Annotated in this window: 32 protein-coding genes, 1 other RNA gene and 1 pseudogene; 18 read left to right on the top strand and 16 right to left on the bottom strand. The window is 70.9% G+C overall.

The window, feature by feature from the left end:
• The first annotated feature begins 217 nt into the window (after positions 1-217).
• The 6 genes and pseudogenes from AB0958_RS31590 to AB0958_RS31565 all read left to right on the top strand — a co-directional run bounded on the left by AB0958_RS31590 (position 218) and on the right by AB0958_RS31565 (position 5,354).
• On the top strand, positions 218-415 hold the full coding sequence (locus AB0958_RS31590) for a hypothetical protein (protein ID WP_366893893.1): 198 nt from the start codon (positions 218-220) through the stop codon (positions 413-415).
• Positions 412-924: a hypothetical protein gene (locus tag AB0958_RS31585; protein ID WP_366893891.1), complete on the top strand. Its 513-nt coding sequence runs from the start codon at positions 412-414 to the stop codon at positions 922-924. The genes AB0958_RS31590 and AB0958_RS31585 overlap by 4 nt, the downstream gene beginning before the upstream one ends.
• Positions 925-1,011: 87 nt before the next feature.
• Complete coding sequence (locus AB0958_RS31580) at positions 1,012-1,221, top strand: hypothetical protein (RefSeq protein ID WP_366893890.1); 210 nt, start codon at positions 1,012-1,014, stop codon at positions 1,219-1,221.
• A gap of 714 nt (positions 1,222-1,935) precedes the next feature.
• Positions 1,936-2,130: pseudogene (locus AB0958_RS31575) on the top strand (SAM-dependent methyltransferase); the annotation flags it as partial.
• Positions 2,131-3,081: 951 nt separating this feature from the next.
• The gene (locus AB0958_RS31570; protein ID WP_366893889.1) at positions 3,082-4,287 is read left to right on the top strand and encodes an ATP-binding protein; all 1,206 of its coding nucleotides are present in this window, start codon (positions 3,082-3,084) and stop codon (positions 4,285-4,287) included.
• Entirely contained in the window at positions 4,284-5,354 is a 1,071-nt protein-coding gene (locus AB0958_RS31565) for an AAA family ATPase (RefSeq protein WP_366893888.1), read from the top strand. The genes AB0958_RS31570 and AB0958_RS31565 overlap by 4 nt, the downstream gene beginning before the upstream one ends.
• Positions 5,355-5,502: 148 nt before the next feature.
• On the opposite strand, the gene AB0958_RS31560 is transcribed toward AB0958_RS31565, so the two are convergent.
• Together AB0958_RS31560 and AB0958_RS31555 are read right to left on the bottom strand one after the other, a co-directional pair.
• Positions 5,503-12,267 carry a DUF3320 domain-containing protein gene (locus AB0958_RS31560; protein WP_366893887.1) on the bottom strand — a complete coding sequence of 2,255 codons (6,765 nt, stop codon included), beginning with the start codon at positions 12,265-12,267 and terminating at the stop codon, positions 5,503-5,505.
• A 419-nt stretch (positions 12,268-12,686) separates the two neighbouring features.
• On the bottom strand, positions 12,687-16,172 hold the full coding sequence (locus AB0958_RS31555) for a DNRLRE domain-containing protein (RefSeq protein WP_366893886.1): 3,486 nt from the start codon (positions 16,170-16,172) through the stop codon (positions 12,687-12,689).
• 310 nt (positions 16,173-16,482) lie between these two features.
• Between AB0958_RS31555 and AB0958_RS31550 the strand changes: the two genes are divergently transcribed.
• From AB0958_RS31550 to AB0958_RS31540, 3 genes are read left to right on the top strand one after another with little or no spacing between them, the layout of a single operon-like run.
• Positions 16,483-23,502 carry a ricin-type beta-trefoil lectin domain protein gene (locus AB0958_RS31550; protein WP_366893885.1) on the top strand — a complete coding sequence of 2,340 codons (7,020 nt, stop codon included), beginning with the start codon at positions 16,483-16,485 and terminating at the stop codon, positions 23,500-23,502.
• A gap of 52 nt (positions 23,503-23,554) precedes the next feature.
• Entirely contained in the window at positions 23,555-24,010 is a 456-nt protein-coding gene (locus AB0958_RS31545) for a hypothetical protein (protein ID WP_366893884.1), read from the top strand.
• 43 nt (positions 24,011-24,053) lie between these two features.
• Positions 24,054-24,512: a hypothetical protein gene (locus AB0958_RS31540; RefSeq protein ID WP_366893883.1), complete on the top strand. Its 459-nt coding sequence runs from the start codon at positions 24,054-24,056 to the stop codon at positions 24,510-24,512.
• Between the two features lie 80 nt (positions 24,513-24,592).
• On the opposite strand, the gene rnpB is transcribed toward AB0958_RS31540, so the two are convergent.
• The 6 genes from rnpB to AB0958_RS31510 form a co-directional block, all read right to left on the bottom strand.
• An RNA gene (rnpB, locus tag AB0958_RS31535) (RNase P RNA component class A) lies at positions 24,593-24,996 on the bottom strand.
• A gap of 18 nt (positions 24,997-25,014) precedes the next feature.
• A complete protein-coding gene (locus tag AB0958_RS31530; RefSeq protein ID WP_366893882.1) occupies positions 25,015-25,992 on the bottom strand; it encodes a DMT family transporter in 978 nt (325 codons plus the stop codon).
• A 16-nt stretch (positions 25,993-26,008) separates the two neighbouring features.
• Positions 26,009-26,836, bottom strand: coding sequence for an AraC family transcriptional regulator (locus AB0958_RS31525; protein ID WP_366893881.1), 828 nt, complete (start codon positions 26,834-26,836; stop codon positions 26,009-26,011).
• 36 nt (positions 26,837-26,872) lie between these two features.
• Positions 26,873-27,382: a TetR/AcrR family transcriptional regulator gene (locus AB0958_RS31520; protein ID WP_366893896.1), complete on the bottom strand. Its 510-nt coding sequence runs from the start codon at positions 27,380-27,382 to the stop codon at positions 26,873-26,875.
• Between the two features lie 7 nt (positions 27,383-27,389).
• Positions 27,390-27,860, bottom strand: a complete 471-nt coding sequence (locus tag AB0958_RS31515; protein ID WP_366893880.1) for a DUF4260 family protein — start codon at positions 27,858-27,860, stop codon at positions 27,390-27,392.
• A 164-nt stretch (positions 27,861-28,024) separates the two neighbouring features.
• Positions 28,025-28,651: a TetR/AcrR family transcriptional regulator gene (locus AB0958_RS31510; RefSeq protein WP_366893879.1), complete on the bottom strand. Its 627-nt coding sequence runs from the start codon at positions 28,649-28,651 to the stop codon at positions 28,025-28,027.
• A gap of 46 nt (positions 28,652-28,697) precedes the next feature.
• On the opposite strand from AB0958_RS31510, the gene AB0958_RS31505 reads away from it, so the two are divergent.
• Entirely contained in the window at positions 28,698-30,275 is a 1,578-nt protein-coding gene (locus AB0958_RS31505) for an FAD-dependent monooxygenase (RefSeq protein WP_366893878.1), read from the top strand.
• A 15-nt stretch (positions 30,276-30,290) separates the two neighbouring features.
• Here the strand turns inward: AB0958_RS31505 and AB0958_RS31500 are convergent, their stop codons facing one another.
• Entirely contained in the window at positions 30,291-31,727 is a 1,437-nt protein-coding gene (locus AB0958_RS31500; protein ID WP_366893877.1) for an RNB domain-containing ribonuclease, read from the bottom strand.
• Between the two features lie 115 nt (positions 31,728-31,842).
• Here AB0958_RS31500 and yaaA point away from each other — a divergent pair, with 115 nt between their 5' ends.
• Together yaaA and AB0958_RS31490 are read left to right on the top strand one after the other, a co-directional pair.
• Positions 31,843-32,625, top strand: a complete 783-nt coding sequence (yaaA, locus tag AB0958_RS31495; RefSeq protein WP_366893876.1) for a peroxide stress protein YaaA — start codon at positions 31,843-31,845, stop codon at positions 32,623-32,625.
• A gap of 95 nt (positions 32,626-32,720) precedes the next feature.
• Positions 32,721-33,377 (top strand): bifunctional 4-hydroxy-2-oxoglutarate aldolase/2-dehydro-3-deoxy-phosphogluconate aldolase, encoded by a 657-nt coding sequence (locus AB0958_RS31490; protein WP_366893875.1) that lies wholly within the window; start codon positions 32,721-32,723, stop codon positions 33,375-33,377.
• On the opposite strand, the gene AB0958_RS31485 is transcribed toward AB0958_RS31490, so the two are convergent.
• The 3 genes from AB0958_RS31485 to AB0958_RS31475 are packed head-to-tail and all read right to left on the bottom strand — an operon-like array spanning position 33,349 to position 36,315.
• Positions 33,349-34,689, bottom strand: a complete 1,341-nt coding sequence (locus AB0958_RS31485; protein ID WP_366893874.1) for a bifunctional RNase H/acid phosphatase — start codon at positions 34,687-34,689, stop codon at positions 33,349-33,351. The genes AB0958_RS31490 and AB0958_RS31485 overlap by 29 nt on opposite strands.
• A gap of 46 nt (positions 34,690-34,735) precedes the next feature.
• Positions 34,736-35,479, bottom strand: a complete 744-nt coding sequence (locus AB0958_RS31480) for a C4-type zinc ribbon domain-containing protein (RefSeq protein ID WP_366893895.1) — start codon at positions 35,477-35,479, stop codon at positions 34,736-34,738.
• A complete protein-coding gene (locus AB0958_RS31475) occupies positions 35,476-36,315 on the bottom strand; it encodes a Nif3-like dinuclear metal center hexameric protein (protein WP_366893873.1) in 840 nt (279 codons plus the stop codon). Before AB0958_RS31475 ends, AB0958_RS31480 begins: the two co-directional genes overlap by 4 nt.
• 187 nt (positions 36,316-36,502) lie before the next feature.
• Here AB0958_RS31475 and AB0958_RS31470 point away from each other — a divergent pair, with 187 nt between their 5' ends.
• Both AB0958_RS31470 and AB0958_RS31465 read left to right on the top strand, forming a co-directional pair.
• Positions 36,503-37,930 (top strand): hypothetical protein, encoded by a 1,428-nt coding sequence (locus AB0958_RS31470; protein ID WP_366893872.1) that lies wholly within the window; start codon positions 36,503-36,505, stop codon positions 37,928-37,930.
• 96 nt (positions 37,931-38,026) lie between these two features.
• On the top strand, positions 38,027-38,179 hold the full coding sequence (locus tag AB0958_RS31465; protein ID WP_358970572.1) for a hypothetical protein: 153 nt from the start codon (positions 38,027-38,029) through the stop codon (positions 38,177-38,179).
• Between the two features lie 62 nt (positions 38,180-38,241).
• On the opposite strand, the gene AB0958_RS31460 is transcribed toward AB0958_RS31465, so the two are convergent.
• The 3 genes from AB0958_RS31460 to AB0958_RS31450 are packed head-to-tail and all read right to left on the bottom strand — an operon-like array spanning position 38,242 to position 41,190.
• Positions 38,242-39,189, bottom strand: a complete 948-nt coding sequence (locus AB0958_RS31460; RefSeq protein WP_366893871.1) for a 3-oxoacyl-ACP reductase — start codon at positions 39,187-39,189, stop codon at positions 38,242-38,244.
• 11 nt (positions 39,190-39,200) lie between these two features.
• Complete coding sequence (locus AB0958_RS31455) at positions 39,201-40,277, bottom strand: Zn-dependent alcohol dehydrogenase (protein ID WP_366893870.1); 1,077 nt, start codon at positions 40,275-40,277, stop codon at positions 39,201-39,203.
• 55 nt (positions 40,278-40,332) lie between these two features.
• A complete protein-coding gene (locus AB0958_RS31450) occupies positions 40,333-41,190 on the bottom strand; it encodes a MaoC/PaaZ C-terminal domain-containing protein (protein WP_366893869.1) in 858 nt (285 codons plus the stop codon).
• Between the two features lie 259 nt (positions 41,191-41,449).
• Between AB0958_RS31450 and AB0958_RS31445 the strand changes: the two genes are divergently transcribed.
• From AB0958_RS31445 to AB0958_RS31430, 4 genes are all read left to right on the top strand, one after another.
• Positions 41,450-42,379 carry an ABC transporter ATP-binding protein gene (locus AB0958_RS31445; RefSeq protein ID WP_366893868.1) on the top strand — a complete coding sequence of 310 codons (930 nt, stop codon included), beginning with the start codon at positions 41,450-41,452 and terminating at the stop codon, positions 42,377-42,379.
• Positions 42,379-43,095: an ABC transporter permease gene (locus tag AB0958_RS31440; protein WP_366893866.1), complete on the top strand. Its 717-nt coding sequence runs from the start codon at positions 42,379-42,381 to the stop codon at positions 43,093-43,095. Before AB0958_RS31445 ends, AB0958_RS31440 begins: the two co-directional genes overlap by 1 nt.
• Positions 43,096-43,110: 15 nt before the next feature.
• Positions 43,111-44,385, top strand: coding sequence for a sensor histidine kinase (locus tag AB0958_RS31435; RefSeq protein ID WP_366893865.1), 1,275 nt, complete (start codon positions 43,111-43,113; stop codon positions 44,383-44,385).
• A gap of 376 nt (positions 44,386-44,761) precedes the next feature.
• Positions 44,762-45,394 (top strand): response regulator transcription factor, encoded by a 633-nt coding sequence (locus tag AB0958_RS31430; RefSeq protein ID WP_366893894.1) that lies wholly within the window; start codon positions 44,762-44,764, stop codon positions 45,392-45,394.
• Between the two features lie 18 nt (positions 45,395-45,412).
• Here the strand turns inward: AB0958_RS31430 and AB0958_RS31425 are convergent, their stop codons facing one another.
• Positions 45,413-46,894 (bottom strand): MFS transporter, encoded by a 1,482-nt coding sequence (locus AB0958_RS31425; RefSeq protein WP_366893864.1) that lies wholly within the window; start codon positions 46,892-46,894, stop codon positions 45,413-45,415.
• Positions 46,895-47,074: the final 180 nt, after the last annotated feature.

The raw sequence follows: 47,074 nt of genomic DNA, 5'->3' as shown, positions 1-47,074 counted from the left end.
GGAGCAGTGGAACCCGGCGCCCACCCGACACGTCAGTCGGGCTACCAGCCTGCCCGCCAGCAGCCACGGAACGCGAAACGGTCTGCCGACTCTGTAGGCAGACCGTCAAGAAAGATCGAGGCTAGTGCAGCAGTGCCTGCACCACAGCCGTACTGGGGAACACATGTTCCCTACAAATCAATGCAACCTTTTCCACATCAGGAGAGTCCGCGTCTACATGTACACGAACGCCCTGGACCCGCAGCCCCATTCGGGCCAACTCGTGCCGCAGCCGGTCACGCTCGGTCTGGCTGCCGCTGGCCTCACCCTGGAGAGCCCCCTCGTCGACGGCGAGAACTACACCTCCACCCTCAACCCGCCTCCCGGTCATGACCCCCGCCACCCGGCAAAGACTTCGGACGGAACTGCGGCATGAAATACAAAGACGAAGATGAGATCAAGCGCGCGCTTGGAATCGACTCCTGGAGACACCTCTCCAAGGACAAGATGGTCAGGTTTGTCGCCATGATGCCCGACATGGGTACCGAGGTAGCCCTGAAGATCGTCGAACAATTTCCCGCATTCAAGGAGTTCGCCCAGAATGTCGTGGATGCGATAAAGAAATCGCATGAGTCCACACTCTCGGCCAACAAGGAGAGCCAGGAACACGTCCATCGAGCCTATCAAGATCTCAGGGAGACCCTCAAGAGGGAGCTCGACAAGGACGACTTGACTTGGGAACAGAAAAGGGAACTCATCGAGAAGATGCAGGAAGCCGTAAGGGAGGAGTCCCAGAAGGACAGCGAGAATAAAAATTTCTTGGATGGGGCGCTTAAGAAAGTCATGCTGGTCGGTGGTGTTGCACTCGCCTTGGGTGTGGCTTTTGTAGGTGGCAGGGTAATGGCTGAGAGCAAGGACGACCCCGAAGGGACCCTGGAGGCCTGACTTTCACCTCCACCCTCGCTTCCCCAGGCCACGGCCCCGCCACCGCACCTGACCCAACGTCTGTCGCTGCCCAAGCCAGGAGCCAGGATGGTCTCGCTCACCTCCGAAGGAGACACCCGCAAGGTTCAGACCGCGGTCATCGGCCAGGCCGAGTCGGACTGGCCGGTGTTCCTGCCGCACGACCACGACGACTTGGACCAGTTCACGCGGGGTCGAACCCGCGACCACTTCTACTGCGGCGTCCTGCTCGGAGGCTGCGGCAAGAAGCTGACTGCGAAGCGGTACACGGAGAAGTAGTCCACTTCCCCCACCGGCCGCCCGTGCACTGCCGCCGCACGGAGACCGGTGAGGCCAGCGCCGACCACCTCTACATCGGTCAGGCGCTACGGCGTTGGCTGCTGCGGCAGGGTTACGAGGTCACCTACCTGGACCCGGCGCGGTCCACGGCGGAGCCGCCGAGGTCCGGTTCGGTCAGGGCCGGTCCCGGCTCATCCGACTACTGCGGGCTCTCGCACAACGAGGTGAACGCCGCCGGGCATGCCATCCGCATCTCCTGCCGCACCGAGGGCGATACCCGCGAGGTGCACGTCGGCACGCAGTACCCGGACAACAGCCTCGCGTGGTCGGCCATCACCGAGTGCCGCCTGTCGAACGAGGGGATCATCACGCCCCGACTCGACGCCGAACCGCCCGCGAACAGCACCCCCGCTCCCACCCCCACGCCCGTGACCTTCCCGCTGGCTCCGGGCACCATCGCCTACACCGCAGCGACCGAACTCCCCGCACCGCAACCCGACCCGGACGGCACTGCCGTACGCCTCTACTCCGTCGAGACGGCCTCTGCCTGCTCACTGGCGACTTCCTCCACTCCCAGGGCTGGGCGAACCGACGCTGTGGGCCAATCGCCGGTACGGACTGCTCACCGTGCGACGACAAGGTTCCCGACAGCCGCTGTTCCCGGCTACCGTCGCCCCCCCGTCCCCGCGGTTTCCCGAGGGCGGGGGTTCCCGCATCCCGCACGGGCCGCAGGGAATGTATAGGGGCGGGTTCGCGAGGAAGGCCATGTTCGCGTACCGGTACAGCTCCAGGCCTGCAGCGTGGGAGCGGCACCTCGTCCGAGCCGGTTTCACGTCCGCTGAGGCGACAGTGGTGAACGCTCCGAGAGCCGGGCACATCGGCACGCTCATCGTCCAGGCCCGCACCTGACAGTCGCGGCACGGCCCGGTCGGCATCCTCCGCAGCCGACCGGGGCCGACTTGACGCCCGCGGAATGGTCCCGCGAGTGCCACCCCCGTGAGCCGTTCAGGCCTGCGACACGAACCCCACGAACCGCGCCCACTCCGCACGCCCGACGGCGAGGTGCGCGCGCGTCACTCGTGCGCCGTAGAGCGAACGCGGATCCGGCGCACGCCAAACTCAGGGCCCCCAGGGCGAGTGCTGACGAACAGATGCCCAGGAAGCGGGAGTTGGGGGCAGCGGCCCGGCTGGTCGAGGCGCTTGGGAACCCGTTGCCGCGTGGGCGCCGTTAACCTGTCGGTATGTCAGAGTTTGTCATACCCGGTCGCGCGAACAGCCTGATCACCCTGGGTGCCGCGGATGCCCTGTGGGTCGATCTGACGCCGGCAGTGCTGTGCCGCCGGCTCTTGGGGCGTTCACCTGCTCTCCTACCCACGCCTGGGTGGGGTACGTCCTGTGCGGCGGTCAGGTGAGGGCGAGCGGCGGTCAGTGGACTGTTCCGGAGATCGAGGTGCGCCGGGCGGCTGCGGAGCTGAACGCGGTCAGAATGGACCGGCAGGACCTGGTCCGCATCGGTCCGATTCGCAGGGCTGCGAGGCGGGAACAGGAGGGCGACGAGGAAACGCCGCTGCGTTGGCGACGGCGCATCACCGGGGAACTGCAGGAACGAGGTGGCCCCGAGCAAGCGCACTGTTCTGAGCGGGCACGGGAGACCTGACACCGTTCCTGTTCGTCGTGGCCCCCGTGTCGCACGCCCGCGCTGCCGTTCCCGGCCACGCCGGTCCACGCGGCCGGTAGCGGCTCCCCCGGACGGTCGGCGCGCGGCGTCCACCTGCGAGGCACGCCGCGTAGCCCGTCCGGACGGCAGGGCGGGCCACCACCCCGGAGCGCGGCTCTCGGGGTCGTGCCACGCACGGCACAATGGGGCCCGTGAGCGACGACGATGTGGATCTGGCCGACGTCCTGGGCACCCAGGAATCCGCCTGCCTGGAATTCAAGCGCAGCGCCAAGCGCGAGGGCAGGCGCGGCGATGCCATCGGCAACGCGGTGTGCGCGATGGCCAACGATCTGTGTGATCACGGCGGCGGTGACATCCTCATCGGTGTGGACGACAACGGTCACCCTGTCGACGATGTCGACCTGAGCGACCGGGCACTCCTTCAGCTCACCGATCTACGGGACGACGGCAGGGTCCTCGACCGTCCGTCCCTCACCGTCGAACGAGCCGTCTACCGGAGCAAGCCGGTCATCCGGCTCCGTGTCGCCGCCTGCGCGACCCCGCCGGTCCGGTTCGAAGGCGTCATCTGGGTCCGTCCAGGCCCCACCACACGCAAGGCGAGCCGTGAGGACGAACGCGTCCTCGCGGAGCGCCGTCGCGCCAAGGACATCCCGTACGACACGCGGCCACTGCCTCTCGCGCGCCTCGACGACCTGGATCTCGACTTGTTCCGGCAGTCCTATCTGCCCTCCATGGTCGCGCCGGACGTCATCGAGGAGAACGGCCGCCCGACCGAACTTCAGCTCTCCTCCCTCCACCTTCTGACCCCGGAAGGCTCACCGACCACACTCGGCGTGCTCACCATCGGTCTCGACCCTGGCAGCCAAGTGCCAGGCGCATACGTTCAGTTCGTTCGTTACCAGGGCACCGATCTCGACGCTCCCATCTCCGACGAGCAGGAGCTCCGCCAGAACCTGGTCGGCCTCGCGGCGAGGCTCGAACCCCTGCTGCGCAGCAACCTGCGCACCCGCCTCGTGGAGGACGGCTTCCGTGAAACGCCCCGACCGGATTACCCCCTGGAAGCCCTCCGCGAGCTCTGCATGAACGCTCTCATGCACCGCAACTACGAGACCTCCTACGCGCCGACCCGCATCGTGTGGTTCGACGACCGAATCGAGATCACGAATCCCGGTGGCCCTTTCGGACAGGTCAGGGACGACAACTTCGACAGGGTCACCGACTACCGCAATCCGTCCCTGGCCGCCGCGATGAAGGGCCTGGGCTATGTGAACCGGTTCGGCCGCGGCATCGGACGCGTCAGGAAGGCGCTCGAGACCAACGGAAACCCGCCGCCCGAGTTCCAGGTCGACGCTTCGTCCTGGGCCGTCGTCCTCCGGAGGGCCGCATGACCTCGATCGCGCTGTTCAACAACAAGGGCGGCGTGGGCAAGACCACCCTCACCTACCATCTCGCCCACATGATCCAGCGCCTCGGCCTGAGCGTGCTGGCCGTCGACCTGGACCCGCAGGCGAACCTCACCTCGATGTGCCTGGAGGAGACCGAGATCGAGGAGCTGTGGGAGAACCCTTCCGAGCTCATCAACCAGGGCGCGGCGGCGGCAGGACTGCCAGGCACCGGACGGGTGCGCAGTGGCCAGACCATCGCCGATGCCGTCCGACCCATCCTGGAGGGCACGGGCGACATCGCGACCGTCGAGCCGGCCAGGCTCCAGCCGGGGCTCTGGCTGTTGCCGGGCAGCCTCGACCTCAGCCGCTTCGAGGACAAACTGTCCAACGAGTGGTCCCGTGCCTACGCCGGTGACATCGCGGCCGTCCGTACCTCCACGTCGTTCCACCGGATCATCGAGCAGGCCACCCGGGCCGTCGAGGCCGAGGTCGTACTCATCGACGTCGGCCCCAACCTCGGTGCCATCAACCGTGCCGCCCTGATCTCGGCAGACACCGTGCTGATGCCGCTGGCAGCCGACCTGTTCTCCCTCAAGGGCCTCAGCAACCTGGGGCCGACGCTGCGGCAGTGGCGCGCCGACTGGCAGGGGCTGGTGCTCCCCAGGGTGCCCCCGAACATCTCGGCGCCCCGGGCCGAGATGCGACCGCTCGGATACGTCATCATGCAGCCTGAGATGCGCCTCGACCGGCCGGTCAAGGCGTACGAGCGCTGGCTCCAGCGGATTCCGTGGGTCTATTCCTCCGCTGTTCTCGACGAATCGCCGCCCTCCCGCACGGACGACCGCCACCGCATCGCCACCCTGCGGAACTACCGGAGCCTGATGCCCTTGGCGCACGACGCACGCAAGCCCATGTTCGACCTGAGACCGGCCGACGGCGCCCTGGGCAGCACCCAGCAGTACGTGAAGACCTGCTTCAAGGAATTCCGGGCGCTGGCCCAAGAGGTCCTCGCCAGGATCGGCGAGTCTCCGGAAGAAGCGCCGCCATCACCGGCAGCCAATCGACGTTAGTCCGGCCGCCGCGTCGCCCGCCTGGACCGCGAAGCCCGGCCCGCGTTCGGAAACCCGCCTGCGGCGCCCACCACCTCGTGGGCCACGGCCGTGGAGCGAGCGCAGCCGCAGCCCGGGAGCAGGTTCGAGGGGAGCCCACCGCAACCGATCAAGAACCCTCCGCCGGTACCAGCCCGCCCTCCGACTCGATCAGCTCCCCGGCGGCGGTCAGAGCTTCGATGTCGGCGGTCAGCGCGTCCCGGATGTCGGCTCCGAGCCGCGCCCACCCGAAGAAGCGAGCGGCTTCCCGTAGCAGGTCCTCGCGGTGCACGCCAGGGCCCTCGTCGACCACGTTCCAGAGCACGAACCGCCGCTCCGCCACGGGAACCTCCGCCACCCGACGGGCGCACCGCTCCGTCGGCGTGCGGGCGAACTCCAACTCGTGGCCCGGCCTGTCGTAGGCCGTACCGACATGGACGATCTTGCCTTGCTTGAGCAGGCGGCGAAGGGCACGGTCGATGCGGTCGCGAACCACCTGGCCGGCTCGTCCGAGGCCCCACGCAAGACGGACCCGGGTGTAGATCACCTCCTTCTCGACGGGCCCTTCCACCTCGACCACACACAGCGCCACGTCCGCCACCACATCGAGGGCATCGGGGTCCTGTAACTCCACGCCCCACATGCCTCGCTGGCTGCTTGACCTGTCACGTACCTCTGTCAGCAGGTCAGGGTCGACCTCCTGATAGGGACGGCTCCAAGTCGCTGGGCCGACGTCGACCGTCACGAACTCCACTCGCGGGGCCGCCGGACCACCTGCGATCTCTGCAGGCGGTCCGCCCTCCGCGCCCAGGAGGCCGTCCATGACCTGTGTCGTGCTGCCAGCGTTGCCGAGGTCGCCGACGCTACCGCCCACCCCCGCGGGTGGCGCCACTCGCACCGCATGAGGGTCCTCCGCACAGGCCGCCTCCACCGCGGCCCGCAGCCGTGCCATCGCGTCCCGGCGGTTGCGGTACCAGTCCGTACCCCAGATCCGGTGCAGCCGCCAGCCCAGGTCGCGCAGGACCGCCTCCCTGAGCCGGTCGCGGTCCCGGGCCGCCCGCGAGGAGTGGTACATGGCGCCGTCGCACTCGATGCCCAGCGCGTACGTGCCGGGCGCGCCCGGGTGCCGTACCGCCATGTCGATGCGGAAACCGGCGACCCCCACCTGCGGCTGGACGTCGTACCCCCAGCCGCGCAGGACGTCGACGACCTCCTCTTCGAAGGGGCTCTCCGGAGCCGCGTCCGGATCGGCGGCCTGGGTCTGGAGGATCGCGGGACCCAGCTGGGCGTACTGCAGGTACCGCTTGAGGTGTTGCACGCTCTTGTTGGCGCTGTCCGGCAGGTCGCCTCCGTGGAAGGAGGCGACGACTTCCATGCGGCGCCGGGCCCGGGTCACGGCGACGTTGAGGCGCCGCCAGCCGCCCTCCCTGTTGATGGGGCCGAACATCGACAGCAGCTTGCCGCGGTGGTCGGGACCGTAGCCGATGGAGAGGATGATGACGTCACGCTCGTCGCCCTGGACGGTTTCGAGGTTCTTGACGAAGAAGCCGTCAAGGCGGCCTTCCGTGAAGTGGTGGTCGAGGTCCGGGCGGGCCGCCCTGGCCTTCTGCACCGCCTCCTCGATCGCCTCCGCCTGCGCTTTCGACAGCGCGACCACGCCGAGGGTGTGCTCGGGGCGGGTGTCGAAGTGGTGGATGACGCGCTGGGCCACCTTGGCGGCCTCAAGGGGATTGTCGCTGTTCCCTCCGCGGTCGTAGACGCCGTCCGCCTTGATGAACTCCACTCCGATGTCCGGTCCCTGTTCCAGCGCGCCGGGGAACGTGACCATGGAGTTGTCGTAGAAGTCGTGGTTGCTGAAGGCGATCAGGTTCTCGTGCCGACTGCGGTAGTGCCAGCGCAGGGGCAGCCCGCGCAGGACTCCGCTGGCTTTGCACATGTCGAGGATCGACTCGAAGCCGTCGATGGCGTCCTCGTCCCATTCGTCGCCGTCGTCGTTGTCGCCGGCCGCGGTGAAGAACGAGGTCGGCGGCAGCTGCTTCTGGTCGCCCGCCACGATGAGGGCCTTGCCCCGGTAGACCGAGTTCACCGCGTCCTGGGGCAGGACCTGGGACGCCTCGTCGAAGACGACGACATCGAACTCGAAGTCCGGCGGCAGAAACTGACTGACCGTCAGTGGACTCATCATGAAGCAGGGCTTGACCAGCCGCACGACGTCGCGGGTCTGCTGCAACAGGTGCCGTACGGGCATGTGGCGACGCTGTTTCTCGGACTCGCGGCGGAGCAGGGCCGCCTGGCCCACCGCTGTCCGGCGAGGGCGGCGGGCGTTGCACGCGGCGATGACCTCGGCGTGTGCCGCCGCAACCAGGTCCTGGTCCACCCTCTGGAAGCGCTCCACCAACTGATCGCGTTCCACAGCCCGCATCGGCTTCAGCCGCTGGTCGATGGCGAGCTGGTGCTCGACCCACGCGGTGAGCACCGCGCGTTCCATGGCTGCGGGGAAGTCCTCGGCGGACACCTCCCGACGCGCGAGCTGGTCGGGCAGTTCGTCGAGATGGTAGCGGCGCAACAGGGTCAGCGCGTCGGCGCAGCTGGTCCAGGCTTCCGGTCCGAAGGGATCGCGGTCCAGGCGGGACAGGGCGGACCGGGCCGCGGTGAGGGAGTCGGCCAGTTCGCGTCGCAGCTCCTCAGCCCGCTCAGGCTCGAAGTGCCCGGCAAGTGCCTCGCGCTGGCGGCTCCAGTCCCCGGCGCGTGCCGCCACGGACGGATCGGCCGATGCGGCCAGCATCAGCCGGGCCGCCGTTTGCGACAGCGGCGCGGAGTGTCCGCCATGTGCGGTTCGACGGACCTTCTGGGCCCAGTCCAGGGCGTCCAGGATCGCGTCGCGGTCTGTCTCGGTGCTCTGGTAGAGAGCACCGAGAAGGCTTCGGTAGGTGGCGTCGTTCTCCGCGAACGAGGACTCGGCGGCGCGGGCGGAGACGACAGCGGCCACCGCTTCCCTGGCCCGCGACAGAGTGAGACCTGTTTCCTCGTCCATGGCGCGGGCGGTCGAGCGGATGAGGTCGGCCGCGTCCTCGAAGGGCTCCACATGCGCGCGAAGCCAGCTCGCCGCCGGTTCGAGGGGGTGCGCGGCGAGTACTGTGCCGACCATCGCGAGGTGGGGTTGCCCGGTGTATTCCTGCCACAAATCCAGGTCATGGCGGATCTGGTCGGCCCGCACGAGGAGTTCGCGCGGTTCGGGCCGGCCGTCGGCCAGTACGTCTACGAGGCTGGTCCGGCGCGCTGGTTCTGTGAGCGTGTCGGGTGCCAGACGGGTGATCAGCCAGGCGGAGTCCAAGGCAGCCCGCAGAGCCTCGGTGCGGGGGTGCCCTGCCGGGGCGTACCGACCCAGCAACCCGAGTTGTTGTTCCGAAACGTACGGGCCCGGTTGCTGTCGCGTCAGGTCAAGGCCGCGTCGAAGGAGCTGCCCCATGGCCTCGTAGCCCGTCAGACCGTTGGGCGCGGAGTCGTGCAGGTCGCCCGCCTGCGTGTCGAGGCCCTGATACCAGGGGCCGAGAAGGTCACGGTCGGTTACCGCCCGAGCGGCGAACGCGGCGGTCTCCTTCTGTGCCGCGTGCGCGGCCGTGACCGCCGTGCGCGCGGAGGCGAGCGTCAACCCGGAACCGGGGCCACTGTCCCGGCGACCGACCGAGACCACGGCGTCCAGCAGCGCGACGGCCTGCCGCAATGGGGCGAGGTGGGCGCGCAGCCAGCGGGCGGCGGCGTCGAGCGGCTGCTTGGTGAGGTCGGCCGCGTGTGGTGCCAGCGACGGGCTGTCCAGATTCCTTCGCCACGTGACGAGACCGCTGCGCAGCGCCGTTCCCTGCTCGACGAGAGCAGGGCACGGCTCTCGACCGTCGGCCAGGTGCCTGGCGAGCAGACTCCGGCGGTAGGGGTCGGCGACAGTCTCCGGCGCGAGTGCGTGAATCGCTTCGGCGTGCGCGAGTGCCTTGCGCAGTTCCGGGACCTCGGGCAACGCGGTGCCCCGGTAGCGGCCGAGCAGCTCGGCGTGGGCCGTGGCCAGCGACCGCAGCTTCCGGTGGGCGGCGCACCAGGCGTCGGCGAGTGGCAGCTTGTCGTACAGCTCACCGCGCCACGAGCCGCCGCGCGTCAGCCCAGCCACGAACTTCCGGTCGGCCCGGACGCCAGTGGACAGCATGCCGACGAGTCCCTGGCGGCCCTCCATGAGTCGGTGGACCGCTTCGGGCAGTTCGGGCGTGGAGACGACTTCGGGCAGGAAGGTGCCGCGTGCCGCCTCTTCCGCGGCAGCCAGGTCTTCGGCGGCCGCGGTGATCTCCGAGACGGCTGCCTGGACCCCGGGAAGTGCTCGGGGATCGAGCCATGCTTCGAGTGTGCGGTCCGCGACTGTGGCCAGCTCCACGAGGGTGGCCAGGTCCTCCGCCTCGGACGCCGCCTTCGGCCGCTCGCACCCGAGGCGCTCGGCGACCGAGTCGGCGTGCTCGACGGCCGCCTCAAGGGTGTCGGCGAGCGTGTCGAACCGCTCGGCCAGCTCCGTGGCCTCGCGGCCGGTCAACGAGGCGATGTCGGTGCCAGGCGGCTCCAGTGCGGCGAGGGCCTGCTCGTTCGCCGGTCGCTCGGCGCTCATTTCCCGACGTAGTTCGGCCCACCCCGGGCCCGCGTGGCCCGCTGCGAGGGCTTGGGCGGAGAGGACCTGGTCCCGCCGTGCGAAGAAGTCTCGCAGTGCGTCGGCGGTGGTCCGGACCGCCGCCTCCTCCGCCCGCACGGGGCCTTCAGGGAGCAGCCACTCTTCGAGAGGTCGGTGTTCGGTGCCGGCCACGGCGATCACGTCGCACAGATGACGGGCTTCCTCGGGGCCACCGGGATTCGTGAGCCCGGTGAGGCGACTGACATCGGTGAGGCCCTGCAGTGTCCGCTCCAGCACACCGGCGATGCCGTCGAACTCCCCGGCGAGCTGTCGCGCTCGTTCCTCTGTGAGTCCGGCGAGGTCGAGGCCGCGCGGCGCCATCGTCGAGAGCGCCTTCTCGGCTTCCCCCGGCTCAGCCGTCAGCCTGGTGGACAGCTCCTGCCAGCGCTCGCCCACCGTCGCGCGGACGGCACCGCTCGTACGCTGCACCTTGCGCAGTTCTGCCAGGAAGGCGTCGACCCGGTCGTCCACCTCGTCGGCGAAGGCATCCGTGGTCAGCCACGCTTCCGGCACAGGACTCCGCACCTCGAGCAATCGCAAGAGAGCGACCAGACGGTCGATTCCGCTCTGGTCCGTGACGGGCACTCCCTCCGGCACGAGATCCCGGTACCGGTCGACCGCCGTCGCGATCGCGTCCCGCGCCGCCTGTGCCTGCTCCAGCACCGGACGCGGATGCGGCAGGCCGGCCCGCAGGTCACGCCAGGGGAACGACGGATCGGCGACCGCCTCCCAAGCCTCGGAGATGGCTTCCGTCGCCTCCACGATCAGGCGCAGGTCTTCGTCGCTGAGCATCTCGGCGCGAAACGTCGCCACCGCTCCGGGAGTGTCGTCACCACGGGTCAGGTACGCCACCGGCGCCTTGGACAGTTGGCCGACCCGGCCGAGTACGTCGTGCAGGGTCCGCCCCAGCGGGTCGCGGACCTCGTTCATCGCTTCGGCGTAGTCGCTGAGCGCGAGGCGCAGTTCCCTGGCCTGGGCCAGGGTCTGGGATGACAGCTGCGGTGCGCGCGGCTCCTCCGCGAGAGCCCGCCCCAACTCCTGGGCCACCGCTTTGCGGCTGGTGTTGTGGCTGTGGAGGGCCAGCGCGTAGGAGTCGAGTCCGACCGACTTCAGCCGGTCGAGGACGACGTCGAGGGCCGCCGCCTTCTCACTGACGAACAAGACGCTCCGGCCCGCGTGCATCAGACCGGCGATCATGTTCGTGATCGTCTGGCTCTTGCCGGTGCCGGGCGGGCCGTCCAGGACGAAGGACTGTCCAGCCACGGCCGCGGCGACGGCCTGCCGTTGGGAGGCGTCGGCGTCAAGCACCAACGGACTGTTCTCGGGCGGGCTCAGTTCGTCGATCCGGTCGAGCTCGATCTCCTCGAAGTCGAAACGGTCGGTGGCGAGTCCGGAGTCCGGACCGAGAGCCATCGCCCGTACGAGGTCACTGCCGAGGACGCGATCCTCGTTGTCCAGCAGGTCCTGGTACATCGACTCCTTGTGGGAGGCGAAGAGCGCGAGTACCACACGGTCGGAGATCTGCCATCCGGCCTTGGCCGCCACCGCGCGAGCCGCAGCGGAGAGCACCGCTTGCAGGTCCGAAGGGTCCTGCTCGCCAACCGGCGTCCAGTCGACATGCAACTGCTCCAGTTTCACCTTCAAGGCCGGGTTGAGGCGCGGTTCCTCGTCGTCGCTCGCCCTGAGGCGAATCCGGCCGTTGCGCGCGCGCTCGATGACCACCGGCATCAGGACCAGCGGGGCATCGCTGCCCGCCTCAGCGCCGTCCTCACACCAGCGGAGCATGCCGACACCAAGATTGAGGGTCCACAGGCCATAGTCGTTGAAGACCTGCGTCGCTTTGGCGCGCAGGCTGTTCAACGCGCGCAGAAGGGAAGGCGCGGTGGTCTTCTGGGTGACGATTCCGTCCGCGCGATCGCCCTTCTTCGCCAGGACCACATCACCAGGTCGCATGCCCTCGCCTGCATCCGGTTCCTCGTCCGGGAGCGGCGCGAAGTCCCAGCCGCGGGCCATGCCTTCGACGAGCTCCTGTGCGGAAGGGGTCGAGATCTCCAGTGTCGCCGACTTGGTGTGCCGAAAATTGAGCAGCCGGTTACGGCCGCTCAGGTCCACCAGAGAGGTGCGCCAGCTCTCGAGGATCGCCTTGAGGCGGTCGAGTTCCTGGATGCCCCCGAAGTCACGCGAGTCCGTCACGCTGGCCCCTGCTGTTGTCGACTCTGGGCCAACGGAGCGTCGGCGCCGCCGGCAGTTCCCTGCGCCGCCAACGCAGGGCGCGGCCACAGACGTCCGTACTGTCATGGTGGCCGCACAAGTCCCGCTGATCCCCCCCTAGACGCGGAATTGTACGGTCAGCTCACCAATGCGTGAAGCGTTAACTACGGAATGTTCCTCTCGCCGATCACGCGGGCCTCCGTCCCGGACCAGAAGTTCCTTCCCGGAAAGGCCGCAGGTGGCGGCGTGGGTTGCGGCATCTCCTGCGTGCACGTCCGGAGCGTGAAGGCCAGATCGGAGCGGACAGCCCCTTCGCGAGAAGGACGGCTGGCCTCTTTCACGAACGGCTCACCGCTACCTGGAAAGCATGCTCACGAGGCAGCGGTGAGCCGCGGCAGTTCTCAGCCGATGGTCAGCTTGTTCTGCCAGCCGCCGCTGATGATCTCCGTGCCCGAGCCGCTCAGGGCTGTGCGGCTGCCGGCGTAGAAGCGCACCGTGCCGTCCACCCTCAGGGTCCAGATGTCGGGGATGTCGTCCCCGTTGGCGTCCGGGGTGCCGAAGACGAACCTGATGTTGGAACTGCTCCAGCCGGAGGCTCCGTACTCGGTGTCAGCGCCTCCCGAGGAGGCGGCCGCCGAGGCGAGTGAACCTGTGTCGACCCCGCTGGTCGCGGTGTCCTTGATGCCCTTGCGCAGCAGCAGACGCCCACTGACGTCCGAACGGTAGACGAAGTCGGTGACGCCGTCGCCGGAGACGTCCTGGGCGGCCACGAGGTCACGTTCCGTCCAGGACGACGCGGACAGTCGCCGGGCCTCGTCCACAGTGGCGCCGTTGTACCCGATCAGCGCCCACAACGCGTCGCCGACCGTGAGGAAGAAGTCGGGCTTGCCGTCGCCCGTGGCATCGCCCGCCGAGACGATCTGGGTGATGGTCGCGGGATCGGGCGCGCCCGGCGGAAGCAGGATTTCCTGTCGCCTGCCGATGTCGACCGCCCCGTAGCCGTCGCCCGGATACACCCACAGTTTGCCCTCGCGCACCGCGATCAGGTCCTGGAGGCCGTCGCCACCGTAGACGTCGCCGAGATGGGCGATCAGAGTGCTCTTCCAGTAGCCCGAGGGCGGTGCCACGTACAGGGGCACGTCGCCGTCTCCACCGTTGGGGTCCTTGGCGGGATTCTCGCGGTAGGCGCCGGACATGGAGTACCCGAGCATGCCGGTGCCCTTGGACAGGTCGGCCGTGGCGCGCTCCGGGTACATCCGCAGATTGCCGTTCGCGTCCACGACCATCAGGTCGGGGAGGTTGTCGCCGGTGAAGTCGCCGGGGGCGTCGGCGTCGTCGCGCGGTGTCACGTAGAAGAAGTACTTCCGCGGGTCGGACACGTTCCCCGCGTCGTCAACGGCCCGTACGTACAGCACATTGGGTCCCGCGAGCGGAGGCTTGGCGTTGGACCAGGTGGTCAGTGTCGAGGTGGCCGCGCCGTTCGTCCTGGTGGAGGAGCCGGTGTAGGTGGGCGCGTTGAAGCCGTACTCGTACTTCACGACATCGGTCTGCGAGGCCTTGAAGGTGAAGGAGCCCGCTGTACCGAACTTGACGGTGCTCCACTTGGAGTCCTCGTCGTCGTTCCCGAAGCCGTTGTCCTTCGCGTCCGCGTCGGGGAACTGCGTCGAGGTGACGACGGGCGGAGTGGGCCGTGAGCTGTCGAAGACGAAACGGCAAGGGATCTTCTTCGGCGCGTACGCGGAGACGGTGCCCCGTTTGTCGACCGATTTCGCCCGCCAGGAGTACTTGACGCCGTTCTTGAGCCCGCTGGTGGAGAACGGACTGGTATGCACCCGGGCGGAGTCGGTCTGACTGCCTACCGAAACGGTGCCTTTGGCGCCGAGCAGGTTGCCGCTGCCGCCCGTCGGCCACAACTCGAAGCGCACGGAGGCCAGGTTGGAGTCCTTGTCGCTGGAGTTCGCCCAGAAGGTGATCGAGGAGGCGCCGACATTGATGTACGGCGAGCTGGTGTCGCAGGACAGGTCGGGGTCGAGGTCCAGGTGCGAGGGCGCGGCGGGCGGCCGGTTGTAGACCAGTTCGACGTACGGGTCGTTGCCGCCGTCGGCCTGGAACTTCTTCCAGCTGTACGCGGAGTTCTCGTCGCCGGCGCGCATGCCGATGGTCATCGTGTCCCAGCCGCCCGCCACGGCCTTTTGCGCGGCGGACTTGACGTCGAAGGCCTCGTAGTCGTCCGGACAGGTCCCCGACTTGTAGCCGTGCGCGAAGCTCTTGCTCGCGAGCTTGTTGCCCGCCGTCATCTTCGGGGCGTTGTTCCAGTTCGTCTTGTTGCTGATCGGCCCGGTCAGATACACGTTCATGGTGCGGGCGCTGCACGACCAGGAGTAGGTTTCCAGGGCGTGCAGCTTGGCGCTGATGACGGACGCGCCCTTCAGGTCCGGGTTCCAGTCGATGCTGAAGAACGAGCGGCCGGTGCCCCAGGTGTCGGACTCGAAGCCGACGCGTGCTTCATGCGTCCCTTTGTTGAAGTTCCGTCCGTTGTAGAAGTTCGCCTTCGGGTAGCGGCTGTACGCCGTCGTCCAGTCGTTGGTGTGCTTGCTCACCGACGGGTCGATGAAGACCGGGTAGACGGTGTCCGGGTCGGTGAGGAAGCCCTGGTCCGGCGTCAGGGTCCAGGTCGAGCCGTTCAGATCCGTCTCGACGACCGTGCCGCGCGAATCAGGCTCCGGCCCCGCCAGTGACGGCAGGTCGAGTGTTGCCGCCGCGCCACTGTGGGTGGGATCCGGGGACGCCTCGGCCGGTACGGAGGGCTCGGCCGCCTCGCTCTCGGTGGCCGATGGGTCGGGAGCCTCGTCGGTCGCGTCGGACAGAGCCTCGTTGTCGGTGTCAGCCTCGTCACCGTCGTTGACGCTGTCACTGGGCTCGGGCGAGGCGTCCGTCGGCGACTCCGAGTCGTCCGGCGCACCGATGACGTCCGAGGACAGGCTTTCGGACGCGGTCGGCGAGGCGCTGCTGCCTGCCTGACCGTCAGTGAGCGCCGGGGTGCCGGAGTTGTCCCACATCAGCGGGGTGGAGGAGACCGCCACCTCCTCGCCGTCCGTGTCGTCGGCGCTGACGATGCCGGTCGTCGGGTCCAGCGAGAAGCTCAGATCGGGAGAGGACAGGCCGTACGAAAGTTGCGCCACACGGGGATCGGCCGCTGCCTGACGGGACTTGACCACCAGCAACTGCGCGAAGCCGCCGTCGTCCGCCGTCAGCACCAGGTCCGCTCCCGGCAGGATCTCGGGGTAGAGCGCGCGGGAGCCGTCGATGACGGGCGTCGGTATGGCGCCGGGCCAGGTCAGGACGATGTCGTGATCAGCCGTGCTGAGTGTCACCAGCGCGCTGGAAGTCGTGGCGTCCGCCTGCGCGAGCAGCGGCATCCTGCGTACACCCGTGCCGCGATCGGCCCGCTCGTCACCTGGCCGGGTGCCGGCTCGCGTACCTCCCGAGAAGGTCATCCGTACGTTGGTGGCCCTGGGAGACCAGCCTTCCGCGGTGTGTGTGAGGGTCGTGTCGATCGCCCGCCAGGTCCCACCGACCTTGGCCCGGATCGGCGTGGAGTGGACCCGGCGCTGCAGCAGCCCATCCGGCCGCGCCCATGTGGTCTCGTACGCCGTGCGCAGTCCGGTGACCTCGACCGGCTTTCCGGTCCGCGCTGCCTTCGCCGCCGCGTCGGCCTCGCTCAGCGGTGCGCTGTGCGGGGCTTGCGTGCCGGTTTGCGGCCGGCCGCCGTCGCCGTTCAGTCCGGCATACGTCAGACCGGAGGCCGCGACGGCGGCCACGACGGCTGTCGCGGTGATCCGGCGACCCGCCATGCGGCGCCATCTGCTCGGCCGTGTGGTCGTCATGCGCGCGTTCCCTTTCCCCCGTCGGACAACGGGACCAGATCATGTCCGAAGGAGCAGCGGCCGTCACGCGCCCGTTTTCGATGGCCATCTCATTGCGGTCTGTTGGGGTGTCATTGGGTCCGATTTTGAACGTACATGACCGCTACGCGACGTGATGATCACCACTAAGCCACAGGGAACTCTGGCTTTACCCACAACTCCCCCACAAAATCAGGCCGTTCTTGATGCGGCCTTACCTGTGCGCAGCGCTGTCTGCTCATTCGGCCGCTTCATGCCGTTCGGGGGGTCTGCTGTGCCTGTCTTCACGTCCGTGCGCCGCTCACGCGGCCGCCGTTCCGCTCTGCTCCCGGCCATGGGCCTCGCGCTGGCGACGGCGCTGCTGCCGACGGAGGCCATGGCGGCGCCTCCGGATCCGGCCAGCGCCGAAGTGCCGCGCGAGGACGTCACGTTGGAGCAGTTGGCCGCCGAGCCGCTGGTCAGCGGCTCGACCCGCGACGCCAAGCTCGACAGCATCGCGGTCGACACCCCCGAAGCCCAGCACGAGGCGCCGGCCGGCACCACCACCCCGGCCGTGTCCGGCACCGCCGCCATCTCCTTCGGCGGCACCACTCAGACGGCCGCCCTGGGCGGCACCACCACGGTGAGCCCGGTGGACTACACGCCCGCCGGCGCGCTCCCCGTCAAGCTCGGCCGGGCCCCGGACGCCCCCGCGCCGACCGGCACTTGGCAAGTGGCCGTGTCCGCCCGCACGGCAGCCGAGTCCGATGGCGTCGACGGCGCGGTGGTCACCGTGACCGCGCCCGCCACCGGATCGGTGCCGATCTCGGTCCAGCTCAGCTACAAGACGTACGAGAACCTCTACGGCGCCGACTGGGCCTCCCGCCTGCAGTTCGTGCAGTTCCCCGAGTGCTACCTCACCACCCCCGACCTGGAGGAGTGCCGGTCCTACACAGAGTTGGAGACGGTCAACGACCCCGACTCCAGGACCGTCACCGCCACCGTCGACACCGCTGCCGACGGCACGGTCTCCTCCGCCTCGGCGACCAGCGCCTCGGCGTCTTCGGGAGTCCGCCAGGCGTCGTATGTCCGTCAGGCGGCGGCCACCGGTGACAAGGCGGTGGTCGGTGCGGTGGATTCGGGTTCGGGTCCGGGCGGCACGTTCAAGGCGACACCGCTCGCCGCTGACGGCAAGTGGAGCGCCGGTGGTTCGTCGGGCGCCTTCACCTGGTCGTACCCCCTGCAGGTGCCGCCCACCCCGGCCGGTCCCAAGCCTGACATCTCGTTCGACTACAACTCGCAGGCCGTGGACGGCAAGACGGCGACCACATCTCCGCAGGCCTCCTGGATCGGAGAGGGCTGGGACTACGACCCGGGCCACATCGAGCGGCGGTACCGCACCTGCAAGGACGACCGCGAGGACATCGGCGCCGGAGCGGCCAACAACAAGGAGAAGAAGTACAAGACCTCGGACCTGTGCTGGGTCTCGTACAACGCCGTGCTGACGCTGGGCGGCAAGACCACCGAACTGGTGCGCGTGGGCAGCTCCGACACCTACCGGCCGGAGCAGGACGACGGCACCAGGGTGGAGCACCGCACCGGCGCGGACAACGGTGACGACAACGGCGAGTACTGGGTCGTCACCACCAATGACGGTACCCAGTATTTCTACGGTCTGGACAAGGTCGGGGGCGGTCACGCCGACACCGACTCCGTCTTCACCGTCCCGGTCTACGGCAACCACCCCGACGAGCCCTGCCACAAGGACGCCTTCGCCGACTCGCGCTGCGACCAGGCCTGGCAATGGGGTCTGGACAAGGTCGTCGACGTCCACGGCAACGCGATGGTCGTCGACTGGCAGCCGGAGACCAACTACTACGCCGCCAACAAGAAGTTCAAAAACCCGGTGAAGTACGTCCGCGGCGGCTACCCCACCAGCATCGAGTACGGGCTGCGCACCTCGGACCTCACCAAGCCCTCCGCGAAGGTCGTCCTCGACGCCGGGCAGCGCTGCCTGGAGACCGACGGCTCCTGCGCCGCCGAGAAGTTCGACGACACCAAGAACCCTGCCTCTTACCGCCCCTGGTGGGACAGCCCGGGCAACCTCAACTGCAAGTCCGGCTCCAAACTGTGTCCGGCCTTTCCATCGTTCTGGACCCGGATGCGCCTGGCGTCCGTGACCACCTACGGCGCCCGTCTCGGCGTCACCGGGCTGGCCAAGGTGGACACGTACACCCTCCATCAGTCCTTCCCCCGCGACTGGTACAACACCTCCCCCGGGCTCTGGCTGAACGCCATCACCCGCACCGGCTACGCACCCGGTGACAGCACCGGCACCACGCTGACGACGGCCGGTGTCAGTTTCGGCGCCTACGTCGTGGACAAGAACGATCCGCTCGGCGGTTATCTCAAGGACCAGCAGCTGCCCAACCTCGTTCCCCGTTACAAGGACGATCCGCGCCCCGGCTTCACCCGCCCGCGGATCGGCACGGTGTCCACGGAGAACGGCGGTGATATCGAGATCGTCTACAAGGGCGGTTGCAGGACCGAGCCCTCCGTGGCGCCGGAGAGCAACCAGGGCACCTGTTATCCGGTGCGCTGGTCCCCGGACGGCGACCTGGAGAAGCCCGCTCTGGCCTGGTTCAACAAGTACGTCGTGCACTCGGTCACCGAGACCGACAGGATCACCGGCGTATCGGACCGCATCACCAGCAAGTACACCTACTCCGGAGCCGCCTGGGGCAAGGACGACGACGAGTTCTCCAAGCCTTCCCTGCGCACCTACGGCGTCTGGCGCGGCTACCAGCAGGTCACCACGGTCAAGGGTGCCAAGAACAGCGCCGGCGTCGGTGTGTTCCAGACCCAGTCGTTCTCCGTCAAGCGCTATTTCCGGGGCGCGGGTGGCGCGGTCAAGGACTCCAAGGGCGAGGTCACCCTCGTCGCCGACGACGCACCCCCGTACGCGGGCGTGATCGCCGAGGCGATCTCCTACGACGGCACGGGCGGTCGCGTCCTCCAGCGCACCCTGAACTTCCCGTGGTCGAAGCAGACCGCCTCCCGTGACCGGGACGGGGGCCTGTCCCCCCTGCTCGCCCAGCGCACGGGTATCAAGCGCACCGACGACATCCAGACGGTCGGCTCCAGTTGGCAGGCGGTGCGCACAGAGACCGAGGTCGACTCGGACTACGGCCTGCCGGTACAGGTGCAGACCGAAGTGGTCAAACCGAACGGCACCGGCGGTGAGACGCTCAGCGACTACACCTGTGCGAAGACCGACTACGTCGCCAATGAGTCGGCCCACCTCATCGGGTTGCCCAAGCAGGTCCGCAAGACCGCGACGTCGTGTGCGGACTACGACAAGGCCGATCCGGCGACCCAGCTGATCGAGGCCACCCGGGTCAGCTACGACGACGGTGCCTGGGGCGCGGCCCCGACCAGGGGCCTTGCCACCAGTTCCGCGTCGACCAATGGCGCCGGCACCTCCTATTCGGTGGTCACCGGCACCACCTACGACCCGCTCGGCCGGGTCCGGAAGGTGACGGACGCACTCGAGAAGACCACCGAGACCCAGTACACCCCCGGTGACGCAGGAGGACCGGTCACCGCCATCAAGACCATCAACGCGAAGGGCCACGCCTCGGTCAGCACCATCGATCCCGGGCGCGGCCTGACTCTCACCATCACCGACCCCAACGGCCGGGTCGTCCGCAACGAGTACGACGCCCTCGGCCGTCTGGTGAAGGGCTGGACCGCCGCACGTTCATCCGGCGACCAGAGCCCCGACGTAGTGATCAACTACCAGATGGCGACGGCCACGGCCACGGTGACCAAGCCGACGGCAGTGACCGTCAAAAGCCTGAAGGACAACGGCGAGTACGCCAGACAGGTCACCATCTACGACGGCCTGATGCGTCCGATCCAGACCCAGAGCGACGCGCACGGCCCCGGCCGGATCATCACCGACACCCGCTACGACGACCATGGCCTGGTCCGCGAGCAGACCGGAAGCTACCTCGCCAAGGGCGATCCGGTTGCCGCGCAGTTCAAGCGGGCGAGCGACTCCATGGTTCCCAGTCTCAAAAGGACCACCTACGACGGCATGGAGCGCCCGGTCAGGACGACCACGGTCCACAGCGGCAAGGCCGTGTACTCGGACAGCACCACCTACGGTGACAACTGGACACTCAGGCGGCCGGCCGGCGGCGCGACCCCGGCGGTCAAGTCGTGGACCGACGCGCTCGGCCGGGTCAACCTCATTCAGCACTACACCGATGTCGGGCTGAGCCACTGGCGCAACACCGAGTACAGCTACGACCCCCGCGGCAACCGCACCAGGATCAAGGACGCGGCCGGCAACCTGTGGACGTCCACCTACGATGCCCGCGGCCGCCTGACCGATTCCACCGACCCGGACACCGGCGCCTCGTCCTTCGGTTACGACGACCTGGACCGCACGGTCAGTGTCACCGACTCCTCACTGAAGACCGTCTACACCTCCTACGACGAGATCGGGCGTGTCACCGCGTCCCGCGAGGGTTCTCCCGACGCAGCCCCTGTCAAGGAGTTCACCTACGACCCGGCCGGCGCCCTGGGTCAGCCGGCTTCCTCCATACGCCACGACGCCACCGGCGACTACATCACCCGCGTCACCGGTTACGACACCGAGTACCGGCCCACGGGGGGCGAGATCGTCATCCCCGCGAACGCGAACACGGCAGGCCTTTCCGGCACGTACAAGTACAGCTACACCTACACGCCCGGCGGCAAGCCGCTGAGCGTCACGCTGCCCGCGGTCGGCGGACTGGCCCAGGAGAAGGTCGTCACCCGCTACGACGCCGACGGCCTCCCCGTGTCGACCTCCGGCCTCAGCTGGTACACCAGCGACGTCACCTACTCCCCGTACGGTGAACCCCTCCGGACCGTCAGCGGACCCCAGCCCTACCGGGTGTGGACCAGTAACTTCATCGACGAACACACCGGGCGCCTGCAACGGACGGTGTGGGACCGGGAGACCGCGAACTCCCACCGCTTGGCCGACAGTTACTACTCGTACGACCGCGCCGGAAACGTCACCTCCACAGCGCGCAAGCTCACCGACGGAACGACCTCCGTCTGGGACAACCAGTGCTTCACCTACGACAACATGGGCGAACTGGTCCACGCCTGGACCTCCAGCGCCGCCGTCGGTACCGTCGGCACGGGCTGCAAGTCGGCCTCGGGCACGGTGTGGGGTTACCGCGAGGACGGCCAGACCTCCGCCGGTCCGATCGCCGAGGCCGCCGCGACCGACTCCGCCGGGAAAATCGTCGACATCTCCGCGTCGCTGGCGGGCGCGGCTCCGGCCTCCGGCACCGTCGCAACCGGCAGCACGGCCTACTGGCAGTCGTTCACCTTCGACACCATCGGCAACCGTGCCTCGCTGACCGAGCACAACCCGGCCGACTCCGCGCTGGACGAGACCAGTACGTACTCCTACGGCACGCTGGTGAGCGGCAACGGCACCAGTGCTCCGAAGCTGGCCCAGCCACACACGCTCACCAAGACCGACCCGGCGACCGGCGCCGACCTCATCTACGTCAATGACGCGACGGGCAACACCAAGACCCGGACCTTGACCGGTGGCAGCCAGAGCCTCGTCTGGAACACCGAGAACAAGGTCACGGACGTCACCGGATTCGGTGACGGCGCGGGCGCGGTCGTCGGCCTGTCCGGCAAGTGCCTCGACGACACCAGCAGTTCCACCGCCGACGGCAGCGCGATTCAGCTCTACCGCTGCAACAACAGCGCCGCGCAGCAGTGGAAGCCGTCCGGTGACACCCTGCGCGTAATGGGCAAATGCGCCAGCGCCAACGGCACGGCCAACGGCACCAAGATCCTGCTTGCCACCTGCGACGGCAGCGCCACCCAGAAGTTCACCGTTCGCGCCTCGGACCAGAGCCTTTACAACCCGGCCTCCGGCAAGTGCGTCGACGTACCCAGTTCCAACGACGCCGACGGCACCGACCTGCAGCTGTACACCTGCAACGGCAGTGCTGCTCAGCAGTGGACCCTCGCCGATCACACGTCGTACGTCTACGACGCCGAGGGCAACCGCATCCTCCAGCATTCCGCGGCCGGCAGCGTGCTCTACCTCGGCGAGACCGAAGTCTCCGCGGACGTCAAGGGCAACGCCGTCCAGGCCACCCGCACGTACACGCACAAAGGCGCGCCGTCGGTGGTCCGCTCCACCAAGTACGGCAGTGCCACGGGGCACAAGCTCAGTGTTCTGCTCAGTGATCCGCTCGGCACGGCCACCATGTCGGTGGACGAGACCAGCGGGCAGCCCTACACGCGACGCTTCTTCAAGCCCTATGGAGAGGTCCGCGGCACCAAGCCGACAAACTGGCCAAACAGTCGTTCGTATCTCGGTAGTGGCATCGACGACACCAGTACCGCCCTCACCCACCTGGGCGCGCGCGAGTACGACCCGTCCACCGGGCGCTTCCTGTCCGCCGACCCGGTCATCGACACGGCCGATCCGCTCCAGATCAACGGCTACGCCTACAGCCACAACAACCCCACGACGCAGAGCGACCCGACCGGGCTGTACGACCCGGACCGGATGCAGTACGAGCAGGAACAGGCGCGGAAGAAGCGAGCGGAAGAAGAGCGAAAGCGCAAGGCTCGGGCCGAGGCCTTCAAGAAGGTCCGTGAGAAGTACACCCTGGCTCACGACACCACGATTCTGATGGCCAAGTCATGGCTGGTGATGGTCCAGCCGCACGGTGGCGGCGTCGTGACGGTCGATCTGCAACAGACCGCGAAACTCCGCGATTCCGAGAATTGGATCAAGGGCGGGTCAAGCGAGCATCCCGGAAAGGAAGACGGCTGGGCCGACCTTCTGTACTGGACCGACGACAGCGTTTACGTCTGGGATGTGAAGCACGGCGGCGGAGAAGCGGAACGCAAGGGAGGAAAGGAAGTGACGGACAAGGTCAAGTACCTGCAGAAGCAGCTCAACGACATGGGCATGGGACACCTGAAAGCCAAGGTCGGATTCGACATACCGCCCCAGGCCGGCATCAACAACTTCAAGAAGAACGAATGGGTCGAGTCGTACCCGTCCACTCGGAGCAAGGGCGTGATCGCCTACAAGACCAAGGAGATCAAACGGATCACGCTACCCGAACCGCAAGTCCAGGAGCAGGAACAGGAAAAAGAGGATTCATGGTGGGAGAAAACCCAGAACTGGTGGCATGAGAACATCACGAACCATGACTGGTCCAACAATCCTTGGATGCCCAAGAGCCCGGTCGGAGGTGGTATCCCGATGCCGCTTCCAGTCATCCCATGAGCCGACGGTACAATGAGGGCCCCCTGAGACCTGTGGATCGGAGCAGTTGGCGATGGATATGACGCTTCGCAGGCTTTCCGCCGCGGATGCGGACAAGGGATTCCGGCACGTCGTAACCGGATTCTCGGGTGAACGCAGCGGTGTGGAGAGCGAATGCTTTCTCGGCCGCGAGTGGGAAGTCCTGGAGCAGATCCTGTTGAGTCAGGGCCCCGAGGAGGTCAGCGAACTCCCCATCACCATGGGCGATCTCCTCGGTGACGACGACCTCGGCACCGCCTGCTTCTACCTCCCGCCGGACGAGGTGTCGGTCGCAGCCCGTTTCCTGGTCTCCATCGACGTCGAACGGTCCGTCGCCGGTCAGGCCGACGAGATCGCGAGGACGTTTCGCAACGGCGACATCCCGGACGGCTACCTGGAAATCCTCGGCCGTTACCTGAAGAAAGTCCGTGATCTTTACACCGCTGCCGACCAGGCAGGTGAAGGCGTTGCGAAACTCGTCCAGGGCTGAGACCCTCCGCCCCGCACCGCGGCCACTGAGGGTTGCGGCCGTCGTGAGCACCACAGGCGCACTGCTGACCCTCCTCGTCGGCTGCGGCACGACACCGGCTTCCCCGGGTGCATCGACGTCCCTGGGGACGTCCACAACCGAGGCCGCGGGCCGGACTTCGACGGCGATCGACATCGAGCAGAATCTGAAGACCGCCGTCCACGCGGGTGGCCTGTCCCTGTTGGACGAGCCCACCAGGGACGAGCGGGGCTGTGTCGTGGGTTACCTGCTCCAGCAGTTGGCCCAGAACGGGCCCGACCCCGTGGCCGCTGCGGTAACGAGCCTTCAGGACGACGGCTGGGGTGGCGAGCGTCGCACTCAGGTGAAGGGGATGCGGCGGATAACCCTCACCAAGGATGGCTGGACTCTCCGCGTTCGCGACTATTCGGCCCAGCCGACCAAACGTGGCTTCGTCGCGCTGCTGGCCACGAAGGCAGGCTGCAAGCCGTCCGGGAACGGCTGACACGGTAAGCCGCCGAAAGCCCGAAGAGGGTTCTCCGATGCAAGTCGGAGGCCTCTCCCCGGCAAAGACGCAGAAGGCGGCAGACGAGTCGGGCTGTACGCCGGGTTCTGTTCCGAGGGGTCCTCGCGGGCCCCTCGGCGACGGCCATCCATCTAGGACCGGCGTTGCCGCCGGCCTCGTGCGGTCTACCCGGGGACTCGGGCGGGCAGCCCTCGAACGTCCCCGCAGAGCGCCTTTCACAGCGCTCCTCTTGACCTTGCTCCGGGTGGGGTTTACCTAGCTGCCCAGGTCGCCCTGGGCACTGGTGGTCTCTTACACCACCGTTTCACCCTTACCGAGGGTCGAGACCCCCGGCGGTTTGCTTTCTGTGGCACTGTCCCGCGAGTCGCCTCGGGTGGCCGTTAGCCACCACCCTGCCCTGTGGAGCCCGGACGTTCCTCGGGAAGCCCCCTGAGGGACTCCACGCGGCCGCCCGCCCGGCTCGTCTGCCGTGTCGGCCATGTTACCGGGCTCGGGCCTCCCCTCGTTCCGGGCGGGGGTCCGGACCGCCGCGGCGGAACAGCCGGCGGGTGGCGGCCGGGGCCTCGGGGCCGGTCGGCACCGGCCCTGCGGCCCCCCGAGGCGCCGAGGTCAGCGTCGCCAGCACCGATCCCGCCAGGATGAGGGTGAAGGCCACGGCGATGGTCGCGGTGAAGCTCTCGCCGAGGAACAGCGCTCCCGCCGCCACCGCCACCGCCGGGTTGACGTACGTGATCACCGTGGAGCGGGTCGGGCCGATCTCCTTGATGAGCTCCAGGAAGGCGACGAAGGCCACCGCCGTGCACAGGACGCCCAGGGCGAGGAGGGACAGGAGCGCGTTCGTGGAGGGCATCGCGGTGGGCCAGGTGGCCGCCGCCGCGGGGGCGTAGACCAGGGCCGACAGGGTCAGGCAGGGGGCTATCAGTTGCAGGGTCGGGACGTCCTTCAGGCGGCGGGCCGCGATGAGGGGTGCGGTCGCGTAGCCGATCACCGTGAGCAGGACCTCCCCGAGCGAGCGGGCGTCGCCGCCGGTCAGGTGGGGGACGGTCAGGACACCGACGCCGGCCAGGCCGATCAGGAGGCCCGCGACGCGGCGGGCGCCCAGGTGCTCCCGCTCGCCGCCGAAGTAGCGCGCCGCCACCACGCCCACGATCGGCACGCCCGCGATCAGCAGGCCCGCCGTGGAGCTGGAGAGGTGGCGCTCGGCGTCCGTGAGGGTGAACCAGGGGCCCATGATCTCGATGCACGCGAAGGCCAGCATCGGGCGCCAGTGGGCGCGCAGGGTGGCCGGCAGGCCGCCCTGCCGGATCGCCAGCGGCAGGAGCAGCAGCGCGCCCACCGCGCAGCGCGCGAACACCACCGTCGACGGGGACACCTCGTCCACCGCCACTTTGATCATCAGATAGGGGATGCCCCAGACCACTCCCATCAGGGAGAACAACATCCAGCCGCGTGCAGTCATGCGGCAAGCATCGGCCTCATACCCGGGCCGCGTCTTGAACGCTGTTGCGGTACGCCGCCGGGGTCACCCCCAGCACCCGGCGGAACCAGCGCGTCAGGTGGGCCTGGTCGGCGAAGCCCACCAGAGTCGCCACCTCCGCCGGGCGCAGGCCGGCCTCCAGCAGCCCACGGGCCCGGTTCACCCGGTGCTGGGCCAGCCAGGCGTACGGCGGTACGCCCATCGTCGTACGGAACGCCCGGAGCAGCTGGTAGCGGGAGAGGCCCAGGTCCGCGGCCAGGTCGGCGAGCGACGGCGGGCAGGTCAGCTCGTCGGCCAGGCGATCCCGGACCAGCAGGGAGATGCCGTGGGCCCCGGGGACCCGGTCCGTCGCCGGTCGTGCCGTGGAGTGGCGCCGGGACAGCGCCGTCAGCAGCCACGGCAGGCGGGACTCCGCTTCCAGCGGGTCCGGGCAGGCGGCCAGTTCGGTGTGGGTCCGGCGGAAGGCGGCGGCCAGCTCGGGGTCGTCGAGGACTGGGTCCCGGAAGTGCGGTACGGCGTCCAGGGTGCCGTCCGCCAGCAGGGCCGGGTCCGCGTACAGGGCGCGGTAGGCGTAGCCGTCGGTCGCGGTGGCCGGGCCGCCGGTGTGCATCTCGCCGGGGGCCAGGACGACGATCGAACCGGGGCCGGTGCTGATGTGGCCGCCCCGGTAGTCGATGACCTCGGAGCCGCCGACGCACACCCCGATGGTGAACTCGGCGTGCGCGTGCGGGGCATAGGTGTGCCGTTCGAAGTTCGCCGTCAGCAGGTCGAGCGCCGGGCCGCAACGACCCAGTCTCGCCCGCGTCCACCGTGCCTGTTCAGCCACGTCCGCACCCCCCTCGCGCAATGGCCGTATTAAGCCCTAGGGGTGCAACGCCCGGACACCCCTTTTCCATGCCGCGTCCAGGTCGGCGCCGTCCGGAAAGCGGCCGTGGATCTCCAGGACGACCATGCCGTGCGCGAACGCCCAGGTGGCGCGGGCCAGATCCAGGTCTCCGCCGCAGGCCCGCAGGAGCGGGAGGGCGGCCCGGTCCTCCAGGCCGGCCGGCAGCCGGGTGCGCGGCAGGGGGCGTTCGGTGGCCAGGCAGTAGAGGTGCGGGTGCGCCAGGGCGTAGGCGCGGTACGCCTCGGCCAGGGCCCCCAGGGAGCCGGGGTGCCGGGTCGCGGCCGCCTCCAGGGCCGCGGCCGATTCCTCCAGCATCAGCGCGGTCAACTCCACCTCCACGGCGTGCTTGTCCGGGAAGTGCTTGTAGAGGGAGGGGGCCTTGATGCCGAGTCGGTCGGCGAGGGTGCGCATGGTGAGGTCGGCCGGGCCGGACTCCTCCAGCAGCTCCCTGGCCGCCGCGACGATCTCCCGCGCCCTTGCCGTCAGCCGGTCGTCAGTCACGCTGGAAGTCACGCTGGAAGTCACGCTGGAAGCCTTCTTTCGTGCGCAGTCCGTAGCCGAAGGCGCGATCGTACGAGATGTGGGCCAGCCAGCCGCAGAGCGCGGCGAAGGCCGGAGGCCAGAAGAAGAGGGGCTGCGCCGCGTACGCCGTGAGCAGCGCCAGCGGGACCAGCGCGCGGTGCATCGCGTTGTAGTACGGCACCGCGCGCGGCGGCAGCTGCCCCTTGGCCATCCGGGGCGCCTCGTCGAGGGCGACCAGGAAGGTCAGGTCCGGGAGGAGGAGGAAGAGCAGGGCGAAGGCGCCGGCGAGCCAGCCGTGGTTCACGCCCTCCAGGACGGCGAAGGCCGTCCAGAACAGGGCTCCGGCCAGCCAGGCCGTACGGCGGGCCACGGTTGCGGCGCTGCGGAGCCGGGGGGTGGCATCCGTGGTCGCAGTGCTTGCAGGGGTGGTCGTGGTGGTCATGACTGCCTCCCGAAGGCATATCAGCTAACGCCGTTAGCCTCGACGGTACGGCTAACGGCGTTAGCCGTCAAGGTCGGTCCGCCGGCCCAGCCGACCCCGCCGGTCCAGCCGACCCCGCCGGTCCACCCGGTCCACCCGGTCCACCCGGTCACCCGGTCACCCGGTCACACACCCGGAAACATCCGCTCCAGCGCGTCGAACGCGGCCCCCATCCGCACCCGGTGGTCCACGACGACCTCCTCGTACGGCTCGCCCGCGAGTTCACGACTCACGGAGACCACGCACACCGAGCGGTATGCGGCGACGACCACGGCCGCCGTCAGCTCCGGGTCGCCGACGCCGGCCTCGGCGAGGGCGCGGGCCAGCGCCCGCTCCACCTCCTCCGCACCCTCCCGGGCCCGGGACAGCAGCGCGGGCGAGTCGGCGACGACGGACCAGAAGCCGGCGAAGCCCTCCCCCACCCCGCCCAGCGGATGCCCCGCGTCGATGAACCGGAAGGCCAGGCGGCGCAGGGCGGCCAGCGGGGACTCACCGGGCGCGCGGTCCCGTACCGCCCCGGCGAAGGCCGCGACCGCCTCGGGAATGCGGTCGAGGAACAGGTCCTCCTTGCGCGGGAAGTAGTTGAAGACCGTCATCGCCGAGACACCGGCCGCCCGTGCGACCTCGGCGACGGTCACCCGGTCGAAGCCGTGCTCCCGGAACATCACCGTCGCGACGTTCGAGATCCGCTGCCGCGTCTCCCGCTTCTTGCGCTCCCGCAGGGACTCCCCTGGCCTGCTCTCGTCGATCACAGGAAAACTATAGCCGCTCGAAACTTTTAGTGACTACAGTTAAGTCGTGACAACGACGACGACAGAAGCCAAGAGCGACAGCGACTACGACGTGGTGGTGGTCGGCGGTGGGCCCGTCGGCCTCTTCCTCGCCGGGGAGCTGCGCCTCGGCGGTGCGCGCGTGCTGGTCGTGGAGCGGCTGGCCGAGGTGGACGAGACCATCAAGGCGGGCGGGATCAACACGGCGGGCGCGGTGGCGCTCTACCGGCGCGGGATGCTGCCCGACCTCGCCGCCGCCTGGGAGAGGAACCGGTGGCGGATGCGGGCCTTCCTCGGGGACAGGAGCGCCGACGCGCCCCGCACACCCCCGAAGTTCGCCGGGCACTTCGCCGGGATCATGATGCGCGGCGACCTGTTCGACCCCACTGACCCGGCCTTCGCCGACATCGGCCCCGCCGACGGCGTCGGGCTCGGCGTGCCGCAGGTCGAGCTGGAGCGGATCCTGGGCGCCCGTGCCGAACGGCTCGGCGTCGAGGTGCGCCGGGGCGTGGCCCTGGACGGCTTCGACCCCTACGACGACGCAGTGGTCGTACACCTCGCCGACGGCGCACAGGTCAGGGCGGGCTGGCTGGTGGGGTGCGACGGCGGGCGCAGCACCGTCCGCAAGCTCGCCGGGTTCGACTTCCCGGGCACGGAACCGGAGATCACCGGCTATCAGGCGGTCGTCGAGATGACCGGGGGCGAGCGGCTCGGGACGGGGTGGAACACGACGGATGTGGGGACGTACGTCAACGGGCCCTTCCCGGGCCGGATCCTCACCGTCGAGTTCGACGGGCCGCCCGCCGACCGTTCGGCGCCCGTCACAGCCGGGGAGCTCCAGGCCGCCCTGCGCCGGGTGTCGGGGGTGGACGAGGTGACCGTCCACAAGGTGCTCACCTCGACCCGGTTCACCGACAACGCCCGGCAGGCGAGCACCTACCGCGAGGGCCGGGTGCTGCTCGCCGGGGACGCGGCGCACGTGCACTCGCCGTTCGGCGGGCAGGGACTCAACCTCGGGCTCGGCGACGCCATGAACCTGGGCTGGAAGCTGGCCGCCGTGGTGCGGGGGTCGGCCCCCGACTCCCTCTTGGACAGCTACACCGCCGAACGGCATCCCGTCGGCGCCTGGGTGCTCGACTGGACCCGCGCCCAGATCGCCGTGATGCGCCCCGACCGGCACGCCCGCGCCTTGCGCCGGGTGGTCACCGACCTGGCGCTGACGACGACCGGGACGACCTACCTCGTCCAGCAGATCTCCGGCGTCTGGCAGCACCTCGACCTGCCCGGCGACCACCCGTTGACCGGCCACAGCGCCCCGGACCTGGAGCTCTCCGACGGCACCCGGCTCGGCGACCACCTGCACGGCGGCCGGGCCGTGCTCCTCGACCTCGCCGACGACCCCACGCTGCGCGGCCTCGCGGAGGGGTACGCCGACCGGGTCGACGTGCTGACCGTCGCCTGCCCCGCGCGTCCGGGGCTGACCGGTCTGCTCGTACGGCCGGACGGCTTCGTCGCCTGGGCCGCGGACGAGGACGAGGACGACAAGGGGGACGACGACCGGGACGCCCTCAAGGACGCCCTCACCCGCTGGTTCGTCGCCGCCTGACCCTCGTACGCGGGCTCACGCGGGGGTGAACCGGATCTTCGCCGTGCCCGGATCGGCCTCGATCAGACGCACCGGCAGCCGCTCGCCCAGCGGAAGAGGCGTCCCGTCCTCGATCCGGCCTATGACGGCGGGCTCCTGCAACACCACCCGCCCCACGGTCGGCCGGTGCTCCTCGACCTCCACCACGCAGCCGTCGAACACCTCCCCCACCCGGTCCTTGAGCAGGGCCGCCTCGACGATGTCGACGCACTCCCGCTCCACCGTGCCCGCCCGCCGCGCGCCTTCGGCCATCTCCTTGGGCAGCGTGTCCAAGCCGATGAGGACCCAGTCGGGCGGGGTCTCGCCGGCCGCCGCGGCGAGGCAGATCTCGGACGCGTAGCGGTCGGCGAGGCGGCGCAGGGGCGCGGTGCAGTGGGCGTAGGGGGCGGCGACGGCCGCGTGGGTGGTGGCCGCGGGCAGGGCGCCGTCCCGGAAGACCGTGTAACCGGCGCCGCGCAGCAGGGTCGTGCACTCCTGGAGGAAGGCGGCGTGGCGGGGGCGGCGCGGGTTCAGGGAGCGGATCAGGGCCGCGTAGGAGACGTGGTGCGGCCACTCGATGCGCAGGGCCTGCGCGGTGCGGCGCAGCCGGGCCACGGCGCCGTCGGGGGCGGTCGGCAGGGTGCGCAGCACGCCGGTGCCGTGGGCCAGCATCATCTCGGCGGCGGCCATGCCGGTGAGCAGGGAGATCTGGGCGTTCCAGGCGTCGGTGGGCAGGGGGGCGCGGTAGCCGAGGCGGTAGGTGTGGTCGTACTCGACTATCTCCTGTTCCGGCACGTTGAGCGAGATGCCGCCGCGCTCCACCTCCAGCAGCTCGCGCGCCTCGCCGATCTCCCTGAGCAGGGCCAGGGGTTCCTCGGCGGTGCCGTCGTCGATCCGCTGCTGCACGCCCGCGTAGTCGAGCTTGGCCCGGCTGCGGACGAGGGCCCGGCGGACGTCGGCGGCGCGGGTACGGCCCTCCGCGTCCAGGTCGACGGTCCACAGGACGGCCGGGCAGGTCTGGCCGGGGAGCAGGCTCGCCGCGCCCTCGCTCAGGACGGCGGGGTGCAGCGGGATCCGCTCGTCGGGGAAGTAGAGCGTGGTGACCCGGTGGTGCGCCTCCGAGTCCAGCGCGCCGCCCGGTACGACGAAGGCGGCGACGTCCGCGATGGCGTACCGGACGCGGTAGCCGCCGTCGTGCCGGGACAGGTGCATCGCCTGGTCGAGGTCCCGCGCGGTGGGCGGGTCGACCGTGAAGAACGGGATGTCGGTCGCGTCGTGGGCGGGCACGGCCGGGGCCTTCGCGGCGCTCTCGGCCTCCGCGAGGACCTCGGGCGGAAAGCTCTCGGGGACGGCGAGCTCGGTCCTGAGCGCGGCGAGCGCGGCCCGCAGGGGGGCCTCGGGGGCGCCGTGGACGCGGATGTGGCGGCGGGGCATAGGTCGAGCGTAGTCACATCGCCCGGCTCCGGCGTCTTACGCTGGCGCGAAGCGCCGGTGACGAACGGCGGTCACGAACGCCGGTCGCGAACGGCGATCATGAAGAGGAGTACGTGTGCTGGTCCTGCTGCCGCCCTCGGAAGGCAAGGCGTCCTCGGGGCGTGCGGCCCCGCTGAAGCCCGAGTCGCTGTCCCTGCCGGGCCTCGCGGACGCCCGCGCGGCCGTGCTCGCCGAACTGGTCGACCTGTGCACCGGCGACGAGGCGAAGGCCCGCGAGGTCCTCGGGCTGAGCGAGGGGCTGCGCGGCGAGGTCGCCAAGAACGCGCGGCTGCGGACGGCGGGCGCGCGGCCGGCCGGGGAGATCTACACCGGGGTGCTGTACGACGCCCTCGACCTGGCGTCCCTCGACCCGGCCGCGAAGCGGCGGGCGGCGCGGTCGCTGCTGGTGTTCTCGGGGTTGTGGGGCGCGGTCCGGGTGACCGACCGGATCCCCTCCTACCGCTGCTCGATGGGGGTGCGGCTGCCGGGGCTCGGTGCGCTGGGCACGTACTGGCGCCGGCCCATGGCCGAGGTGCTGCCGGAGGCGGCCGGGTCGGGGCTGGTGCTGGACCTGCGGTCGGCGGCCTACGCGGCGGCGTGGAAGCCGAAGGGGGAGGTGGCCGCGCGGACGGCGACGGTGCGGGTGCTGCACGCGCCGACCCGGAAGGTCGTCAGCCACTTCAACAAGGCGACCAAGGGGCGGATCGTACGGAGCCTGCTGACTGCCGGGATCGTGCCGGCCGGTCCGGGCGAGCTGGTGGAGGCGTTGCGGGAGCTGGGGTACGAGGTGGAGGTGGCGGCGCCCGCGAAGGCGGGGCAGGCGTGGGCGCTGGATGTGCTGGTTACGGAGGTTCACTGAAGTTAGAGCATGTAACTTCAGGAAGGAGGGCTCGCTCATTGCAGCATGCGCAACGCCCTTTGCGGAGCCTGCATCACCTCGGCAGGATGTTCCGCATGCCCACCTCGTTCCGCATGCCCGTCTCCGTGCTGGACCTCGCCCCGGTCGTGCCCGTCGTCGTGATCGAGGACGCCGCCGACGCCGTGCCGCTGGCGCGGGCGCTGGTGGCCGGCGGGCTGCCCGCGATCGAGGTGACCCTGCGGACGCCGGCCGCGCTCGACGCGATCCGCTCGATCGCGGGTGCGGTGCCGGACGCGGTGGTCGGCGCCGGGACCGTGCTCACCTCCGGGCAGGTCACGGAGTGCGTCGCGGCCGGGGCGCGGTTCCTGGTCAGCCCGGGGTGGACGGACGGGCTGCTGGCGGCGCTGGCCGGGTCCGGGGTGCCGTTCCTGCCGGGGGTGTCGACCGTCTCCGAGGTGGTGGGGCTCCTGGAGCGCGGGGTGCGGGAGATGAAGTTCTTCCCGGCGCAGGCCGCCGGCGGCACGGCGTATCTGAAGTCCCTGGCGGGTCCGCTGCCCCAGGCCCGGTTCTGCCCGACGGGCGGGATCGGGCCGGACAACGCGCCCGAGTACCTCGCCCTCCCCAACGTCGGCTGCGTCGGGGGCACCTGGATGATCCCCGCGGAGGCCGTGGCCGCTCGGGACTGGGCCCGCGTCGAGTCGCTGGCGCGGGCCGCCGCGGGCCTCAGGGACGCAGGTGGGACGTGTCGTTGAAGAGCCGTACGCTCGCGTTGCCGTCCGCGTAGTACGCCACCGCCGACAGCGAGGCCGCCGACAGTTCCATGCGGAACAGGGACTGGAGCGGGGCGCCGAGGGCGAGTTGCACGAACGTCTTGATCGGGGTGACGTGGGTGACGAGCAGGACGGTGCGGCCCGCGTAGGCGGCGACGAGGCGGTCCCTGGTGGCCGCGATCCGGGTGGCCGTCTCGGCGAAGCTCTCGCCGCCGCCGGTGGGGTGCGCCTGCGGGTCGGCGAGCCAGGTGGTGAGGTCGTCCGGGTGGCGTTCGCGGACCTCGCCGAAGGTGAGTCCCTCCCAGGCGCCGAAGTCGGTCTCCTTGAGCCCCTCGTCGATGGTGACGTCGAGACCGAGGCGGTCGGCGACGGCGGCGGCCGTCTGCCGGGTGCGGGTGAGGGGCGAGGCGAGGATCGCCTCGATCGTGCCGCGCCGGGCGAGGGCCTCGCCGACCCGGCGGGCCTGGTCCAGGCCGACCTCGGAGAGGGCGGGGTCGGTGCCGCCGCTGCCGGAGAAGCGCTTCTGGGGGGTGAGGGGGGTCTCGCCGTGGCGGAGGAGGACGAAGGTGGCGGGGGCGCCGAGGTCGGGGGCGGAGCTCCAGCCGGGGGTCGCGACAGTGCGGGCGGCGCGGGTGTCGGCGGTGGTCCCGTCGGTCGTCGTCACAGTGCCGGTGAGTGGGGGCTGGTCGTGCCCACGCGGCGGAGCCGCAGATGTCCCGGCCCCGCGCCCCTTTCGGGGCGCTGCCAGGGCGGCGCGTGCCGCGGCGGCGCCCGCCACCGCGTCCCCGGTCACCCGCGGCCGCTCGGGCCCGCGCTCCGCCGGGGGCGCCGACGCCCGCGTGTCCAGCTCGGCGGTCGACGTCGAGGCCGACCACTGTTCCCCCCGCTTGCCCGCGTCCATCGCCTCGTTCGCCAGGCGGTCGGCGTGCTTGTTCTCGGCTCTCGGGATCCACTCGTAGGTGACCCGGTCCGGCGGGAACACCCGGGACGCCACCGTGGCCAGGGGCTTCATGTCGGGGTGCTTGATCTTCCAGCGGCCGGACATCTGCTCGACGACCAGCTTGGAGTCCATGCGGACGTGGACGGCGGCGTCCGGGTCCAGGGCGTGGGCCGCGCGCAGGCCCGCCAGCAGGCCGCGGTACTCGGCGACGTTGTTGGTGACGACGCCGAGGTACTCGGCCGCCTCCGCCAGCGTCTCGCCGGTCGCCGCGTCGATGACCACGGCGCCGTAGCCGGCGGGACCCGGGTTGCCCCGGGAGCCGCCGTCCGCCTCGACGATGAACTCCCTCGCCACGTGAACCCCTTCAGCCCCTCATGCCCCTCAAGTCCTCCGGGTGTCGCTACAGACCCGACTCGGCCGTGCGCACCAGGATGCGGCGGCAGTTCTCGCAGCGGACCACCGTGTCGGGGGCGGCCGCGCGGATCTCGTTCAGCTCGGTGATGGCGAGCTCCTGGCGGCAGCCCTGGCAGCTGCGCGCGTACAGCTTGGCGGCGCCGATGCCGCCCTGCTGCTCGCGCAGCTTGTCGTAGAGCTTGAGCAGGTCCGCGGGGACAGCCGCGGCGATGACCTCGCGCTCCTTGGTGACCGTCGCCGCCTCGGCGTCGATCTCCTCGGCCGCGGCGTCCCGCTTGGCACTCGCCTCGTCGATGCGGCCCTGCACCGCGCCGACCCGCTCGGACAGCTCCGCGACCCGCTCCTGCGCGGACTCGCGGCGCTCCATCACCTCCAGGACGACGTCCTCCAGATCGCCCTGGCGCTTGGCGAGGGAGACGATCTCCTTCTGGAGGTTCTCCAGGTCCTTGGGCGAGGTGACCGCGCCGGAGTCCAGGCGCTGCTGGTCGCGGGCGGCGCGCTGGCGCACCTGGTCCACGTCCTGCTCGGCCTTGGTCTGCTCACGGGCGGTGTCGCTCTCCTCGGTCTGCGCGGCGACCAGCAGGTCGCGCAGCTGCGTGAGGTCCTTGGTCAGCGACTCGATCTCGGCGTGCTCGGGCAGCGACTTCCGCTTGTGCGCCAGCTGCTGGAGGCGTACGTCCAGGGCCTGGACGTCGAGGAGTCGGATCTGGTCGGCGGGCGCTGCGTTCAGTTGGGGGCTCCAAGGGACGGTGAGTGGCTGGTCCAGGGGTCGGTGACCGTCCTGGAGACGTGCACGCGCAGGTCCCAGCCGTGGCGGTCGGAGATCTCGTCGAGCTGGGCCGCGGCCAGCTCGCACCAGGGCCATTCGGTGGCCCAGTGCGCCGCGTCGAGCAGCGCGAGGGGGCTGTGGGCGACCGCTTCCGACGCCGGGTGGTGGCGCAGGTCCGCGGTGAGGAAGGCGTCGACCCCGGCGGCGCGTACGACGTCGAAGAGGCTGTCGCCGGAGCCGCCGCTGACGGCGACCGTGCGCACCGGGGCCTCGAGGTCGCCGGCGACGCGGATGCCCTGTGCGGTGGCGGGGAGCCGGGCCGCGGCGCGGTCGGCCAGCTCCCGGACGGTGACGGGGTGGTCCAGCTCGCAGACGCGGCCGAGGCCCCGGCGGCCCTCCGGGTCGGTGGGGTCCGGCACGAGGGGCCGTACGACCCGCAGGTCCAGGGCGCCCGCGAGCGCGTCGGAGACGCCGGGGTCGGCGGTGTCGGCGTTGGTGTGGGCGACGTGCAGCGCGATGTCGTTCTTGATGAGGGTGTGCACGACCCGGCCCTTGAAGTGGGTCGCCGCGACCGTCGTCGTACCGCGCAGGTAGAGCGGGTGGTGGGTGACCAGCAGGTCGGCGCCGAGCTTCACCGCCTCGTCGACGACGTCGCGCACCGGGTCGACGGCGAAGAGGACCCGGGTGACCTCCTGGCCGGGGTCGCCCACGACCGTGCCGACCGCGTCCCAGGACTCGGCCCGCTCGGGGGGCCACAGGGTCTCCAGGGCGGTGATGACTTCAGACAGACGGGGCACGGGGAAAGGCTACCTGCCTGTTCCGCGGCGCTGTACCTGCTCGCCCACGGGAGACGACCGGCAGCACATCCGTCCCCGTTTCCTCAGGCGAATCGTCCGGCGTGCACCCGTATGTGTGAAGCGGCGGTCTGCCGCTCCCCCGCCTGTGCGTGCGAAAACTAGCTTCGTGGCCGGAGGTGACCGAGCGATGACGGCCTGTGCGATCGAACCCTCGGCTGCGGGCGAGGACGACAGCGCGCCGGTGGCGGGCTGCACCATCACGGTGGACGGGGCGTACGCGGCCCGGCTGGCCCAGCAGGATGGTTCCTGCTTCCCGGAGCGCTGGACGCTGGACGGTCCGGAGCCGTACGCCGTACCGCTGCCCGGCAACCAGCCGGAGGAGCCGGACACGGAGGTGCAGCCGCTGCGCGACGGGCGGGTGCTGATCCGCCGGCTGGTGGACGGCAGGCACCACTTCGCCCTGCTGTACCCGACCGGTCCGGGCACCGGCGAGCTGCCGCTGGGCGCGGTGGAGTGCCCGGACGAGGTGACGTCGCTGCGGCTGCTGCCGCCCGCGCCGGGCGGCACCCGGGCGTACGCTCTGGCCGTCGGGCCGCGCTCGGCCACCGTGTGGCTGGTGGCGGGCGGGGCCTTCGGGCCCGAGCCGCTCGCGGTGGTGCCGGGGCGCTGTTCCGGCGGGGTCTGGCTGGACCGGGGCGGGCGGATGCTGGCGCTCGACCGGGAGCTGGGTGGCCGGACCAAGGCGGTCGTGGTCGACCTGGAGCGGGGCGGCGAGGTGTCGCCGCTGTTGCAGATCGCGCCGGACAGCGACGACCGGCTGCTGCTCGCGGACCCGGACAGCGGGCTGATCCTGGTCGGCTCGGACGCGCCCTGTCCCGGGCAGGAGCGGTTGGGCTGGGGCGTCCTCGGCAGCACCCTGCCGGTGCGCTTCCCGGAGAGCCTGCGGGTGCCGGACTGCACGGTGACGCCGTTCGCGATCCAGCCGGGGCAGGTGCTGACGCCGGAGAGCTGCGGGGTGGCGCTGTGGATCGAGGGTCCGCTGGGCGGCTGGGTCGGCGCCTGGCGGCCCGGGGGCCGGCGGATGTGCCATCTCCCGGCGCCGGAGGGGTGGCTGACCGGCGCCGGGCTGTGGACGCGGGACGGGGTGCTGCGGCTGCCGTACAGCACGGGCGAGGTCCCGTGCGGGGTGGCGGCGATGGTGGTGCCCTGGGGGGAGACGGCGGGGACGACGGGGGAGTTCGGGGGGCCGGGGGACGCGGGCCCGGGGTGTCCGGTGCGGGACGGCGGGGCGCCGGGTGCCGCCGGGGGGCCGGGGGCGGCCGGGGGGCCGGGTGCGGCCGGGGGGCCGGCGGAACCGGATCCTCCGGCGCCTGTCGGGGATCGCTCGGTGCCTGCCGTGGCCCGGCCGGTGCCGTTGCAACAGGCGCCGCTTGGGCGGCCGTTGCGCCCGGTGTCGGAGGGGCGGTCGGCGGAGCCGGTGTCGTGGGAACGGCCGGTGCGGTGGGTGCGGCTGGAGCGGCGGTTTCAACCGCCGCCGCAGGGGCAGACGTTGGAGCGGAGTTCCCTGGAACTGCCGTTGCGGCAGGGTCCACCGGAGCCGGTTGTAACAAACTAGCTGCGGTCGGCGTGCCCGCCTGGATCCGCTCCGGGCCGGTCTGGATAAAATCTCCGCGCTGTAAGAAAGATCATGTATACGGGGTGAATTCTTCCGATGAGCGACGCCAGCACGTCCCAGCAGCTGTACGCCGACCTTGAGGAGACGGACGGTCACGGGAAGCACCGTGGTCATGTCTCGGCCCAGGACAGCGAGTCGGCCCCGAGCGGCCGGCACCGCAAGCAGGAGCCGGCCGAGTCGGCGGCCTGACGGTACCCACAGCCGCGGCCCCGCCCCCTCACCAGGGGGCGGGGCCGCGGTCGTACGTGGCCCTACTGGCGCTTCAGGGCCAGCACCTCCGCCGCCGCGAAGGTCTCCCCCGGCGGCCGGTCCGCGTAGTGCGGGGTGAGCAGGGCGTCGAGTTCGGCGTGGTCGAAGGTGTCCTGCTTGCTGTCGAACCTGGCCTGGACGCGGGGCCGTTCGACGATCGCGACCATGCCGCCGTGGACGACCAGCAGCTGGCCGTTGATCCGCTCGGCGGCCGGTGCGGCCAGGTAGCCGACGAGCGGGGCGACATGCTCGGGGGCGAGCGGGTCGAGGCCCTCGGCGGGCTGCCCGAACCCGGCGAAGACGTCCTCGGTCATCCGGGTGCGGGCGCGCGGGCAGATCACGTTGGCGGTGACGCCGTACTTGGCGAGGGCGAGGGCGGTGGAGGTGGTCAGGCCGACGATCCCGCCCTTCGCGGCCGCGTAGTTGGGCTGGCCCGCGGACCCCGCGAGGAAGGCCTCGGAGGAGGTGTTGACGATCCGGCCGTACACCTTTCCGTCGGCCGCCGCCTTGGCCCGGTCCCGCCAGTGCGCGGCGGCGAAGCGGGTGGTGTTGAAGTGGCCCTTGAGGTGGACCCGGATCACCGAGTCCCACTCGTCCTCGCCCATCGAGAAGACCATGCGGTCGCGCAGGATGCCGGCGTTGTTGACGAGGATGTCCAGCTTTCCGTAGGTGGTTGTCGCGAGGGTGAGAAGGTCTCGCGCCTGCGAGAAGTCCCCCACGTCCCCAGTGTGGGCGACCGCCTCGCCACCGGCCGCGCGGATCTCCTCCACGACCTGCTCGGCGGGCCCCGCGGAGGCCGCCCCCGAACCGTCCCGGCCCGGTTGCCCGAAGTCGTTGACGACGACGGCCGCGCCCAGCCGGGCGAGTTCGAGGGCCTCCGCGCGGCCGAGTCCGCGGCCCGCGCCGGTGACGATCGCGCTGAGCCCTGCCAGGGGCCTGTCCTGCGCCATCCCGCGGCCCCTCAGATCTCGATGCAGGTACGCAGGGCGGTGCCGGTGCGCATCTGGTCCAGCGCCTCGTTGATCTCCGCCAGCGGCACCCGGTGGGTGATCAGGCCCGCCAGGTCGATGCGGCCGGCCCGCCACAGGGCGATCGTGCGCTCGTAGGAGCGGACCACGTCACCGCCGCCGTACATCGACGGCAGGATGCGCTTCTCGTCGAAGAACAGCTCGAACATGTTGAGCTGGAGGAAGTCGTCCATGGCGCCCGCACCGACGACGACCAGGGTGCCGCCGCGCCGGGTGTTCTCGTACGCGGTGCGTGCCGTCGCGGACCTGCCGACGACCTCGAAGACGTAGTCGAAGCCCTCGCCCGCGGTGACCTCCTGCTTGGCGCCGGGCAGTTCGTCCGGGGAGACGGCCCTGGTCGCCCCGAACCGGAGCGCCGACTCTCGGCGCGACGCGACCGGGTCGACGGCGACGATCTCGGCCGCGCCCTTGAGCCGGGCACCCTGGATCGCCGAGATGCCGACGCCCCCGCACCCGATCACGGCGACGGACGAACCGGCCTCCACGTCGGCGGTGTTGAGGGCCGCGCCGAGCCCGGTGGTCACCCCGCAGCCGATCAGCGCGGCGATGTCGAAGGGCACGTCGTCCGGGATCGGCACCGCGCACCCGGCGTCGACCACGACCTCCTCCGCGAAGGTGCCGGTGCCGGCGAAGCCGAAGACGTCGCCGGTGGGGCGCCTGAAGTTCGGGGTGCCGGCGTTCATGAACCCGGCCAGGCACAGCTCGGTCTGCCCGCGCCTGCACGCGGGACAGGCACCGCAGGCCGGCAGCCAGCAGACCACCACCCGGTCGCCGGGCTTGACCCGGGTGACGCCCTCCCCCACCTCCAGGACCTCGCCCGCGCCCTCGTGGCCCGGCACGAACGGCCCCGGCTGCGGCAGCACCCCGCTCATCGCCGACAGGTCCGAGTGGCACAGCCCCGTGGCGCGCACCCGGATGCGTACCCTGCCGGGCCCGAACCCGGCCGCCTCGACGTCGTCGAGGACCTCCAGTTTGTCCTGGCCGATCTCGTGCAGTACGGCTGCGCGCATGGTGCGGCTCCCCTCACCTGCCTGGTCGGATGCCTTCGCGGTGGTGCCTTCTGGATCAGGAGTGTTCGACGGTCGTGTCGGCCAGGACGGGCGCGTCCGCGCGCTCGGCGGCGCCGACGGCGACCCGGACGGTCCCCGGGGTCCGCCACATGCGGATCCGCAGGGTCTCCCCCGGGTACACCACCCCGGCGAACCGTGTCGTGTACGTCCGCACCCGCGCCACGTCCCCGTCGAGCAGGGTGTCCACGACCGCCTTGAGGGTCATGCCGTAGGTGCACAGTCCGTGCAGGATGGGCCGGTCGAAACCGGCGAGCTTGGCGAACTCGGGGTCGGCGTGCAGCGGGTTGTAGTCGCCGGAGAGACGGTAGAGCAGGGCCTGGTCCTCGCGGATCGGCCGCTCCACGGTCCGGTCGGGTTCGCCGGATGGCGGTTCCGGCCGGGTCGAGGGGCCGCGGTCGCCGCCCCAGCCGCCCTCCCCCCGTACGAAGATCTGCGCGTCGTTGGTCCACAGCGGGCCGTCGGCGTCCGCGACCTCGGTGCGCATGACGAGGACGGCCGCCTTGCCCTTGTCGTACACGGCGGCGATCCGGCCGGTGGCGGTGGCGGTGCCCGCGGCCGGGATGGGCCGGTGGAGTTCGAGACGCTGGCCGCCGTGCAGCACCCTGGCGAGGTCGACGTCGATGCCCGGCATGGACAGCCCGCTGATCACGCCGGGCGAACCGGCGCCCGCGACGGTGGCGAAGCTGGGCAGGACGTGCAGCCGGGTCTCCAGGGTGTAGCGGAGTTCGTCGGGGTCGGTGGCGGGGCGGCCCGCGCCGATGCCGAGGTGGTAGAGCTGGACGTCCCGGCGCTCCCAGCGGATCTCCCCGGACCGGGGTTCGGCGGCGAGGGCCTTGGCGGCGTCGATGGGCATACGGCTCCTGAGGTGTCTCAAGACCTCGGCACGGCCGTCCGCACCGTCGGCCGCACCGAGGCCGTCCACGGGGCGTGTTTGTCTAGAACGCGTTCCAGTCCGGCGCCCCTTGTATAGCCCAGGGGCCGAGACTTGTGAAGACACCTGACGGCGTGTCAGCTCAGTGCGCCGAGTCACCGGAAGCCGGGACTTTTGTCCTGCCGGAGTCCGTACACGTGCATCTGCCGGACGGGCGGTGCGGGTTCGTAGCTTCGTGTCCATGACGCAGACGCAGAGTGCCGCCGTGTCCTTCGCGGGCGCGGTCAAGACCTTCGGGGCCGTACGTGCCGTGGACGGCGTCGACCTGACCGTGGCGCCGGGCGAGACGGTCGCCCTCCTCGGCCGCAACGGCGCGGGCAAGTCGACCACGATCTCGCTGCTGCTCGGCCTCACCGAGCCGGACGAAGGCACGGTACGGCTCTTCGGTGAGGCGCCGGAGCGGTCGGTGCGGGCGGGCCGGGTCGGCGCGATGCTCCAGGAGGCGCGGGCCGTACCGCGGGTCACGGTCCGGGAGCTGGTCGGCTTCGTCGCCGGGCGCTTCCCGGAGCCGTTGCCGGTGGCGCGGGCCCTGGCGCTGGCCGGGATCGCCGAACTGGCGGACCGGCGCGTGGACCGGCTGTCCGGCGGCCAGGTCCAGCGGGTCCGGTTCGCCGTCGCCCTCGCCGGGAACCCCGCGCTGCTGGTGCTGGACGAGCCGACGGCCGCGCTGGACGTGGAGGCGCGGCACGCGTTCTGGGCGTCCGTGCGGGGGCTGGCGCGCCGCGGCCACACGGTGCTGTTCTCCACGCACCACCTGGAGGAGGCGGACCGGTACGCCGACCGCATCCTCGTCATCGACCGCGGCCGGATCGTCGCGGACGGCACCGGCGAGCAGCTCAGGCGTTCGGTCGGCGGCGGTCTGGTCGCCGTGGACCTCGCCGGCCGCTCGACGGACGGCCTGGAGCGGCTGCCGGGGGTGCGCTCCCTGGAGGTCCGCGGCGACCGGGCCCGGCTGCGCACCGACGACCCGGACGCCACGGTGCTCGCGCTCGCCGCGCTCGACGCGATACGGGGGCTGGAGGTCGCGCCGGCCTCGCTGGACGACGCGTTCCTGGCCCTGACGGCGTCCGAGCCCGGGTCCCTCGTCCCGACCGTGCCGGAGGTGCGGTGATGCTGGACTATCTGCGGCTCGAGGTGCGCCGGACCCTGCGGGACCCGGGATTCGTCGTCGGCGGGATCGCGATGCCCGTGCTCATGTACCTGCTGTTCACGAACCTGGGTGCGAGCGACGGCAGTTGGAAGACCGGGGCGATGGTGGGGATGGCCGGGTACGGGGCGGTCGGCTCCGCGCTGAACACCGGGGGCGGGGTCGCCGAGGACCGGGCGATCGGATGGCTGCGGCAGCTCAGGGTGACGCCGATGACGCCGCGCCAGGTCGTCGTCGGCCGGGCCCTGACCGGCTCGGTGACGGTGCTGCCGGCGATCGTGGCGGTGCTCGCGGCGGGCGGTCTGCTGAACGGGGTACGGCTGGCCGCCTGGCAGTGGGCGGCGGTCGCGGTGCTGCTGTGGCTGGGTTCGCTGCCCTTCACCCTGCTGGGCCTCGGCAACGGCTACCGGCTGACCGGGCAGACCACGGGTGTGGCGAACATGGCCTGCAACCTGGGGCTCGCGGTGCTCGGCGGCCTGTGGTTCCCGGTCGCCCTGTTCCCCGCCTGGCTGCGTGCGGTGTCGGCGTACACGCCCACCTACCGCTTCGCCCAGCTGGGCATCTCGGTCGCGGCCGGCCGCGCCCCGGCCTTGTCGGCGGTCGTGGTGCTGGCCTTCTGGCTGCTGGTGTTCGGTTCGTACGCTGTGCTGTCGTACCGCCGGTCCGGACGGACCGGCTGACCGGGGGAGCGAGAGATGTACTGGATGCGAGGGGTCCGCGGGCGGCTGCGCGAGTGGCGGGCGGCGCGGGAGCGGTGGCGGGCGGACGTGCGGTCCTTCCGGGCCGCGCGGAAGGAGGCGCGCCGGACCGGCGCCGAACTGCCGGAGCAGCCGGGTCCGCCGCCGACCGCCTTCTCCCTGGTGCCCTGGCTGCTGATGGGGCTGGGCGCGTTCTCCAACCTGTTCCAGGGCAAGACCCCGAATCCGTGGATCGGCGGCCTGGGGCTGCTCGCCTTCAACTCCCTCTACATCTACGTCGCGGCCCGCGCCTTCGTGAAGGAGAAGCGGCAGGCGCTCTCCACGCGGGTGGCACTGGTCCTGTTGGCCGCGCTCACCTGCGGCCTCGCCGGCGGCTACGGCGGCAACTGGCTGCTGTTCTTCCCGCTCCTCGGCCTGGCGACGGGCGCGGCGCTGCGCGGCGAGCACCTGCGCTGGGCCGGAGCGGCCGTCGCCGTGCTGGGCGGTGCGGTCGCCGCCGGTCACGAGGGCTGGAACGGCCTGAACATCGCCTACGCCACCTGGATCTCGACGATGGTGACGGCGGCGATCCTCAGCCTCTCCGAGGCGGTACGGGAACTGCGCGCCGCCCGCGAGCAGTTGGCGCACCAGGCGGTCGAGAAGGAGCGGCTGCGGTTCTCCCGGGACCTGCACGACCTGCTCGGCCACACCATGTCGGTGATCGTGGTGAAGTCGGAGGCGGCCCGGCGGCTGGCGCCCCGGGACATGGACGCGGCGCTCGCCCAGATCACCGACATCGAGTCGGTGGGCCGGCAGGCGCTCACCGAGATCCGCGAGGCGGTCACCGGCTACCGCCAGGGCAGCCTCGGCACCGAACTCGACCGGGCCCGCTCGGTGTTGGACGCGGCCGGGGTGGAGCCGGTGGCCGTCCGCTCGGGCGCCCCGCTCGCTCCGGCGACCGAGGCGCTGCTGGGCTGGGTGGTGCGCGAGGCGGTCACCAACGTCGTACGGCACTCCGACGCGACCCGTTGCGAGATCACGGTCGACGGCGGTACCGAACGGGTCAGTCTCACGGTCGCCGACAACGGCACCGCGGCCGCCGGCGCGGGTCCCCGCGCGGAGGGCGTCGGCGGCACCGGCCTGAAGGGGCTGACCGAGCGCCTCGCGGCGGCGGGCGGCTCCCTCCGGGCCGGCCCGTCGCCGCGCGGCGGCTTCACGGTCGTCGCGGACCTCCCCACCGAGGGGCAGGAGCCGCTGGTACCGACGGCCCCCAGGGAGCCCAGGGGGTGCTGACGGCCCCGGTCACGTCGTCGGTCCGGGAGGTGGCGCCGTCCCAGGTGCGGGAGCCGCCGCCGGTCCCGTCCGAGCTCGGTCACGTCCGGTCGAGGCCCGCGGAGCGGAACAACGACCATTCTTCGACGGACGGGCCCGAAGCCAGTGCCGCGGCAGGCAACGTTCGCCCCGTCGCGACGCCCGGCACGCTCCCCCAGCCTCCGGCCGGGGGACCCCCACTCGCCGCACCGGCCGCAAGCCCAAGTACATCCAGTACGAGGACTTCCGGCCGGCACACCGAGAGCACGCACCGGACGCCGCGCGGCCGCCCTCCGGGCGACGACGGGAATTGTCAGACAGGCCCTAGGATCGGGCTGTGCGCGAGCCTGTGAACGAGATGCCCCGGGACCACCGGCCCGGCAGGTCCATCAGGGTGCTGCTCGCCGAGGACCAGGGGATGATGCGCGGGGCGCTCGCCTTACTGCTCGGCATGGAACCGGACATCGAGGTCGTCGCCCAGGTCGCCTCGGGGGACGCGATCGTGGACGCGGCGCTGGTCCACCGGCCCGACGTGGCCCTCCTCGACATCGAACTGCCGGTGCGCAGCGGCCTGGACGCGGCGGCGGAACTGCGCGAGGAGGCGCCGGACTGCCGGGTGCTGATCCTGACCACCTTCGGCAGGCCCGGCTATCTGCGCCGGGCGATGGAGGCGGGGGCGGCCGGGTTCCTCGTGAAGGACGGCCCGGTCGAGGAACTGGCGCGGGCCATCCGGCGGGTGCTCACCGGGGAGACCGTGGTCGACCCGGCGCTCGCGGCGGCCGCGCTCAGCGCCGGGCCGAGCCCGCTGACCGCACGCGAGTGCGATGTGCTCAAGGCGTCGGCGGACGGCGCGACCGTCGCCGACGTCGCGGCGAAGCTGCACCTGTCGGAGTCGACGGTCCGCAACTACCTCTCTGCGGCGATCGGCAAGACCGGCACCCGCAACCGCACGGAGGCGGTCCGGGAGGCGAGGCAGCAGGGCTGGCTGTGAGCCGGGGGCGCCAGGCCGTCAGTCGCGGGCGCGGTCAGCGGTGGGTCCTTTCCCGGTCTCCCGCGCGGGCTGCTCCGCGGACGGTTGCCGGCGTGGGAGCCACAGCAGCATCAGTGCCGCCGCGGCGAGCAGCACGCCGGTGCTGGTGCGGAAGGCCGCCGCGTACCCCTGCGTCAGGGCCGCCGCCCCGCCGGCGCCCCCGGTGTGGGCCGCCGCGATCGTCGACATCACCGCGAGCCCCAGTGAACCGCCCATCGTGCGCGAGGTGTTGATCAGCCCGGACAGCAACCCCGCCTCCGCGGGCGCCGCCCCGGACGTGCCGAGCGCGGCCAGCGGCGTCGCGGCCAGGCCCGCGCCGAGCATCATCAGGACCCCCGGGAACATGATGGCTGTCGCATAGGCGCCGTGCGGTCCCAGCGTCGACTGCCAGGCGAACCCGCTCGCGGCGACCAGCGTGCCCGACACCGCCACCGTGCGCACCCCGAAGCGCCGCATCAGCCGGGGCGCCGACTTGGAGCCGACGAGCACCGCGACCGAGCTGGGCACCAGGGCGAGACCGGCCTCCAGCGGGCTGTAGCCGAGGACGTTCTGGGCGTACAGGGTCATGAAGTACCACATGCAGAACATCGCCGAACCGGAGACCAGCATGGCCGCGTTGGCCGACGCCACCGACCGTCGGCCGAGCAGCCCGAGCGGCATCAGCGGGGCCGTCGTACGCGCCTCGACGGCCAGGAAGAGACCGATCAGCGCCACCCCCGCCAGCAGCGGGACCAGGGTGGCCGCCGCCGTCCATCCCTCGGCCTCGGTCTGCGAGATGCCGTAGGCCAGGGTGCCCAGGCCCGCCGTGACCAGCAGCGCGCCGGGCAGGTCGAGCCGCCGGCCGTCCCCGGTCCGGCTCTCCGCCAGCCACAGCACGGACCCGGCGAGGACCAGCGCGCCCACCGGCACGTTGATCAGCAGGACCCAGCGCCAGGACAGCAGGTCCACCAGCACCCCGCCGACCAGTCCGCCGGCCGCGCCGCCGCCGGCGCCGACCGCCGTCCAGGTGGCGATCGCCCGCGCCCGCGCCGCACCCTCCGGCACGGCGGCCGTCAGCAGGGTCAGGGTCGAGGGCGCCAGCACGGCCGCGCCCAGTCCCTGCACGGCGCGGGCGAGCAGCAACTGCCAGCCGTCCTGGGCGAGTCCGCCGCCGAGCGAGGCCAGCGTGAACAGGGCGAGCCCGACCAGGAACATCCGCTTGCGGCCGTAGAGGTCGCCGGCGCGTCCGCCGAGCAGCATGAACCCGGCGAAGGCGATGGCGTACGCGTTCACCACCCACTGGAGGCCCGTGGCGCTCAGGCCGAGTCCGGTCCGCATCGACGGGAGGGCCACGTTCACCACGGACACGTCGAGCACGACCAGGAACTGCCCGGCGCAGGCCAGCGCCACGACCAGCCAGGTGGGGGGTGCCGTACGGCGGGATATGGGTGCGGTGTCCACGGCTTCCAGCATGGGTGTCATGCTCTCAAGCCCGTCACGGCCCGTGCATCGGCTTTTCGGCCCACCCGGCCCAGGGCCCTTCTGATGGATCTCCGCGGGAGAAGGAGCGGCGTTCGGTGCGTGCGCTCGGCGTGCGGGGTGGCGGGTCATGTGGCGGAGCCACCTGGCCCGCCACCAAGGGGCGAAGTTGCCGATCGGCCT

The sequence above is a fragment of the Streptomyces sp. NPDC006655 genome, from assembly GCF_040703965.1.
Lineage (GTDB): Bacteria > Actinomycetota > Actinomycetes > Streptomycetales > Streptomycetaceae > Streptomyces.
Note: the sequence above shows the minus strand (reverse complement) of the source record. Positions and strands in the feature narration are given on the sequence as shown.

Excerpts from the sequence above, each read along its gene's own strand:
- AB0958_RS31590 (WP_366893893.1), top strand. The coding sequence starts at position 218 with ATGTACACGAACGCCCTGGACCCGCAGCCCCATTCGGGCCAACTCGTG.
- AB0958_RS31585 (WP_366893891.1), top strand. The coding sequence starts at position 412 with ATGAAATACAAAGACGAAGATGAGATCAAGCGCGCGCTTGGAATCGAC.
- AB0958_RS31580 (WP_366893890.1), top strand. The coding sequence starts at position 1,012 with ATGGTCTCGCTCACCTCCGAAGGAGACACCCGCAAGGTTCAGACCGCG.
- AB0958_RS31570 (WP_366893889.1), top strand. The coding sequence starts at position 3,082 with ATGGGGCCCGTGAGCGACGACGATGTGGATCTGGCCGACGTCCTGGGC.
- AB0958_RS31565 (WP_366893888.1), top strand. The coding sequence starts at position 4,284 with ATGACCTCGATCGCGCTGTTCAACAACAAGGGCGGCGTGGGCAAGACC.
- AB0958_RS31555 (WP_366893886.1), bottom strand. The coding sequence starts at position 16,172 with ATGACGACCACACGGCCGAGCAGATGGCGCCGCATGGCGGGTCGCCGG.
- AB0958_RS31545 (WP_366893884.1), top strand. The coding sequence starts at position 23,555 with ATGGATATGACGCTTCGCAGGCTTTCCGCCGCGGATGCGGACAAGGGA.
- AB0958_RS31530 (WP_366893882.1), bottom strand. The coding sequence starts at position 25,992 with ATGACTGCACGCGGCTGGATGTTGTTCTCCCTGATGGGAGTGGTCTGG.
- AB0958_RS31515 (WP_366893880.1), bottom strand. The coding sequence starts at position 27,860 with ATGACCACCACGACCACCCCTGCAAGCACTGCGACCACGGATGCCACC.
- AB0958_RS31500 (WP_366893877.1), bottom strand. The coding sequence starts at position 31,727 with ATGCCCCGCCGCCACATCCGCGTCCACGGCGCCCCCGAGGCCCCCCTG.
- AB0958_RS31490 (WP_366893875.1), top strand. The coding sequence starts at position 32,721 with ATGCCCACCTCGTTCCGCATGCCCGTCTCCGTGCTGGACCTCGCCCCG.
- AB0958_RS31470 (WP_366893872.1), top strand. The coding sequence starts at position 36,503 with ATGACGGCCTGTGCGATCGAACCCTCGGCTGCGGGCGAGGACGACAGC.
- AB0958_RS31465 (WP_358970572.1), top strand. The coding sequence starts at position 38,027 with ATGAGCGACGCCAGCACGTCCCAGCAGCTGTACGCCGACCTTGAGGAG.
- AB0958_RS31460 (WP_366893871.1), bottom strand. The coding sequence starts at position 39,189 with ATGGCGCAGGACAGGCCCCTGGCAGGGCTCAGCGCGATCGTCACCGGC.
- AB0958_RS31455 (WP_366893870.1), bottom strand. The coding sequence starts at position 40,277 with ATGCGCGCAGCCGTACTGCACGAGATCGGCCAGGACAAACTGGAGGTC.
- AB0958_RS31450 (WP_366893869.1), bottom strand. The coding sequence starts at position 41,190 with ATGCCCATCGACGCCGCCAAGGCCCTCGCCGCCGAACCCCGGTCCGGG.
- AB0958_RS31445 (WP_366893868.1), top strand. The coding sequence starts at position 41,450 with ATGACGCAGACGCAGAGTGCCGCCGTGTCCTTCGCGGGCGCGGTCAAG.
- AB0958_RS31440 (WP_366893866.1), top strand. The coding sequence starts at position 42,379 with ATGCTGGACTATCTGCGGCTCGAGGTGCGCCGGACCCTGCGGGACCCG.
- AB0958_RS31435 (WP_366893865.1), top strand. The coding sequence starts at position 43,111 with ATGTACTGGATGCGAGGGGTCCGCGGGCGGCTGCGCGAGTGGCGGGCG.
- AB0958_RS31430 (WP_366893894.1), top strand. The coding sequence starts at position 44,762 with ATGCCCCGGGACCACCGGCCCGGCAGGTCCATCAGGGTGCTGCTCGCC.
- AB0958_RS31425 (WP_366893864.1), bottom strand. The coding sequence starts at position 46,894 with ATGACACCCATGCTGGAAGCCGTGGACACCGCACCCATATCCCGCCGT.